46 protein-coding genes and 4 pseudogenes (1 of these 50 running past the window's edge) are annotated in these 57671 nt (G+C 42.3%); 19 read left to right on the forward strand and 31 right to left on the reverse strand.

Features of this window, described 5'->3' with window-relative positions; translation table 11 throughout:
* Positions 1-139 (forward strand): annotated as a pseudogene (locus AACW06_RS11355) (IS4 family transposase); the annotation flags it as partial.
* A 51-nt stretch (positions 140-190) separates the two neighbouring features.
* On the opposite strand, the gene AACW06_RS11360 reads toward AACW06_RS11355, so the two are convergent.
* From AACW06_RS11360 to AACW06_RS11440, 17 genes are all read right to left on the reverse strand, one after another.
* Positions 191-1867: a DUF342 domain-containing protein gene (locus AACW06_RS11360; protein WP_192075134.1), complete on the reverse strand. Its 1677-nt coding sequence runs from the start codon at positions 1865-1867 to the stop codon at positions 191-193.
* Positions 1868-2090: 223 nt separating this feature from the next.
* Complete coding sequence (locus AACW06_RS11365; protein ID WP_238336688.1) at positions 2091-3764, reverse strand: ATP-binding SpoIIE family protein phosphatase; 1674 nt, start codon at positions 3762-3764, stop codon at positions 2091-2093.
* 19 nt (positions 3765-3783) lie between these two features.
* Positions 3784-4083 carry an STAS domain-containing protein gene (locus tag AACW06_RS11370; RefSeq protein ID WP_192075135.1) on the reverse strand — a complete coding sequence of 100 codons (300 nt, stop codon included), beginning with the start codon at positions 4081-4083 and terminating at the stop codon, positions 3784-3786.
* Between the two features lie 11 nt (positions 4084-4094).
* A complete protein-coding gene (locus tag AACW06_RS11375) occupies positions 4095-5270 on the reverse strand; it encodes a methyl-accepting chemotaxis protein (protein WP_192075136.1) in 1176 nt (391 codons plus the stop codon).
* A 31-nt stretch (positions 5271-5301) separates the two neighbouring features.
* Positions 5302-6342 (reverse strand): protein-glutamate methylesterase/protein-glutamine glutaminase, encoded by a 1041-nt coding sequence (locus AACW06_RS11380; RefSeq protein ID WP_192075137.1) that lies wholly within the window; start codon positions 6340-6342, stop codon positions 5302-5304.
* Entirely contained in the window at positions 6339-6980 is a 642-nt protein-coding gene (locus tag AACW06_RS11385; protein WP_192075138.1) for a chemotaxis protein CheD, read from the reverse strand. The genes AACW06_RS11380 and AACW06_RS11385 overlap by 4 nt, the downstream gene beginning before the upstream one ends.
* Positions 6981-6991: 11 nt before the next feature.
* On the reverse strand, positions 6992-7846 hold the full coding sequence (locus AACW06_RS11390; RefSeq protein ID WP_192075139.1) for a CheR family methyltransferase: 855 nt from the start codon (positions 7844-7846) through the stop codon (positions 6992-6994).
* On the reverse strand, positions 7831-10224 hold the full coding sequence (aer2, locus tag AACW06_RS11395; protein ID WP_192075140.1) for an aerotaxis transducer Aer2: 2394 nt from the start codon (positions 10222-10224) through the stop codon (positions 7831-7833). The genes AACW06_RS11390 and aer2 overlap by 16 nt, the downstream gene beginning before the upstream one ends.
* Positions 10225-10234: 10 nt before the next feature.
* Entirely contained in the window at positions 10235-10699 is a 465-nt protein-coding gene (locus tag AACW06_RS11400) for a chemotaxis protein CheW (protein ID WP_192075141.1), read from the reverse strand.
* A gap of 3 nt (positions 10700-10702) precedes the next feature.
* Positions 10703-11230, reverse strand: coding sequence for a chemotaxis protein CheW (locus AACW06_RS11405; protein ID WP_053308945.1), 528 nt, complete (start codon positions 11228-11230; stop codon positions 10703-10705).
* A gap of 22 nt (positions 11231-11252) precedes the next feature.
* A complete protein-coding gene (locus AACW06_RS11410) occupies positions 11253-13340 on the reverse strand; it encodes a chemotaxis protein CheA (protein ID WP_192075142.1) in 2088 nt (695 codons plus the stop codon).
* 59 nt (positions 13341-13399) lie between these two features.
* Complete coding sequence (locus tag AACW06_RS11415; protein WP_053308943.1) at positions 13400-13759, reverse strand: response regulator; 360 nt, start codon at positions 13757-13759, stop codon at positions 13400-13402.
* Positions 13760-13782: 23 nt separating this feature from the next.
* Positions 13783-14046: an STAS domain-containing protein gene (locus tag AACW06_RS11420; RefSeq protein WP_192075143.1), complete on the reverse strand. Its 264-nt coding sequence runs from the start codon at positions 14044-14046 to the stop codon at positions 13783-13785.
* A 628-nt stretch (positions 14047-14674) separates the two neighbouring features.
* Positions 14675-15544, reverse strand: a complete 870-nt coding sequence (locus AACW06_RS11425) for an NAD(P)-dependent oxidoreductase (RefSeq protein WP_192075144.1) — start codon at positions 15542-15544, stop codon at positions 14675-14677.
* 181 nt (positions 15545-15725) lie between these two features.
* Complete coding sequence (locus AACW06_RS11430; RefSeq protein ID WP_053308940.1) at positions 15726-16442, reverse strand: YebC/PmpR family DNA-binding transcriptional regulator; 717 nt, start codon at positions 16440-16442, stop codon at positions 15726-15728.
* An 89-nt stretch (positions 16443-16531) separates the two neighbouring features.
* The gene (locus tag AACW06_RS11435) at positions 16532-16741 is read right to left on the reverse strand and encodes a DUF3283 family protein (RefSeq protein ID WP_053308939.1); all 210 of its coding nucleotides are present in this window, start codon (positions 16739-16741) and stop codon (positions 16532-16534) included.
* Between the two features lie 160 nt (positions 16742-16901).
* Complete coding sequence (locus tag AACW06_RS11440; protein WP_192075145.1) at positions 16902-17099, reverse strand: PA3496 family putative envelope integrity protein; 198 nt, start codon at positions 17097-17099, stop codon at positions 16902-16904.
* 440 nt (positions 17100-17539) lie between these two features.
* Here AACW06_RS11440 and AACW06_RS11445 point away from each other — a divergent pair, with 440 nt between their 5' ends.
* Complete coding sequence (locus AACW06_RS11445; RefSeq protein ID WP_339379018.1) at positions 17540-18007, forward strand: transcriptional regulator; 468 nt, start codon at positions 17540-17542, stop codon at positions 18005-18007.
* A gap of 212 nt (positions 18008-18219) precedes the next feature.
* Here AACW06_RS11445 and AACW06_RS11450 read toward each other — a convergent pair whose 3' ends face one another.
* A complete protein-coding gene (locus AACW06_RS11450; protein ID WP_192075146.1) occupies positions 18220-20196 on the reverse strand; it encodes a replication initiator protein RctB domain-containing protein in 1977 nt (658 codons plus the stop codon).
* A 1304-nt stretch (positions 20197-21500) separates the two neighbouring features.
* On the opposite strand from AACW06_RS11450, the gene AACW06_RS11455 reads away from it, so the two are divergent.
* Both AACW06_RS11455 and AACW06_RS11460 read left to right on the forward strand, forming a co-directional pair.
* Positions 21501-22718, forward strand: a complete 1218-nt coding sequence (locus AACW06_RS11455; RefSeq protein WP_053308935.1) for a ParA family protein — start codon at positions 21501-21503, stop codon at positions 22716-22718.
* A 7-nt stretch (positions 22719-22725) separates the two neighbouring features.
* Positions 22726-23697, forward strand: coding sequence for a ParB/RepB/Spo0J family partition protein (locus tag AACW06_RS11460; protein WP_168524379.1), 972 nt, complete (start codon positions 22726-22728; stop codon positions 23695-23697).
* A gap of 52 nt (positions 23698-23749) precedes the next feature.
* Here the strand turns inward: AACW06_RS11460 and AACW06_RS11465 are convergent, their stop codons facing one another.
* On the reverse strand, positions 23750-24784 hold the full coding sequence (locus AACW06_RS11465) for an ABC transporter substrate-binding protein (protein ID WP_192075147.1): 1035 nt from the start codon (positions 24782-24784) through the stop codon (positions 23750-23752).
* 176 nt (positions 24785-24960) lie between these two features.
* On the opposite strand from AACW06_RS11465, the gene AACW06_RS11470 reads away from it, so the two are divergent.
* Positions 24961-27027 (forward strand): GNAT family N-acetyltransferase, encoded by a 2067-nt coding sequence (locus tag AACW06_RS11470; RefSeq protein ID WP_192075148.1) that lies wholly within the window; start codon positions 24961-24963, stop codon positions 27025-27027.
* Positions 27028-27146: 119 nt separating this feature from the next.
* On the opposite strand, the gene arfB is transcribed toward AACW06_RS11470, so the two are convergent.
* Positions 27147-27560, reverse strand: a complete 414-nt coding sequence (gene arfB / locus AACW06_RS11475) for an alternative ribosome rescue aminoacyl-tRNA hydrolase ArfB (protein WP_192075149.1) — start codon at positions 27558-27560, stop codon at positions 27147-27149.
* A gap of 250 nt (positions 27561-27810) precedes the next feature.
* Here arfB and hpf point away from each other — a divergent pair, with 250 nt between their 5' ends.
* The 4 genes from hpf (at position 27811) to AACW06_RS11495 (ending at position 30127) form a co-directional block, all read left to right on the forward strand.
* A complete protein-coding gene (hpf, locus tag AACW06_RS11480; RefSeq protein WP_053308931.1) occupies positions 27811-28158 on the forward strand; it encodes a ribosome hibernation-promoting factor, HPF/YfiA family in 348 nt (115 codons plus the stop codon).
* 243 nt (positions 28159-28401) lie between these two features.
* Positions 28402-28638, forward strand: a complete 237-nt coding sequence (locus AACW06_RS11485) for a hypothetical protein (protein WP_053308930.1) — start codon at positions 28402-28404, stop codon at positions 28636-28638.
* Positions 28639-28664: 26 nt separating this feature from the next.
* Positions 28665-28955: a hypothetical protein gene (locus AACW06_RS11490; RefSeq protein WP_192075150.1), complete on the forward strand. Its 291-nt coding sequence runs from the start codon at positions 28665-28667 to the stop codon at positions 28953-28955.
* A 173-nt stretch (positions 28956-29128) separates the two neighbouring features.
* Entirely contained in the window at positions 29129-30127 is a 999-nt protein-coding gene (locus tag AACW06_RS11495; RefSeq protein ID WP_192075151.1) for a 2-hydroxyacid dehydrogenase, read from the forward strand.
* 6 nt (positions 30128-30133) lie between these two features.
* Here AACW06_RS11495 and AACW06_RS11500 read toward each other — a convergent pair whose 3' ends face one another.
* Positions 30134-30577, reverse strand: a complete 444-nt coding sequence (locus tag AACW06_RS11500) for an Lrp/AsnC family transcriptional regulator (RefSeq protein ID WP_053308927.1) — start codon at positions 30575-30577, stop codon at positions 30134-30136.
* A gap of 106 nt (positions 30578-30683) precedes the next feature.
* On the opposite strand from AACW06_RS11500, the gene AACW06_RS11505 reads away from it, so the two are divergent.
* Positions 30684-31268: a LysE family translocator gene (locus tag AACW06_RS11505; RefSeq protein ID WP_192075152.1), complete on the forward strand. Its 585-nt coding sequence runs from the start codon at positions 30684-30686 to the stop codon at positions 31266-31268.
* A 29-nt stretch (positions 31269-31297) separates the two neighbouring features.
* On the opposite strand, the gene AACW06_RS11510 is transcribed toward AACW06_RS11505, so the two are convergent.
* Together AACW06_RS11510 and AACW06_RS11515 are read right to left on the reverse strand one after the other, a co-directional pair.
* Positions 31298-32299, reverse strand: a complete 1002-nt coding sequence (locus tag AACW06_RS11510) for a substrate-binding domain-containing protein (RefSeq protein WP_192075153.1) — start codon at positions 32297-32299, stop codon at positions 31298-31300.
* A gap of 164 nt (positions 32300-32463) precedes the next feature.
* Positions 32464-35547 carry a beta-galactosidase gene (locus AACW06_RS11515; protein WP_192075154.1) on the reverse strand — a complete coding sequence of 1028 codons (3084 nt, stop codon included), beginning with the start codon at positions 35545-35547 and terminating at the stop codon, positions 32464-32466.
* An 858-nt stretch (positions 35548-36405) separates the two neighbouring features.
* Between AACW06_RS11515 and AACW06_RS11520 the strand changes: the two are divergent.
* Positions 36406-36726, forward strand: a pseudogene (locus AACW06_RS11520) (MFS transporter); the annotation flags it as partial.
* Positions 36727-36913: 187 nt separating this feature from the next.
* On the opposite strand, the gene AACW06_RS11525 reads toward AACW06_RS11520, so the two are convergent.
* Positions 36914-38575 carry a methyl-accepting chemotaxis protein gene (locus AACW06_RS11525; protein WP_192075155.1) on the reverse strand — a complete coding sequence of 554 codons (1662 nt, stop codon included), beginning with the start codon at positions 38573-38575 and terminating at the stop codon, positions 36914-36916.
* Between the two features lie 228 nt (positions 38576-38803).
* Here AACW06_RS11525 and AACW06_RS11530 point away from each other — a divergent pair, with 228 nt between their 5' ends.
* Positions 38804-39160: a YibL family ribosome-associated protein gene (locus AACW06_RS11530; protein WP_168524370.1), complete on the forward strand. Its 357-nt coding sequence runs from the start codon at positions 38804-38806 to the stop codon at positions 39158-39160.
* A 68-nt stretch (positions 39161-39228) separates the two neighbouring features.
* Here AACW06_RS11530 and malT read toward each other — a convergent pair whose 3' ends face one another.
* Positions 39229-41937, reverse strand: coding sequence for an HTH-type transcriptional regulator MalT (gene malT / locus AACW06_RS11535; protein WP_192075156.1), 2709 nt, complete (start codon positions 41935-41937; stop codon positions 39229-39231).
* A gap of 578 nt (positions 41938-42515) precedes the next feature.
* Here malT and AACW06_RS11540 point away from each other — a divergent pair.
* The 4 genes and pseudogenes from AACW06_RS11540 to AACW06_RS11555 form a co-directional block, all read left to right on the forward strand.
* The gene (locus AACW06_RS11540) at positions 42516-44969 is read left to right on the forward strand and encodes a glycogen/starch/alpha-glucan phosphorylase (RefSeq protein WP_192075157.1); all 2454 of its coding nucleotides are present in this window, start codon (positions 42516-42518) and stop codon (positions 44967-44969) included.
* Between the two features lie 130 nt (positions 44970-45099).
* The gene (gene malQ / locus AACW06_RS11545) at positions 45100-47277 is read left to right on the forward strand and encodes a 4-alpha-glucanotransferase (protein WP_192075158.1); all 2178 of its coding nucleotides are present in this window, start codon (positions 45100-45102) and stop codon (positions 47275-47277) included.
* A 179-nt stretch (positions 47278-47456) separates the two neighbouring features.
* Positions 47457-49640, forward strand: coding sequence for a 1,4-alpha-glucan branching protein GlgB (glgB, locus tag AACW06_RS11550; RefSeq protein ID WP_192075159.1), 2184 nt, complete (start codon positions 47457-47459; stop codon positions 49638-49640).
* Between the two features lie 275 nt (positions 49641-49915).
* Positions 49916-50474: pseudogene (locus AACW06_RS11555) on the forward strand (IS630 family transposase); the annotation flags it as partial.
* A gap of 171 nt (positions 50475-50645) precedes the next feature.
* Here AACW06_RS11555 and AACW06_RS11560 read toward each other — a convergent pair.
* From AACW06_RS11560 to kduD, 6 genes are all read right to left on the reverse strand, one after another.
* The gene (locus tag AACW06_RS11560) at positions 50646-51269 is read right to left on the reverse strand and encodes a bifunctional 4-hydroxy-2-oxoglutarate aldolase/2-dehydro-3-deoxy-phosphogluconate aldolase (protein WP_192075160.1); all 624 of its coding nucleotides are present in this window, start codon (positions 51267-51269) and stop codon (positions 50646-50648) included.
* 25 nt (positions 51270-51294) lie between these two features.
* Positions 51295-52221, reverse strand: coding sequence for a sugar kinase (locus tag AACW06_RS11565; protein ID WP_192075161.1), 927 nt, complete (start codon positions 52219-52221; stop codon positions 51295-51297).
* 214 nt (positions 52222-52435) lie between these two features.
* The gene (locus AACW06_RS11570) at positions 52436-53074 is read right to left on the reverse strand and encodes an RpiB/LacA/LacB family sugar-phosphate isomerase (protein ID WP_192075162.1); all 639 of its coding nucleotides are present in this window, start codon (positions 53072-53074) and stop codon (positions 52436-52438) included.
* A gap of 45 nt (positions 53075-53119) precedes the next feature.
* The gene (locus AACW06_RS11575) at positions 53120-53443 is read right to left on the reverse strand and encodes a cupin domain-containing protein (protein ID WP_053308898.1); all 324 of its coding nucleotides are present in this window, start codon (positions 53441-53443) and stop codon (positions 53120-53122) included.
* Positions 53444-53460: 17 nt separating this feature from the next.
* Positions 53461-53982, reverse strand: coding sequence for a YgjV family protein (locus AACW06_RS11580; protein ID WP_192075166.1), 522 nt, complete (start codon positions 53980-53982; stop codon positions 53461-53463).
* 23 nt (positions 53983-54005) lie between these two features.
* Complete coding sequence (gene kduD / locus AACW06_RS11585; protein ID WP_053309051.1) at positions 54006-54767, reverse strand: 2-dehydro-3-deoxy-D-gluconate 5-dehydrogenase KduD; 762 nt, start codon at positions 54765-54767, stop codon at positions 54006-54008.
* Between the two features lie 265 nt (positions 54768-55032).
* On the opposite strand from kduD, the gene kdgR reads away from it, so the two are divergent.
* The 3 genes and pseudogenes from kdgR to AACW06_RS11600 all read left to right on the forward strand — a co-directional run.
* On the forward strand, positions 55033-55815 hold the full coding sequence (kdgR, locus tag AACW06_RS11590) for a DNA-binding transcriptional regulator KdgR (protein ID WP_192075163.1): 783 nt from the start codon (positions 55033-55035) through the stop codon (positions 55813-55815).
* Between the two features lie 78 nt (positions 55816-55893).
* Positions 55894-57623 (forward strand): annotated as a pseudogene (locus AACW06_RS11595) (DUF294 nucleotidyltransferase-like domain-containing protein).
* 2 nt (positions 57624-57625) lie between these two features.
* Positions 57626-57671, forward strand: partial view of an exonuclease domain-containing protein gene (locus AACW06_RS11600; RefSeq protein ID WP_238336693.1) — the beginning only. 449 nt of this gene lie beyond the right edge of the window; 46 of the gene's 495 nt are visible here — the first part of the coding sequence; it begins with the start codon at positions 57626-57628; its stop codon lies beyond the right edge, outside the window.

The raw sequence follows: 57671 nt of genomic DNA on the forward strand, positions 1-57671 counted from the left end.
ACCGAGGCAACTCCAAAACTTCTACGCAATGAGTGGGAGCTTAATACTTGAACCTAGGCGAGAAAGATCCTTCCCTAGAGTCGTGAAGAAAAAGCCAAGCCGATACCCTAGAAAATACAATGCCGCTCACCTTAAGTGAACGGCATTAGAGCACTACACTCCCCGTTTTTTAAATCATAAGTGAGGTTAGTTATATCCCTCCAACATCCTCTTCTTCAAGCATAGATGCACACTTAATATCGTACTGATTGAACGAAAATATACTTGCGCCATGTACCCGCTTGGTGACGACACGTTCATCACCAAATTGAACAGTGACATGAGTGTATACTTTATTTTTGGCTTCTATTGTATTGATCTCAAGTAATTGTTCAAACTCATCCGTGAGTATCTCTAACGCTATTTTGGCTTTTTCTAAATGTTCATTTGATTCTTGCTTAAATTGTTCAATTTTAAGCAGCTGCTCTTCGGTCCTTTCTGCTTTCGGCTTTTTCTTAAACTCAATTTCTTGGCGAATCACGTCCATAGTGGCTTCTTGGGCTTGGGTATAATGATCTTTGTGTTTGGCTATACGATCTTTATACATGGCATAGCGAGCAAAAGCCTGCACATGAGTAGCGGTATCCCCTTCAACCCCCAGATTAAAGCAGACAACCTTGCCACCAACTTTGGCATGACCGCCGCTCAATGTGCCTTGTTTTTCTTTACTATCAATAACTTTCAGCTCATTGCCACAACGCAACTCATTACTCATACTATGTACCGCTAGATTAATATCTTCCGCGGCTTGTAGTTCACTAAATTGAGCATAATTTGCTGTAATCGAACCACCTGATTTGACAATACAGCTCTTGGGTTCACCTTCCGATACCGTATGACCAATAATACCTTTTCCAACTTCAATGTTATCTTGTGCCTGAACATCAGCAGACTCAATAAACCCACCGATGGTGATTGAGCCTGTAGCACGCACAATCATACCAGGTTCAACATCCCCAGTGATCACAACACAACCTTTAAACTTCACGTGACCGGTAGCAACACTAACGTTGTTTAAGCATAGTGCATTATCTACATCCACCGTTTTGCTCTTGAGTATTGGCATGCCAGCCTGGCTAGACAGCAATAAATTAGGATCATTAGGTGATATATAAGAACCTTTACCGGCAACCAATGCTGAATCTGTACCCGGCTTAGGTGGAATAATTTTGCCTTGAACGGTGTAGCCAGGCGTACCTTTAGTGGCTGGAATACGACGCATCACTGCGTCATCTTGGCCAACAGTGATCGTTTCACCGAGGTTACGCATATCAACTTTGTCTTGGCCTGGCTTTTTGGCTGGAGCTAAAACACGCTTAGTAACATCTTCAACTAAAGCAATAAACTGCGTATCTTTACCCTGAATTGGCTCTTTTCCTTGTGCTACTGGTTGGTTGAAGATTTCGCCACCTTTTAAAGTGTGACTCACCATTAGCACTTTTTTTAACGCTAATTTATTAATACCTTTCGTTACATGAGACTGTGCTAACGCGTGCACTACCTCACTTCCTCGTAACGCTCTTCCGCCGTAAGCTCCCGTAACAACCATGCTTGCAAGCATGTCATTATCACTCAATACCACTTCGACGGTTGCATGCTTTATGCAGGCAATAGCAATACCGGAAAAGGCTTCACCTTTTCCTTCTTTGGCACAATTAATAAAACGTGTAATTTCAGCTTCATCTAAAAAGTATTTCGCAGCACCAAGCTCCAATAATGCTTCTTTCAAACCAGTATTATCAAAACGCTTATCGACAGACTCCGTTCCCGGAAGTTGCGCTATCACTTGCATTTTGTCTTGTGAAAACGAGATAAAGCTTGTCCACATATTACTCAACCCACACGTTCAATTATCCTTTACTTGGCAGTGTATACAATTTAATGATCGGGCTAAATATATCGACAATCAAACTAAGGGATACATCACTTAGTGATGACCAAACTCACCCAATACTGTCTAAAGAATAGGATGGATTGAAATAAATGGGCACTTTTGATATGTAATAAGTCATTTTGTAGCTATTCACTGGCATACCTGAGATCGTATTCTACTACGCGTTGAGTGAATAAATAGCCTTCACGCATCGCCCATGTTTTGAGTATTCAAATGATTCACAAAGCTCAGACACCAGTATCACTCCTCGACCATGCGTTTTATCGTTATTCTGGTCAACCTGGTTCTTATAATCAAACCCATCACCATTATGCTCAAGTAAAAAAGTCACTTGCGAGCGAGCAGGGTCGTAGTCCACGTCCAAATTAACCCAATAACTTTCATCCAACTCGCTCATTCGCTTCTCTCGTAGCTCATAAAAAGCAAAGAACCCTTCCGGGTCATCCTTTAATGCAGAGTCCAATTTCAGTAGGCCATGTTCAATGGCATTAGCGAACAACTCAGAAAGTACAGAACAGGCTAAATCAAGATGAGCGCCACTGCTGACAATGCCTCGCATAATATTGCGAACTTCATTCATGATCGTTGTCTTTTTGAGGATACTGGCGGGAAAATGCAAATGACTTTGCATTGGAATAGAACAAAGAACCGCTTTCTTCTGCGGTACAAGCACATCATTACGATTTGTGATAGGAAAGGTCATAGAAAGGATCGACAAGTCATCACCACGTCCCCGATTGGCAAATTGACGCACTTCCTCATACAGATCTGCGATAAGATCTTGGCGACTTCTTTGCAACACTTGCTCTAAACGTTGCTGGCCAAACTGCTCTCCTTTTTCGTTCATCGCTTCGGTAATACCATCGGTGTAGCAAATAATTCTTTGATTAGGTTCTAGCTTAAAATGCACCAAATTCACTTCGAATTCATCAGATTCAAGCACTCCCAATGGCATATGTGAGGAGACTAAGCGTCGAACAATTTGTCCGTCACTGTCGAGCAAATAACCATCGGGTAACCCCCCTCCCCACCATGATACTTCTAATCCATTCGCTCTAATCTCAAACACACTAGCGGCAAGCATCATGCCTATCGGCAGAAATTTCACGAGTGCATTATTCACTTCTTCGACAATTTCTCCAAGCGACATCCCTTTCTCTGTCATAGTAAAAAAAGTTCGTGTCGCAGGAATGGTTGATATAGCGGCAGGCAGACCATGTCCGGTAGCATCCGCAACCATCACATACACACCGCCGTATGGTCGATTTGCTACTACAATGAGATCACCATTAAAAATAGTAGAAGGTGTCGAGATATAATTTATCCCATAAATATTACTCACCTTGGTGCTCATCTCATCCATTAGGTTAGTAAAAATGGACTCGGCGATAGCGTAGTCATATTGCACCTGCTCATTAAAATGATGGAGTTCATCTCTTTGCAAAGTGACTTCATTATGCATTTTTACAATGCGGTAGTGTGCTTGAACTTTTGCAATCAACACACTCCGCTCAACCGGTTTCAGAATAAAATCATCACCTAGAGATAAGCAACGCTCATAAGAACCGTGGTCGTCTAAAACAGTCAGGAAAATGATCGGGATATGGTGGTAAGGAAATACTTGACGTATCTCCTTGGCTGTTGCAAAACCGTTCTTAATTGGCATCATTACATCAAGCAAAATAATGTCAGGCAACTCGTCCATTGCTAGCATTGCCTCAACGACACCTTCGCCATTTTCAAAGGTATCGATATGCTCGACGATATGAGACAAGATAAATCGACACAGCTCTCTATTCGTCGCATGGTCATCAACGATCATTACTCGCATAACCAGCTCCTTTTAAGTTTTATTCAATAGAAAACTTTTTATCAAACCGCGAAATAAGCAAAATTTTCTTGACTTGAGGTAAGGTGTTTATAATGCGGATCATCCCATCACTCTGTTCAAGATATTTATGCATATTCAGTAACATGCCAAGACCAGCACTATCAATGTAATCGACTTTACGTAAATCAATGGTAAATCGATAATCTCGATAGGGGGAATAACTGTTACGAAAATCTTTTACCAGACCAAATCCAAAAGCACCTTCTATTGCAATGGTGATATGTTTGGTGTTGTTATCCACTTCGCTTTCAATACTCATGTACCTTTCTCCTAAAACAGCTCAACGTCACCTTCATCCATACTGGTTTGGTTGGCAGCCGGTGCATTTCGGTTGCGCAATCGTTCCGTCAATTGCTGAAGCTGTTCAGCCAATAAGTCTTTAGACATATTCTGACTGTGAACTGCTTTCAAAAGCTCGATAGATTCTTGCATATACATGATCGATGTTTGCGCATACTCACCTTGCTGCACAACTATGTCGGCAAACTGGAGTGAGCGAACACCATTTCCCACTTGTGTTGTTAACTCATATCCTAACTCTTGAATCTTTTGTACTTCTTGTTCAATTTCGGTATTTATTTGTTGTACACCACGCAGCATATGGTCTACTTTTTCTTTAGATTCAATAACATGAGCCATATCTATCGAGGCCATGTCACCAACCGTTTGGTTTGCTTGTTGAACCGTTTGTAATGCCACATTAATTTCCGATTCTATTTTGCCATTAAGAGCTCGAGCTTTTACCGACAGTTCACGAACCTCTTGAGCAACAACAGCAAACCCTCGCCCAGCCTCCCCTGCCCTCGCCGCCTCTATCGCTGCATTAAGTGCTAGCAGGTTCGTTTGCTCTGATAAACCTCGTACTTGCGCCAATAATTTAAACACCGTATCGAGTTTTTCGGACATATCATGGATACTGTGTACTGCGGAAATACTTTTTTCAGAAATATCAATTAGCGTTTGTACAAAATTATCAATTATCGCCTCAGTACGTGGTAAAACTGTGGTTAAATCATATTCACTGCCTTGGTTAGCAAGCAAATTGTTAACCAATGTGCTAGAGATTAAACTTTGCTTTTCACTGACACTTTGCAAACCGAAAAAACTGTCATTGAGAGTTTCGATAGATTCATCAATAACAGTGCGTTGCATCGCCAAAGGTTCACTGACTTTTGGTAATGTCTCAGTAAATAACTGCTCTATTTGTTGGATATATTTCATTGAATCAAGCGAAGTATTTCCTTGAACTGTGGGGGATGATGACGAAAGTTTACTGTTACTTTTAAGGCTTAGCGGCAAGATAAACCAAGGAATAAATGCCGCAAGAATCCATACACCAATGTGCCAACTCAAATCAGAATAAAGCATAGCAACTAACAATGCGCTTATCTGCACAACCAAAGCCAATATGTATTTTGCTTTCTGGGTGATAGTTCTATTACTCATTGCCCATTCCTTGAAAGTAAATGTTTGCCAATTACGGATAAAGCTCATCACATATCCATTGAGGAATCGCACTCAGTGCTTTGATATGCAGAACAGCACCGATATCAACCGCCGCTTTTGGCATTCCCCATACAATGGAACTCTGTTCGTCCTGAGCGATAGTAAAAGCACCATGTTGTTTCATCTTTAACATACCTTGCGCTCCATCTTTACCCATTCCAGTCAAGAGAACGCCGATGGCTTTATCACCAACCACTTCAGCAACAGCGTCAAACATGACGTCAACAGAAGGCTTATGCCGATTTACCGCAGGGCGATCATCAAGCTGACAATAAAGATGGGCTCCTTTTTTAATCACAATTAAATGTTTATCTCCAGGGGCAAGGTAAGCACACCCATTGACTAATGGCGCCTGATGAGTAGAAAGCTCACGAACCTCAATTGCGCTGTGCTTGTTTAAACGTTCAGCAAATGGGCGAGTAAACATTGCACTAATGTGCTGAGTAATCACTATCGGCGGTAAGCCGGATGGCAATGCAGACAATACGCTTTTCACAGCCTCCGTTCCCCCAGTAGACGCACCAATCGCAATCAATTGATAACAAGTTTGTGCGTGGCTACTAACCAATTTTTCAGTGACATTAGCATGGTGACTGGGCTGAACGAGGTTTGCACCTGCGGCGATTTTAAGCTTTTCATTCACCAGTTGTTTATAGCTGACCATTTCAGCCGTATTTTCAATGGCGGGTTTGGGAAAATAATCGACGGCTCCCGCCTCTAAAGCTTCTAAAGTGGCTTCAGCCCCATGCTGTGCGAGTGTTGAGATCATCACCACAGGCATCGGTCTCAAGCGCATCAAATTTTTTAAAAACTGCACACCGTTCATTTTTGGCATTTCAATATCTAACGTCAGCACGTCGGGGTTATGCTTTTTTATCAGCTCTCTTGCCTGATAAGGATCTTCTGCCATTGCCACGACTTCCAGTATCGGGTCTGCATTGATCAACTCAGATAATAAGGCTCTGAAAACAGGGGAATCATCTACGACCAACACTTTGATCTTCTTACTCATTCAAATAACTCCACATCATTCTGTTTGTTATGAGTTTCACGTTCCAACTGTGTGGCATACCTCTTTTCTTGATTACAGAGCAAAATAGCGTCACTAAATGGAATCCTTTTCAACCACGCTCTGCCTGTTAATGGATCAAACATCACTTTTCTTGGTTCATAGCCACCTAGGTCTTTCGCTGCAACAATGAGCTGTTCTTGTTTCGCGTAACGGGTTATAAAGTCGATGTTTTTTTGACCAATCATAATTTTCAAACCGAGCATTTGAGCACCACCAAATAATTTAACTCTTAATCGCTGGCGATCAGCCCCCATTTTGATTAATTGGTTAATCAGTAACTCCATCGCATAACAGCCATATCTTGAGGCCGTTGATGCAATTTCATCTGGTTTCCAATGGTCAATTTGTGAATAATTATCAAATGGCAATAGGAAATGGTTCATTCCTCCAACTTTCGCTTCAGGGTCCCATATACACGCTGCCACGCACGATCCCAAACCAGTACAGATAATTTCTTGACGGTTAGTGCAATAGATACCTCCGGGCAGCACTTTCACCCAATCCACTTTCTTTTGTGGGTGGTGGAACCGATTAAAATGTCGGTTATCCTCTGTTGAGTGAATCGCTGACGATGCCATGTTTAATTACCTTATAGCTTCACATAAATGGTGTGGCCAAGATGATGGAATAGATCAGCACATCGCCCGACACTTTCTGAGTGACCAAGAAGTAAAACCCCATTAGGTTTTAGCCAATCATAAAATCGTTTAATCAAGGCCTCCTGCGTAGGTTTATCAAAATAAATCATGACATTACGACATGAAATCAGGTCTAGGTTATTAGTTACTGTCCATCGAGATAACAAATTAAGTGGCTGAAAATGAACATAGCTTTGTAATTTACTGGCTATCTTCATCTTCCCATGCTGCGCACCGACGCCTTTTAAAAAGCACTTTTTTAAATACGGTTCCGGGATTGTAGCGGCTGCTTCATCTGAATAAATTCCAGCTTGCGCATGCGCCAACACTTGAGTATCTAAATCGGTCGCATAAATATCGACATCCTGGGCAAAATCAAATAAACCTGAGCAATAAAGTGATGCAATAAAACTGTACGGTTCTTCGCCAGTTGAACACCCTGCTGACCAAATTTTAGGATGACTAACCTGTTGAGCTTTCCACTCTGCCAATAACACTTTTTCTAAGAACTCAAAATGATGATACTCACGGAAAAACTGTGTTTTATTAGTCGTCAGTGTATTAATAAAGTGAATACGATCTTGCTCATTTTGCTCAATAAGCTGCTTATAATCACTAAACCGTTGCACACCACGTTTGCGCATCTGACGACTGATCCGCCCATAAACCATGGCTCGTTTAGCGTCTGAGAGATAAATGCCCACCGTTTTATGCATGAACCACTGAATGAATTTGAAGTCGCTATCTGTTAACTCAAACTCTTGGTTAATATTTATCGCAGTCGCACCGGTTAGAACTCTTCCCATTCATCTCCGTCCTCAGCAAGATTGAGCGTTGAATTAACCACTTTGGTTGGTGATCGGATATCACTCACATTCGCTTTAGTGGTTTGGGCAACTCTGTGCGGCTTTTTCGATTCGAAAGTGGTGATATTGCTATCAGTCGCAAAGTAATTCATTAAGTTGAGCAACTCTTTACCTTCATCTTTCAATGACTGGCTTGCTGCCGACGTTTGTTCAACTAGGGAAGCATTTTGCTGTGTCATCTCATCCATTGCGGAGATAGCTCGATTAATTTCATCAATACCTGTTGACTGTTCAATACTAGAAGACGCTATTTGAGCAATAAGATCAGAAACTCGCGCTACAGCATCGACAATTTCTTTCAACGTCGCACCAGATTCATCCACCAAACGCGAACCTTCTTCGACCTTCTCAACACTGTCTTTGATAAGCCCTTTAATTTCTTTGGCTGCTGCTGCACTGCGCTGCGCTAAGTTACGCACTTCTCCTGCCACAACTGCAAAACCACGGCCTTGCTCTCCAGCTCGCGCTGCTTCAACGGCGGCATTTAGGGCTAGTAAGTTTGTCTGGAAGGCAATTTCATCTATCACACCAATAATGTCTGCAATCTTTTTACTGGCACTGTTAATTTCAGCCATCGCAGAGATCGCTTCGCCAACCACTTCCCCACCTTTGCCTGCTTTTTTGGCGGCATCATCAGCTAATTCATTCGCACCTTTGGCATTATCGGCGTTTTGACGAACAGTTGCGGTCATCTCTTCCATGCTAGCGGCGGTTTGTTCTAGATTCGAAGCTTGTGCTTCTACTCGCTGGCTTAAATCATTATTACCATCGGCAATTTCAGTTGATGCTGTCGCGACACGCGCAGACGAAACCGTAATTTTATCGACCATATCGCGTAAATTGGTAATGGACGTATTGACTGCATCAGTAAGATGACCAAACTCTCCTTGGCTACCTTCTTCCATTTTGGTATTAAGATCACCTTCCGCCACTTTACTCATCACATCAATACATTGGCCTAGAGGTGCCACGAGTGTATCAAGTAAATTATTGATTCCTTGGCCTAATTCACGCATGAACCCACTGTATACTGTGGTATCGATTCGCTCATTCAGCTCGCCTGCAATCGCCTTTTGTATCAAGCTTTCAACTTGGCGCTGGCCGTCTTGCTGCTCGGTAATATCGACCCACTGCAATGCCGGACCAATATACTCACCCTTGCTATTGCGCATCGCGATACAAGTTAAGTTAAATTCTAATGTTCCTACTTTAATATTCGATGAAAATGGCAGGCGATCTGGGTCTGAAATAATGCTGCGCTGGTGGCCCGGATTTTTATGGAACACATCAATGTTCTTTCCTACTAGGTTACTGGCATCAAAGCTCGATAATACTTTACGTAAATCGCTTTCTCGGCTGTGCATCAACTTAGATAACGATGGATTGAGATACTGAATAATGCCATTTTTATCCGCCATCATCAGGTTGGTGGTCATACCCTCGACGGCAGACGCCAAGCGACCAATTTGTTGCTCTTTAGCTCTCTCCTCTGTGACGTCTCGCCACTCCAATGTATTGCCAATGTACTGGCCATTTAAGTCATGAATTGCCGCAACGTTTAGTTCAATTTTGAGATCACCAATCGAAATGTCCGTGCTGTAAGGCAAATTAGTAGGGTCGCTGAGCAATTTTCGTTGGTGCGCAGGGTGTTGGTGGAACTCATCAATACAGCGCCCTAACAACCATTCCGCAGAAGCAGTAAAGCCTGACCACACGGTGCGCATGGTGCTTTCATGCTTAGCAAATAATGCCAATGTTTGTTGGTTAATGTAGGTAATAAGAAGGTCACGATCAATCATAACCATCGCGGTTTGAGCCTGGTCAACCGCGGCGCGCAAACGCGCCACTTCGTCTTCTTGTCGGCGTATAGCGGTAACATCTCGCCACTCTAATGTATTGCCAGTATAAGCCCCATTTTCATCGATGATCGCCCCAACGTTCAGTTCGATTTTCACCCCTTTAATATCAATGACGGTCGTAAACGGTAGGTTTGCCGGTGTAGAGAGCATTTGACGTTGGTGCTGTGGGTTAACATGAAAACCATCAATGCAATAACCCATTAAAAATGATTCGTCAGCTCGAAAGCCAGGCCAAACACTTTGAAACAGAACCTCATGCTGTTTAAGCAAAATCAATGATTGTTTATTGAGATAGGTTATTTGAAAATCTCTATCAATCATCATCAATGCGGTTTTTGCCGCGTTGAGTGCAGAGAGAAGTTGCTGGTTTGACATCCCTTCATTTTCATCGACTCGCGGATCATTTACCGGTGGAACAAATTGCGTTGTGGTTGCTGGTTTTCTATTCCAAAATGCCATGAGTATTCCCTCACATAATAGCTTCTTCTACAAACGTCTGGTTTAGCCCTGTTACATCAAAAAGGGCCTCGATGTTAATTAAGATCAAATGACCATTGGCTACAGAGGCGATCCCTTTCATAAAACGCTGATCAACCGATGACGATAAGGCTGGGACTGGTTTAATTTGCTCTAAACTCAGGTCATAAACCTCGGAAACACCATCGACAATGACCCCTAATGGATTGTTGTGACCATCATTGAGGACAATGACAACCGTTGTGGCGCCTATTTGTGCAGGTGACAAATGAAAACGTAGCCGCAAGTCAACAATCGGAACGTATTCACCGCGGATATCAAGCAACCCAAGTAAATAGTCGGGGGCATTGGGTACCGCACGAACGTCATTCCAACCTCGAACTTCACGTACGTCTAAAATTGGTACAGCGTACTCATCACCGTCAAGCACAAAACTGAGAAATTCTTGTGTCGGCATAAGCTACTCCCCACCTAAAATGCGCTGCATATCAAGAAGCTCATAGGTATCAAGCAGTGACATCACCTCATCACCAACATTGAGTAAACCCAGCAAGTAAGACGCCGCGGTAGTTTCACCAATCGCAGGAAAGAGCACATTCTCACCTTGAGCAATCACATCACTCACAGCGTCGACAACCAAACCCATCACTCTTTGTTGTTCTTCTTGCTGACAGTGCAATACTAATACGACAGTAGTTGGTAAGTACTCACAAGGTGACACCCCAAAGCGAATACGTAGATCAATAATAGGCACGATCATTCCCCGCATATTGATGACACCTTTGACAAATTCAGGAGCATGAGGAATTGGCGTGGGTTGTTCCCATACTCTAATCTCTTCCACATCCTGAATGGCGACGCCATAAAGTTCTTTAGCAAGATGGAAACTTAGAAAATCAGCGGCGCTGCTGCGTTCTTCATACAATGCATTCAACACGCTTTGCGCTTGAGCCGTCTTTTGATGAGTTGATGAATATTCTGCTTCCATTCCTTCTTCCTTTTCATCTTTATTAGGCTGCAATAATTTGGGATGAGGGATTTGAACGGCGATTTGAGTACGCTGAAATTAAACCTTGAATATCTAATATCAGAGAAACTGAGCCGTCGCCTAAAATCGTAGCGCCCGAGATACCGGATACTTTGCTGTAGTTGGAATCTAAGCTTTTAATCACAACTTGCTGCTGATCCAATAACTCATCGACCAATAGCCCGACTCGGTTGCCTGCCGCCTCGACAAAGCAAATAATCCTATCGCTTAACTCTCCACTTTCCCCCATCTCAAGCTCATCTTGCAGACGTAAGATAGGGATGTTTTCTTCCCGTAAGCGGTACAGTTCAACCCCACCAGCGGCATATTTGATGTTGGCATGATTAATTTGAATAGATTCGATGATCGTCAGAAGAGGAATGATATAAACTTCACCGCCTACTTTAACCAATTGCCCATCCAAAATGGCTAAGGTGAGCGGTAAGCTAATGGTGAAATGACTGCCTTTACCAAGCGTTGATTCCACTTCAATATGGCCACCGAGCTCTTCAATGTTTCGTTTCACCACATCCATGCCGACACCTCGACCAGAGATATCTGAAACTTGCTCTGCTGTTGAAAAACCGGGGGAGAAAATAAGGTTAAGTATCTGTTTATCAGAGATTTCTTCACGCCGAGAGTCTTTAGGAAGCACACCTTTTTCTATGGCTTTTTGCCATATTCTTTCACAATCAATACCTGCACCATCATCTTTTACTTCAACAATAATTGAACCACCTTGATGGTAAGCATGGAGTTCTATCGTACCGGTTTCCGCCTTGCCTTGATCAAGGCGAATTTGCGGCTGTTCAATACCGTGATCAATGCCATTTCGCACTAGGTGTACTAGTGGATCAACAATGCGTTCCAATACCGTTTTATCTAACTCGGTGTTTTCTCCGACAATATTCAGTTCAACTTTCTTTTCAAGCCGACCGCACAAATCTCGAACTAAGCGAGGAAAACGGCTAAAAGCAAAACTCATTGGTAACATTCTGATATTTAGTACATTTTCTTGTAGATCTTTACTATTTTGCAGCAGTTGAGCGAGGCCAGCTTTGAGTTTTTCCAGCTTATCCATACTGAAATCATTACCAATTTCAGTCAGCATTGATTGCGTAATGACTAACTCCCCTACTAGGTTAATTAAGCTATCAACTTTATCGATATCAACCCGAATCGAGCTAACACTCGATTCGGGTTTCGCAGCTTTAGTTGCTTTCGGAGAAGGGTCAGAAGTTGGTATCGTCACAACAGATAAGACGTCTTCCTGCCTATTGCTCGATTCTACTATCGGTTGATCTGCATGAGGAGATGTCATTTGAACGCCGATCTCTAGCCGTGAAATCGCCAAGTCACATTGATCTTCAACCCATTCGAAAATCTCACGAATATCGTTTTCATCAATGCCACCATTTAAGGTAATCGTCCAACCTAAATAGCAAAGTTCAGCCTCGATTTCAGCAAGCTCGGGAAGAGTATCTTGCTGAACCTCTATAGTGCATTGCTCATCGAGTTCTTTGAGTTCGCGTAAGAGTCTCAATGGATCATTACCACTAAAAAACAGTTCTTGATGAGGCGAAAAGACGATCTCCCAACGGGTGTTTGCATTATGATTTTCGAGAGGGCTCTTTAATTCAGTGTTTGGTTGCTGAGCATTATCCAGTACTTGCTCTTCATCACTTATCGACAATAACGCTTGCAAAGAATGGCTAACTTTTTGTTTAAGATCATGATCAACATCGATACCACTTTCGTGTCCTTCGAGCATGTTTCGGATGCAATCGCCACCTTTAAGGAGAATATCAACACTTAGAGCAGTTAACGTTGCTTGTTCATTTCGCACCAAATCCAAATACGCTTCAACCAAGTGAGTGAACTCACTGATATCAAGTAAGTTAAACGTAGCGGCTCCACCTTTTATCGAATGAGCGGCACGAAAAATAGTATTAATGGTCTCATTGTCAACCTCGAGAGGATCAAGGTTAAGCAGTATACTTTCAAGTACTTCAAGATTTTCACGACATTCTTCGTAAAACATCTTGCGCAACATTTCCATGTCTAGAGCCATAGATATTCCTGCCCATTGATATTGTTATTTATGATTGTATTTTTTATATGGTTCTATTTTTAAATAACGCGTTTCAGTGTTTTTAATAAAGTGTCAGGGTTAAATGGCTTGACCAACCACCCCGTTGCTCCTGCTGATTTTCCCTCTTGCTTTTTTTCCATACTGGTTTCAGTCGTTAGCATTAAAATGGGGATGAATTTGTACTGTGGTTTCCCTCTTATTGCTCTTACCAAATCAAACCCACCCATGATGGGCATGTTGACGTCAGAGATAACAACGTCAAACTTTGTCTGCTGCGCCTTGCGCAACGCATCACTTCCATCATTGGCTGTTTCAACCTCATAACCCGCATCTTTCAATGTGTGGCTAAGCATTTGGCGGATTGAAACAGAATCGTCAACAGCGAGAATCTTTGTCATAGATTTTTCCTTACAAACCCCGATTACTCTGCGAACAGGCCTTCTAAAGCCAGCACTGTAATCCCTTCAGTGAGTATATTTGTTGCGTTTACTAAGCTGATATCGATGTTGGCATGCCTCGCTGTCATAAAGAATGAAGCGAGTAATTGAATTCCTGCGGCATCAACATGTGCCACGAGAGAGGCATCAATGCGCAGAGGGGAATTTTGTTTAAGCCATTCCAGATATTGAGCTTTAGAATCCAACACCGTTGAAATTTCTAAAGACTCAGCCAACATCAAATCCATACCAACCCTTATGTATTATTATTTTTCTAATTATTTTGTTTTAAGCCTGATTTTGAGTGTAGAAGGTAATACTTAATTAGCAAGCAGCTGCATAACAACAAAAAGAGAAGATAAAAAAGCAAACAATATAGAAAAAAGTTGTAACTCATTAATAATTAAAATTTTTAATCAGAGATAGCAAGACTAAAAATAATATGAAACATGACTTGGGGAACTTCATTTCAATGAATTATTTACAGTGTAAACTTTATTTATGATCCAACATTTTTGAGGTAAAAAGCTATAATTTTAAAGAATATAAACATCGGTAGTTGGGTGTTTATGTTACCCAACGTTAGCAAATAACTTAAATACTATTCACAAGATTAGTTTGGAATGATTCAACGAAAATATGCTAGTTCAGGCAGAAAACGAAGACTAATATTGTTGATATTTACACTATACCCAAACAACTTGAAGTCTCAGGTAGGCGACAAGTGATTTCATCCCCAATCACATAGATAAACTATGTGATTGGGGTAAACGAACGTAGCAACACCGCTGCAACTTCAAGTAGGAATGGTATATCAATGTGTTATAAAAAAGCCCCTAAAGACCAATCAAGGGCTTTTTATTTGTGCTGAAAGTTTTAAGCGTGCTGCTTTATCGCTTTAATGAGCACTGAAGTATCCATTCTTCCATCACCTTGAGCGGATAGAGATTGATAAGCTTGGATAGTATTCTCTGTCATTGGTAGTTTCACGCCTTGGCGCTGTGCCTCATCAAGGCAAAAGCCTAAGTCTTTAATCATCCAATCAATGGCGAATCCATAATCAAATTTGCCCATTGACATATTCACCGCACGATTTTCCATCTGCCATGAACCTGCCGCGCCATTTTTTAAGCAATCCACTAAAGTAGCAATATCTAACCCTGCCTTTTCCGCCAAAATAAGTCCTTCAGACAAACCATTTAATACACCTGCAATGCATATCTGATTAACCATTTTTGCGCGCTGACCTTGCCCTACTCTCCCCATCAGTACCGATGATTTACCATAAGCGGAAAAAATAGGTTGCAGCGTATCGAAGAGAGCTTGGTCTCCACCGCACATAATCGTCAATACACCATTTTCAGCGCCAGCTTGTCCACCAGATACCGGAGCATCCATAAAACGAATGCCAGCGGCTACAGATGCCTTTTCTAGCTCTTCAGCAAGCAATGCCGATGTGGTGGTGTGATCAACCAAAATCGAGCCAGGCTTCATTGCTGCAATCGCACCTGATGGGCAGGTCGTCATACTGCGAACGTCGTCGTCATTACCCACGCAAGTCAGCACAATATCGGCATCTTTAACACAATCGCTTACATTATCAGCAAGCTTGCCTTGGTATTGTTCTACCCACCGCAGCGCTTTGGAACGTGTGCGGTTATAAACCGTGACATCAAACCCCGTAGCTTGCAGATGCCCCGCCATAGGAAACCCCATAACCCCTAGACCAATAAAACTCACTTTCATTGTTTTCTCCTTATATCAGCAACGCGTCAGCCCTAGTTTCGGGATTGCATGCATTATGTCTATGACAATAACCTTCTCGTTATACCTGTTTTTAGTAGGAATAAGGAGAAGAAACACACATGCTTTGCACGGAAAAATAAAAAACCGAGCTAGTAGCTCGGTTTATATGGTTTTGATGAAATTACAACTCAGCGTTATGGTAAACCTGCTGAACGTCATCACAATCATCTAGCATATCTAAGAACTTCTGGAACTTCTCAGCATCATCACCGGTAACTGGAGTATGGGTTTGAGGTACAAAAGTAATCTCTTCCACATCCAAAGTGATATCTGGAAATTGCGTGTTCAAAGATGTTTTTACTTTGAAGAATTCAGTGTGTGGCGCAAATACCGTGATAACACCATCTTCAAGTTCTACATCCGTTACGTCAACATCATCCATCATCAGTGCTTCAAGGATAGAATCTTCGTCATCACCTTTAAACTGAAATACAGCTTGATGATCGAACATGTGCGCAACAGTACCTGGAGTACCGATTTTGGCACCAGTCTTAACAAAGCATTGGCGAACATCTTGGAAAGTACGGTTACCGTTGTCAGTCAAGCAATCCACAATAACGCTTGAACCACCAGGGCCAAAACCTTCGTAACGAGCTGGTTGGTAATCTTCACCGCCACCGCCAGCAGCTTTGTCTAGCGCTTTATCGATAACGTGAGCTGGTACTTGGTCTTTTTTCGCCTTGGTGATCAGGTGACGCAAAGACAAATTCATGTCTGGGTCTGAACCACCATTTTTCGCACACATGTAAATTTCTTTACCGTATTTGGAATAAACTTTAATTTTTGCGCCTTGAGTTTTCGCCATTGAGGCTTTGCGCACTTCAAAACTTCTTCCCATCGGGATGATCTCTCTAATTCAATTTTATGCGAGGGATTTTAGCAAAAAGTGGGATCATTTCAATTCACCACTTAGCAAAGACATGAACGCTACGCAACGCCCATCACTCTTTTGTATTTGTTCACCGACTGCAAAAACCACTCTTTCTCTGTCTCACTGGCAATTTTTGATTGCTGTTTCGTGATTTCCTCTGGCCCAGCTTTACCCTGCTTAAGTTTCCAAATTAAAAATGAGGCTTGCTTATCAAGTTCCACTTTATTTTTTTCATCAGCAGGCAGTAAAGAAAGGTTGAAGGACATGAGTTAGCCTAGATCAGTAAATACGTGGCACGAAATATAGCATAGGAAATGAGAAAATTAAGAGTAGAAATGTGCGTTTTGTCGGTATGAAATCAAGAAAAACGAAAATACAAAGGGTGGTACCAAGACCACCCTTGTGAATTTAATCGTGGGGAACACGTTAGTGAAGTATGCCTAGCTCCTTTGCTTCATCAATGGTTAAACCACTTTCGCGAATCTCTCTCAATGCTTCAATGCGGCGACGAGCTTCGGCTGATTTAAGGTTTTTAACCGGTTTTTGAGTTTCTACTTCTTCCGTGAAGTCCCACTTACTTGCAATATCTGTCATTTCGTCATGGTTAATAGAATTAATGGACATTGTTACCTCCGAACAAACCATGTAATGGACACGTAATCTTTAGCAAAGGGACCGATTGTTGTTAAGAACATTTAGTTCATAATGTGATTGGCGCTAGGGTTTCTGGAATCTAATTAATAAATCCCTCACTTATCCTTTGCTCAACAATCAGTGTAGAAGTACATTTAAGAAATTACCTTAAAAAATGTGTTCTGATCCAGCTCTCATTTTGGCTCTCCAGTCCCTATTCAACCTAACTCTCAAGTCATTTCCCCATATATAGATAAATACTCAAAACTAAACCAAACTATACCCAAGCAACTTGAAGTTACCGGTAGGCGGCAAGTGATTGGGGTGAGCAAACGTAGCCAACACCGCTGTAACTTCAAGTAGGAAAGAGATATACAAAGAAGTTTTGTTTACAGATGGATAGTCAATCTAAGCGATTGGAAGGAGTGATGATGTCAAGGTTATTGATTTGGTTACATGCAATGGAAGCACTTCATCAGCAACGAAACGATACTCAATGGCAAGCGCTTGAACAGCTACTTATCGATGTCCCAAGGAGTGTATTTGGGCCAAATATCAATGACAATCAAAGTAAAGCAATTGCTTACTTTTTGGATGGTTGTCTACGTTTATTTCAACACCAGCAAACCAATCAACAAGATGCTGCCTTTCAATATTTACAGTTTGCTTACGCCAAACTACAGCAGACAAGTGCCGATCCGTTAACCGACTTAATGATCAAAGATTGGTGCATGAAACGGCTGCAATATCTTATCGTTCTTTCTCTCGAATTTTGTCAGCAGCAAGATCAAACTCAATGGCACGCTATCGCTTCAGGCTTAATTGATGCACATGTGAGCTTTATGGCATCCCTTTCTTGGAATGATGATCAAGGTCTGCATACCATTTTGATCCATTAAGATAATTAACCTTGATCATGTTTCCATACGTGGAATTTGGGGCAAAAAAAAGCGAGCTCAAAAGAACTCGCGAATCTGTTCAGAATGTAACAATATGAGCCAATCTATCAATCAGATAGGGAAAAGGTTGTCTATTCGTTTTCTAGTATAGTTAATGCAACCAATTGTAATGTCAATTACTGGTCAGAATTGTGTTGTTAATTTGTTTATTACTAAATGCCAATAGCGACTTCATCAAGCGCACGAAAGACTGATTCATCTAGGTGGCCATCATAAACCTGTTTGCATACTTTGCGGCGTACGGCGAGGCCTGAAATTAAACGTTCTATTGATAAATGTTTATTCTCGTTTTGTGTGTTGTAAAGCTCAATTAATTTGCTCAACGTCTCATATGGGATCATCTCACCACTCACACGTAGCCAATCAAGCTTATCTATAAGTTCTATACACTCCTCTTTAATTGATGAAGGTGAGTGACCAGTCATTGCAGATAACGCTGTTATACTGCGTTCTAGAGCCTCTGGAGAGGTATATTTAGATAGGGTTATCGTGATTTCGTCAGCATTGATCTCTACAAGGTGTTTTCTCTGCTTAACACGACGTCCCAATTTGCCTTTTGGTGATGGTGCTTTGCGCTGAATTGGCTCAAATTCTCCATCAATAATCTCAGCCAGTTCTTCTAGTTTCTGCTTGGATACAATTTCATTGCGCAGAGGATTAGGCAATGTAGGAGCCATATTACGCTTACCAGCGTTGGTTGTACGTGCGCGTGAATAGCGTAAAACTTCTTCAACATCGCACTTAATATCAACTTGGTAATCCGTGATCTTATTCTTTTCTGTTATTGCTGTTACCGATAAATGATAACCCCATAGGTTAACGATAAAGATCTCATCGTTGCCTTTCCCTTCTGATAGCCGTTTCAATTCACGGATCAGATCCATTGAGAAACGACGCCATTCAATGTTACGGCCCAATTTTTGGTTGAGCTCGCTAAGTAGCATGCTGTCTGTGTGGCGACGAGACATCCTACTCCGAAAATAGGAGTACAATTGAAACACTAAGGTATGTTGTTTCAAGATCTCTGGTGGAAATAGGAAGAAATAATCACGAGTGAGCAGCTCTTCGTAGAATGACGGCTCCCAGACTAAAATATAGAGATTGGGCTTGATCCGGATCTCGCCATCAGCGCCCTCGGTTGGCGCTTCTTCTGAGGCGGTGATCGTTCTAGCAATAAAACGGAATCGATCACTCTTAAAACCTTCCGGCATATTTTCACTTAGCCAACGACCAGTCAATTCGTGCAGTTGAAAATCGGTAAATTCAATACGATCAATACTATCGCGAATTGAATCACGAGCAGGCCCACTGTCCTTTTTTCCACGTAACGACAAAATATCCGTAATGTAGAGCGGTGTTTTATTTGGAGTATGGGTGGTATTAAGTTGGTAGTCTTCTTGGTGATGATCATGGTATTGCACGGTAAGCGTAAACAGCGCAAACAATGTCATTAAATCATCGACCGTCATGATATTCTTCGATGAGCGGGTTTCAATAATCGCACGCGTCCCTGAAATTGAAACCATTGATTTCTGGTAACTTTTACGAGTTCTTGGTGGCGCTAATGCTTGGTCAATAATCCCTGCCCAATTGGTTGGAGAAACGACAAATTGATCCGCTTCATCTTTCATAGCTGGTGGAATATTTAACCCATGTTCATTGAGCAAACGTTTATTCACTTGAGTTTGAGCTAATGCTTTCGACCGTTTACGTTTTTCGGTTTGTTTTACTGATTCAGTGACTAAACTTGTTGATCCTAGGACTGAGATCAATTGGTTAGGGTTGACGAATTTATGTAACATCGTCTTGCCAGCTAGTCCTTCCTCGAATTTAACAGGGATCTGTTTAAATAAACCGATGCTTACTGCGGCACGTAAACGTTGCTGAATCGCAGCTCTGGTTAGTTGACCATCTGTTGCTTCGATTAATTCGGTTGTGGATACTAAACCGTCTTGACTCCGAAAGCCTCGTAAGGAGATAAGATTAAGAAGTTCAACAATACTTTTCGTCACGCCTTTGAAGTGTTGGTATTGCTCAACCCAATCTACGGCTGCCTCAGATATTTCAAAAAGATGACCATCTTTATGACTTCTTGGTGCTTTGATCAGTATTTTTTCGTCTGAGTTCATTATTAGATCCGTATCACACTGGCCGTAATATCGCTATAGTTCCAACAGAATAAAGAAAAAGAGATCATAAATAAAGAAAAATTTATTGTTTGTAAATAACTGATCTTTTTGATTATTCTGATCTATATTGATTATATGATCTAATGATCAGGAGAGATATCTCCCTGTAATGCACTGTTTTTTAATGATAAAAAAAAAACACCCTCAGAAGCATGATCATCGTGGTTATGAAAACATGATCAATGCTTAGGTGAAAGCATGATCAATATTTCGTTGAACTATGATCATTGCTGTTCTGAATCAATGATCAAAGTATTCTTAAAAGCATGATCATCATACATCCACAACTTATCCACAGCCATAAAGTGAAAGTTATCCATTTCTCCATCATAAGTCGAAATTGGACTAACCTTTGGCTACGGAACAATGATCATGAAAAGTATTCTTTCGTTAATTTTGGATACGATTTGTACGATTTCATCTCAAAATAACAATATCATGCTTTGCTATTGGTGTTATTGGGTTGCAAGCATATTGCAGCAAGCATGATCAAGGCCTGAATTGAATGTTCTTCACTTCGTTTGTGTTTTTCTACATGTCGTATCAACAGAAGAGAAATACGCTCGCACTTGATTCCATCTACAATCCCCGTAATTTAAATGAGATTTTACATGCTTCCGTAGATATTCTGTACTTGATCATTGATCCGTAAAAGATCAGGTTCTATTGTGGGAGCTTAATCAACTTGAATGCGATAGATTACTCTTGATCATTGTTCCTAAGTATCCATTTTTATCAAGAAGCATGATCATCAAATAAGCCTTGATCATGCTTCCACCATTTTATAGTGATCAAAAGCTATTTCTCACCGAGCACGATCGATTTAGTGCGAACTTGATTGATGATTTTTATTACTATTTTCTCACTATATAGAATGAAAATGACACTAGCCGTAAATTACAGAGATTCTATAATCGTTCCGAAGGTTATTTTTTAAAGGAGCTATAACTTTTCCATATTTTTATTATCGATGGAATTTTCATTATCCCATTCTGTTTTATATTTTCTAATCAATGTGAGTTTACATTGTAAATAAGTGACAACGTAATACTTTAAATCTTTCCAAGTTTGTTGAGAAATAATGTCGTACATTTTGCGTTTATAAATTGGCTACTAACATTAAATACCTAATTTATTTTCTATTTAATGTGACATCACTCTAAAAGTGAATGTTCACCTTTTTATTGTGTATTATATTTTTTGCTGTACAATTCTTAATTAAGTACCTATTACGGAATTTGGCAATGAAAAGAGAACAAACGATAGATAATCTCTACCAACTCGCAGAATTGACGCAACAAGTTCAAGCTGACCGTATTGAAATTGTTTTAGAAGAGCGAAGTGATGACCACTTTCCTCCAATGTCTAAAGCTCTGATGGAAACGCGTTCTGGTTTAACTCGTCGTAAGTTGGATGAAGCAATTACTAAATTAGAACAAGCAGGGCATCAATTTACTAAGAATAATGCCAATCATTATTCTATTTCTCTTGCTGAAGCGCACATGCTAATGGACGCTGCAGGTGTGCCTAAATTCCATCAACGTAAAAAACATGGTGACCACAAACCCTGGATTATTAATGTTCAAAATCAAAAGGGTGGCACCGGGAAATCGATGACAGCGGTCCATTTAGCCGCTTGTCTAGCGCTGAATTTGGATAAACGTTACCGTATTTGTTTAATCGACTTAGACCCTCAAGGTTCTTTGCGCCTATTTTTAAATCCGCAAATCAGTTTATCTGAACACAGTAATATCTACTCAGCGGTTGATATTATGCTCGATAATGTGCCAGAAGGGACGGAAGTTGATTCTGCGTTTTTACATAAAAATGTCATGTTGCCAACGCAGTACCCAAACTTGAAAACCATTTCAGCTTTCCCTGAAGATGCAATGTTTAATGCTGAAGCTTGGCAATATCTTTCTCAAAATCAATCGCTTGATATTGTGCGTCTTTTAAAAGAAAAGTTGATAGACAAAATAGCCGATGATTTTGACATGATCATGATTGATACTGGCCCACACGTAGATCCGTTAGTGTGGAATGCGATGTATGCCTCTAACGCGTTATTGATTCCATGTGCAGCAAAGCGCTTGGATTGGGCATCGACAGTCAATTTCTTCCAGCATCTGCCAACTGTGTATGAAATGTTTCCAGAGGATTGGAAAGGGCTCGAATTTGTACGTCTGATGCCGACTATGTTTGAAGACGACAATAAAAAGCAAGTGTCGGTTTTAACCGAAATGAACTACTTATTAGGCGATCAAGTTATGATGGCGACGATTCCTCGTAGTCGTGCATTTGAAACTTGTGCTGACACATACAGCACTGTATTTGATCTCACCACCAGCGATTTTGAAGGTGGTAAAAAGACGCTGGCAACGGCACAAGATGCTGTGCAGAAAAGTGCATTAGAGCTTGAGCGCGTACTTCATAGTCATTGGTCATCACTTAATCAGGGGTAAATAAAACATGGCAATTAAAACGTCTGATCTAAATGCAAAACTGTTTGGTAAAGCGAATAAACGACGTGCTACCACCCCACAAGAGGCACAAACAGCGGCTAAGGAACAGGCCCAAGTTATCGAACTTGCAGTGGCTGGCGAAGAATTGGTAACGTTTGAGTTAGTACGTATTCCGGCTGATCAAGTGGCGGATAAAACGGTCGTTTTTTCGCAAAATGCACGTGAACAAGCTTTCCTAAATGAACATGCTTTGTCCGATGTTCTCACAACATTACGTGAACGTGGCCAGCAATACCCTGCTGTTGGGCGTAAAACGGCTGATGGTAAGATAGAAGTCTTAGACGGTAGCCGTCGTCGAATGTCTTGTATCCTGGCTGATAAAGAGTTTCTGGTTTACGTTGCCGAAGATATTAATGCTGAACACGCTAAATTTCTTTCTGATGTTGCAAACGCACATAAGCCACTTTCTTTGTACGAAAAAGGCAAAGAAATGCAGGCAAAGCTCGATAATCAAGACGCTGAAGATCAAAAAGCCTTAGCGAAAATGTTTCAATGCAGTGAAGCGTTAGTTAGTGGTGCTTTAAAGGCTGCAGCTTTACCTTTGGAGCTACTGCAAGCCTACCCAAATGTGGTTGAATTAGGTCGTCCGACTATAGTGAAGCTGCATAAGCAGTTCCATGAGCTAGACGCTGACCAACAAGCGAAATTATTAGCAAAGTGTCAATCTAAAGAAGGCTTTGTGTGGCAGCGCAGCAGCGCGCAAGGTGTGGCTAGGTTGACCAAAGAAGTGACTGAAACCATTGAGTCATGGATCCAAGAGTTAGTGCCACCTAAGCGTGCTGCGGCCACCAAAACTGACCTTGTCAAAGGCCGTGCAAGTTATAGTCGCAACGGCAGTAATTTGGCTCTGAATTTAAAGAAAGTTGATGACGCTACGATGCAAGAAATTTTAGATTTTATTCAAAGTAAACTCGATTAATTTTCTGCAGCTCTATAACAAAGCCCGCAATTGCGGGCTTTGTCGTTTACTATTATTGGTTTCTTAGACGTTGCCAATATTTCTCGTAAATGGCAAGAGCTTCAGAGCCAACATCGTTAATGAATTCCCCTTTTGCCATATCCGATTCGGAAGGAAAAATGGTTGGATTATCACGTAGTTCTACGGGAAGTAATGCTCGGCCACTTAGTGTCGCCGATGCGTAACCTAAGCTATTGACTATTTCTGCTTGGTTTTCGGCTTGGTACATAAAGTTGATGAACTTATGGGCTAATGTCTTATTTTTACTACCTGAAGGAATCGTAAAATTATCCATCCACAATACGGCGCCTTCTTCTGGCATAACAAACTTCAACTCAGGCATTTCAGCCTGGCCTTGGTAAGCGTTACCATTCCACTGCATACCTAAAGCAGCTTCACCTGAAACATAGGGAACATGCGGTGCATCAGAGTTATACAACAAAACGTTATCTTTTAGCGCCTCTAGTGACTGGTAGGCTTTTTCGATCTCTTGTTCATTTTTGGTATTGATGCTGAAGCCATTTAAAATGAGCGCCATACCGAATACATCACGAATATCGTCAATTAACATGACCTGTTGATTATATTGCTTGTTCCAAAGATCTGCCCAACGAGTCACTCCTTCAGGAATAAGCGTTTCGTTGTAGCTGATGCCAGTAATTCCCCAGATATAGGGTAGGGAATAGCGGTTTTTGGGGTCATGTGCTTGTCCTAACAATGAAGGCATTGCATCTTTCATATTCGGAATTTGTGTATGATCTAGCTCAGCAAGTAGGCCTTCACGTCCCATTTTTTCGATAAAATACGCGGACGCAAATACCACATCGTAACCGCCACCTTTAAGTAATTTGAGCTTGGTATACATTGACTCATTATTTTCAAAAGTTGAGTAGTTGATGGTGACATTTTCTTGCTCTTCAAATTGCTGTAGTGCTTTTTCAGGCAGATAACCGCCCCATGCGTAAACATTTAGCGTTTGTGTATTTGCGCTTACTTGAGAAGCGGTGAGCATTGCTGATAAAACCAATCCTTTGATGAAAGTCTTCATTGCATTTTCATTCCTCTTGAGTCCAGAACCATACTGGAGTTGAGCGAATAATTAGTTAAAAAGTGCTCGGATTAAAGCAAAACAAATTTGTCGTAAAGAAAAATATTTTTATGCATTCTTATGGTGCCTTTTGCCTGTGCTAACATTGGCTGATTAATCGTGGCTATGGCATAAAAATGAAAGCAATCAATGACTACTTAAAGCAACTTATTGAATTGGCAAACCTGACTGATTGGCGCTTTGGTGTTGTAGTGCGTGGTGATGATTTATTTCAGAATCAAGTCTGCGACACGCTGTTAACCATTGGTAATCCTACAACTTGTTTTCAAGTAGGAGGGGCGGCTCGAGATGTCACTCGTTCAGTTCCTTTTAATAAAGGTCAGCAACTGCTAGGACAAGAGTGCCAACGGTTAATTTATGATCTCAGTGATGGGTTTGATGCCAATAGTTTTAGTGCTGCACTTGGTGCATTAAAAGGGGCGGGCATTTTGCTTGTGATGGGGAATGAGAAAAATCGTTATTCTCCTGCGCAGCAATGGCTGAATATGGCGTTTGAGCAGTTACTCGTGCTTGATCAATCTCGCCCTTTGCCGGTACTACCTGATACTTCACTGGTTACTGATGAATTACCTCTTCCTCTTTTTTCACAGCAGAAAGAAGCCATTGCAAGTATTGTTCGCGTCGTTGAAGGCCATCGTAAGCGCCCTTTAGTCATTACGGCTGACCGCGGGCGTGGAAAAAGTAGTGCACTAGGGATCGCTGCTGCGGAGCTGATGAAAAAGCGGAATATTAATATACTCATCACTGCGCCGACAATTAACGCGGTTAAGCCTGTATTTGAACATGCGGCATTGAACCTTGCGGGTTCAAGTTGTAGTACCACAGATCTTCGATATCAACATTCATCGCTACAATTTGTTGCGCCGGATGAACTGCTAAGACTCAAACCTCAGGGTGATTTACTACTGGTTGATGAAGCGGCTGCTTTGCCTCTTGCCTTGTTGCAGCAGATGGTCGAGCTGTATCATCGCGCGGTATTTTCTACAACGATTCACGGCTATGAAGGGTGTGGTCGAGGTTTCACTCTCAAGTTTCAATCTTGGCTCAAAGAACACAGACCTGGCGTCAAGTCATTCCATATTGATCGACCGATTCGTTGGAAAGAAGGAGACCCACTCGAACGGTGGCAATATCAAACTTTTCTACTCAATTACGACTTACCAACGTTGGCGATACCATCTTCTTTTAATCTTAGTCACGTAACATTGGAGTTGATACCCAAACAGCAGATGCTCAATGAACCAAGATTGCTGCATGAGATTTTTTCGTTGTTGGTCAATGCACACTACCAAACTTCACCCAATGATTTATTCCATTTACTAGTCGATGACAACATGCAGCTTTATGTTTCGATGTTAGGTAAGCGTTGTCTTGGCTGTATTTTAACGGTAGAAGAAGGTCAATTAGATGAGCCTTTAATTCGTTCTATTCAGCAAGGACAACGTCGTCCTAAGGGGCATTTTGTACCTATATCGCTTGCTAACCAAGTGGGTATTACCGAAGCTGCCGCTCAATCTTGTACGCGAATTATGCGAATAGCCGTTCATCCTGATTGGCAACGAAAAGGCGTTGGTGCACAGTTGCTTACTCTGCTGAGCAAAAAGGTGACTAGCGATTATCTTGCAACAAGTTTTGGAGCGACAAGTGAGCTCATTCATTTTTGGGCATCACAACACTTTGTTCCTGTGAAAATTGGCACACAGCGCGATCAAGCCAGCGGTTGTTATTCATTACTCATGGTTCAGGATTCAAGTCTTTCTTGGATCGCAATAGCGACACAACGTTTTAAGCGCCATTTCTTATATTCGCTAATGGATACATTACAAAATATCGAACCTGAATTGGTGCGAACTTTACTTATGCAGATGGCTAACAACAGTGAGGTATTCAACTCAGATCCAGTCGAGATGGTTCCGTATCGTCTACTGTCTGATTACAGTGCCGGTGGTTCAGATTTTGAAAGTGTCAGCGTTTGGATTCAGCAAGTACTCCATTGCCTCAATTCTGAATTCGCATTTTCCATTTCGGATGTATTGGTTAAAAAATGTTTGCAGAATAAAAGTTGGTCGGCTTGTGTCAATGAACTTGGATTGTCTGGGCGTAAGCAAATTGAACAAGCCATTCGCCATGATCTGAGTTTTATTTTGGATAATTTACACTGTAAAACTGCTGAATCCGATTAATAATGAAGCTGGGATTTACAGTGTAAATAGACGGTGTTCGCTGTTTTTCGAATGTCACTCAAGGTCATCAATAGCAAGTTGTTAAGAGAGGTATAGTTAATTGATCTTCTGTGACTCTTTTAAAAGTCGATTTTACCGCGCAAAGACTTATTTGCGCCATTTCTTTTCTTCGCCTCAATCCGTCGATGTTGAGAACCTTTAGTCGGTTTTGTTGCGGTGCGTTTCTTTACGACCACCATTGCTGAAAGAATCAGTTCTTTGAGGCGGTTGAGTGCATCTTCTCTGTTTTGCTCTTGGGTTCGATAAGACTGAGCTTTGATAACGATGACACCTTCTTTGGTAATTCTTGAGTCAGATAAGGCGAGTAGTTTTTGCTTGTAAAGATCGGGCAGGGTTGAGCGATGAATATCAAATCGTAAATGTATTGCACTAGAAACCTTATTAACATTCTGCCCGCCGCTACCCATGGCGCGAATTGCTGAAAGTTCAATTTCCCAACTAGCGAGTTCGACGGTGTTAGATATCTTTAGCATAAATCCAGAGTAAGAAGTGATTTCAGTCGTCATTCTAATGGAGTTGCTAGTGGTTTACCATCTCACCTATGAATGAATCGATCTCGCAAGACCACTGCGAGTTTATTTTTGCGCTAGACGTATTCAAGGGGGCGAGACAATATTATTTGATAACACAGAGCTTAATCACACATGTGAGAATCTATAGTTGGTCAAAATGGATAGAGTTTGATAGGTTAAGAAGACGTAGTGATTGGAAAGGTATAATTATATGAAAGTAAACGTTCAAACACATCATGTATCAATTAATGAAGACTCACGTAAAGAAATTGAAAGTAAATTTGAGAAAATTTCATCTCACTTTCCTCAATTGATCAGCTGCGACATTATTATCACCAAAGAACACGGGCAGCATGAGGTAGAAATCTTCACCAATTATGAGGGCGTGCGCGTTTCAGCTAAATCGACAAACGACGTTATGTATCCGGCGATTGCTGCGGCGTTGAAGAAACTTGAAGCTGGTTTAAGCAATCGCAAAGGGCAATTGAGAGCCGATATTCATGCTAAACCAACGGGTATGAGACCTGAGATAGATACTGACCTTATCTCAGAAGAGTAATCTTATTTTCATATCATCAAACAGATTCTTGAAGCCAGCCGCATCGTGCTGGCTTTTTTTATACTCAATACCTAGGATGTCGCAGAATGCGTAAACCAATAGGTTGTTCGACCGATTATTGCTTTAACTTTAATGCAATCAATATTTCCATATCATAAGTTTGAACCTCGGTTATAGATCACATTCATCGTGCCAATAAAATCGATATCTTACACATCGTTTATTTGTTTTAAGGTTGGTTGTATGGATATTCGATTTTGTGAAAAATGTGGTGAAGCAACACCACACAAAGAGATCATTAAACAGAAGCCTTCGAAGTATGGAAAAAGTAGAAAGGAGCAGTTTAAAGCATTTTTAGAAGGGTTCTTTTCGGGAACTGCAAGCCCAGCATTGGCATCATTAGAACTTATTGACCGATATGTTGTTTGTGATAAGTGTGGGCATAAAGTACTCGAAAATCACGGTGAAGAATTTCAATGATACGATAACTACAAGGATATTATTTGATGACCAAATTTCAGTTTTTTTGCAAACCAGGCTCTGAACGTAAAGAATTTACTTATCTCGATATGAGTAGCGATACATTCTCGGATGAAAAAGCGCAACTATTACAATTAGATTTTGAAGTTGAAGATGATGTTATTTACGCGAGTACAGCAGAAGAGGCTGTTGAAAAGTTTCGTTCAAATTATCTTTATGCTTTAGAAGAGTACAACAATGCACACCCATCGAGTGCCTTTATCACTTTGGTGATTGAAAGCTACAAGGAGGTGCGTCGTCGATTTGCTGTACGTTAACTAGTTTGCATTTCACAGCTACTTATTTTCAATCTTTCTCATTGGTTCGATACTTATTTTGTCTAAAAGAGCGTTTTGCGGAGCAAATCACTATCAATCATTGCTTCAATCAGTGATATGCTAATTGTTAGAGAAAGTAAAAGAATACAAAGCTCACTCAATGAGGAACAATAATGATCAACATTGCCTTTTTTAGCACGAAGTCTTATGACCAAGCTGCATTCGAACAAGCTAAAAATAACCACCAGGTCAATTATCACTTTTACGACTTTTTACTCACTGAAAAAACAGCCAAAATGGCCAAAGGTTGTGAAGTGGTGTGTGCGTTCGTTAATGATGATTTATCACGTACGGTTCTAGAACAACTTGCAGTGCGTGGTGTTAAGATGATCGCTATGCGTTGCGCAGGGTTTAATAATGTCGATTTGGATGCAGCAAAAGAGTTCGATATTACTGTGGCTCGTGTACCGGCTTACTCACCAGAATCGATTGCTGAACACACGGTGGGATTAATGATGACATTAAACCGCCGTTTCCATAAAGCGTATCAGCGCACCCGCGAAGCGAATTTCTCACTGGAAGGTTTGGTTGGTTTTAACTTTCATGGTCGTACCGCCGGTATCATCGGTACTGGGAAAATAGGTCTGGCAACGATTCGGATTTTGAGAGGGCTTGGTATGAACGTGTTGTGTTCTGACCCTTATCCAAGCGAAGTAGCAAAAGAGCTTGGAGCCACTTACTGTGAATTAGAGACGCTTATTCGTCAATCTGATGTCATCTCCTTACATTGTCCAATGACTAAAGAGAATTACCATCTTTTGGATGCGGCTTCCTTTGGGAAAATGAAAGATGGGGTGATGATCATCAACACCAGTCGTGGTGAGTTGTTAGATTCAGTTGCCGCTATTGAAGCGCTTAAGCAAGGGCGTATTGGTGCGCTTGGTTTAGACGTTTATGAGAGCGAGAAGGAACTATTCTTCCAAGATAAATCAAATGATGTGATTGTTGATGATGTGTTTAGACGTTTGTCTGCGTGTCATAATGTTATTTTTACCGGTCACCAAGCTTTCTTGACTACCGATGCACTGCAGAGCATTGCCGAAACCACACTGTCCAATATAGATAGCTTTGCACAACAAAAAAGCAATCCAAACTTCTTAGATTTTACTTGATAAACGTCATTGCCTTTCATCTTTCGGAGAATCCATCACCACCATCGTGCTGATGGATTTTACCGTTAAACACTCACCAAGTACGTCTGCGTGAAAGCGTTTATAAGCACCGAGATCTTTTGTTTCAACGCGGAGAAGGTATTCGTTCATTCCCGTGATGTTGTGGCATTCCACCACTTCTTTCGCAAAACGTACATGTTCTTCGAAACTAAGTTGTGCTTTTTTCGTGTGACTGTTTAAACCAATCGCTACGTAAGCTACAAAACCGACATCAAGCTGTGTTTTATCCAATATCGCACGATAGCTTTTAATTACCTTTTTCCGTTCTAGATCTTGAACTCGTCGCAGAGTTGCTGAGGGAGATAACCCTACTCGCTCGGCTAGTTCAACATTAGATACTCGGCCATCAATTTTTAGTTCTTGCAATATTCTTTCGTCAAATCGGTCCATGGGTATTTTTTATTGTCCATTTTTATTGTTTAAAACAAATATAAGCACAATATTGCTAGTTGATACCATTATTATTTTCTTATCGTTTATCAATAGAGAGAAAAAAATGGATTACACACAGTGGGGGCCATTGATTGGGTTTGCCTTTGTCTCAACATTTTCACCGGGGCCGAACAACATTATGCTCATGACATCAGGAGCCAATGTCGGTTTTGTACGTACCATTCCTCATATGTTGGGTATAACCTTTGGTTTTAGCCTCATGTTGTTGTTAGTTGGTGTTGGGCTAACAGAGTTGTTCCAACGCTATTCACTGTTACAACAAGGCTTGCAAATCACTTGCATGGCATATTTAGTTTATTTGGCCATAAAAATTGCTTTAAGTAACTCTGCACAAAATGCTGAGCACTATCAGCCGATGTCATTTGTAGCCGCAGTACTGTTTCAATGGGTTAATCCTAAAGGGTGGTCGATGGCATTAACCGCTGTGAGTGTTTATAACCAGAGTGCTAGTTGGGCGCAGTTGTTACTTATTTCACTGGTGTTTGCACTGGTAAACATTCCATCGGTCAGTGTATGGGCAGCCGCCGGCAAACAACTGAGTTATTGGATGAATCATCCAAGCTATGTACGTTGGTTTAATGGTGCTATGGGGGCTTTACTGCTGTTTTCCGTAGTATCTATGTTATAGAGCGTTACTATTAATCAATATCTGTCAGGTTAAATGCTACTCACAGAGGAACGTCTCACCAAAATTGGCATAAACAATTTGTGCTCATGATATTCTGCATTTTCGTGGCTTGCCAGTTGCAGTGAGAGTTTTACCGCTTGATTAGCCATCACTTGAATCGGGTAGCGAATCGTAGTGAGGCGAGGGTAGATATAGCGAGCGATATGCCCATCGTCGAACCCAATTACCGACATGTTCTCGGGAATACGGACACCATTTTCTTGTAATAAGGTGAGGCAACCAGCAGCCATGTAGTCATTGTAGGTGGCGATCGCGGTAATCGGTGTATTCTTGGCCATTAGGTTAACCATCGCTTGCTCTCCACCAAGCTCATCGGGTTCACCGTATTCGATGTACTCTTCAATGGGTTCAATGCCATTGTCACGCAAGGCATCTAAATAGCCAGTTTTGCGGTCGTGCGCATCTTCAATATCGTGGCTTGAGCAAATGTATGCGATATGTTTATGGCCATTTCGAATCAAATACTCTGTCGCCATGTAAGAGCCTTTGTGGTTGTCGAGCGCGATACAACGGGAAGCTATTTCCGGTACGATTCGGTTGATTAATACCATGCCGGGAATTTCTTGAGCTAACTTAGTCAGTTCTTCGTCGCTCATGCCTTTGCTGTGCACGACTAACGATTCACAACGGCTGTTAATGAGTAAGTTAATGGCGTTGCGCTCTTTGAGGGCATCATGGTAACCACTGCCAATTAATAACTGTTTACCTTGCTCACTTGCTATTGTGTCAATTGCTTTGACCATGGTGCCAAAGAAAGGAGCAGAGACATCATTCACCAAAACGCCTATTGCATTAGAGGATTTACTAACTAAAGCGCGTGCATTGGCGTTAGGGCGATAGCCTAGCTTCTCCATTGCCGCTTTGACCGCGATAATGGCTGATTCACTGGTATGTGGAGCGTTGTTGAGTACGCGTGAAGTAGTTGCAATGGATACGCCTGCTTCTTTTGCAACGTCTTTAATGGTCGCCATAGTGCCTCTTTTCTTCTAATTGTGGTTAATTAGACAGTGGATGAGTGAATAACACAAATGCTAAAGATCGTTTAACTCGATTGTTGCAGGTTTTATTTAACCATTTGATAAAAAAGCCCTCAACATGATTGAGGGCTAAGTTAACAGAAGCGATAGGGTAAGCGCTAGGCGTGAGGTTTTAACGTGACTGTATATCGGTACGTTTTCTCTAGTAGCTGAAACTCTTTATGAACACTTGGGCTCCAAGAGTCATCGCCACCAACCCCCATATGTTGGTGATCAATGCGGACATACACTTTATCTTCTGCTTCCAATTCATTGGTGTGTTTGGCCTGCGTTAATTGCTCCAAGCTATATTGGCTAACACTAAATGCCAAATCGCCCATGAACGTCAGGTCGCCGACAGCTAGCCATTTTGTGCCGCTGCGTAGGCCATTATCGGTTGGAAAAATATAGGATGTATGCATCGACTCTAGGGGTTGAGTATGTAAGCCAAAGCGGGCGGCCGACAAGCGGTCAGGGTAGTTCTCGAATGGGCCTAAACCTAGCCAAGTGACTTCCTCCGCCAATGGTAATTCCAACTCTAAACCGATACGTGGCATCGGAGGAAGATGGTCTGCCAATTTTACGCTGACATCCAAACTCATGCAGCCTTGGTTATCGAGTGTGTAAGTCCAAACGGTTAGCGCTTGAATGGCCTCATTATAGCGATAAGCAAAGGTTGAGGTGACTTGAATGGCTTGGTTTAGTGTTTCACTGACGCAACTGATACACTCACGCTGCCATTGGTCAATGCCCGCTAGTTGCCAACGACATACCCAAGCATTTGGGTCTATGTTGTCCACTTCGCTAACGCCAATATCATTATCTAATGGTGCGCGGAAAAAGTTATCTTTGGGCGATCGCAGTATTTGCGGCTGTCCATCTACTCGCCAATCAGTGAGTAAGCCGGTCTGTGTATCCCATTGCCATTGATGTTTTGCATCACGACTGTTTACCAAAATCTGAGAGCCTTGTTCGCTGAGTTCTGGCGCTGGTTGAAGATTCACCTCAGGCAGTGATAAAGTACAAGTATTGATTAATGCAAACTGCTCGGTAGCGATAGTATGACCCGCTGGCGCCCAAGCGGTTGGATTCACTAAACAAACATCCGTATTGAGATGATAGAGTGCACCGACTTTTGGCTGGAAATTCCATTCAATTATTATGTGCTGCTGGCTGTCAGCCTCAATAGTGAGCGCTAACTGACCGGTTTGAATAGCCACACCATTTTCTAACAGAGACCAGTTTAGCTGTTCGTTATCGGTAGCACGGAACAAGTTCTCGTTAGTGATGGTTAAGTGGCAGTGCTGCTCATGTTGTTTATTGAGCACAACGGTGATCATCCGTTGACAGAATTTGGCTTCTTCTAGTGTTGGGTGTGGAGTGCGATCTGGGAAGATCAAACCGTTGATGCAGAACTGACGGTCATTGATTTCATCACCAAAGTCACCACCGTAAGCCCAGAAGTGTTGGCTGTTTTCGTCCCATTGGCTCAAGCCTTGATCCACCCAATCCCAAATAAAGCCGCCTTGTAGACGAGGGTAATCGCGGAACGCATCCCAGTAGTCATTAAAGCTACCTAGACTGTTGCCCATTGCGTGAGCGTATTCACACAAAATCAAAGGGCGAGTTTCGTTTGGTAACGACACCCATTTCTTGATCGCCCATTTAGGCACGGCTTCGTCTTCTATGACCGTATTCACACGCGCGTACATTGGCGCAATGATGTCTGTTGCTGTCGTGTTTGAACCGCCACCTTCGTACTGCACTGGGCGAGAAGGATCGTAGTTTTTAGACCAAGCGTACATCGCATTATGGTTGCTGCCGTGACCAGACTCGTTACCTAAAGACCAGATGATGATCGAAGGGTGGTTCTTATCACGTATCACCATTTGCGTGTAACGGCTCATGTAAGCGTGTGCCCACTGCGGATCGCTCGATAGGCGGTTCATTGGCTGCATGCCATGAGTTTCGATGTTTGCCTCATCGCATACGTATAAGCCGTATTGGTCACACAGTTCGTACCAACGAGGGTGGTTCGGGTAGTGCGCCGTACGTACAGCGTTGAAGTTGTATTGCTTCATTAAGCAGATGTCACGGATCATGTCTTCTTCCGTCATCACATGACCAAGCTCTGGGTGATGTTCATGGCGATTGACGCCGCGGATCAGCAAAGGCTTGCCGTTTAGCTTCAATTGGCTATCGGTAATTTCGACTTTACGGAAGCCCACTGGATACGCTTCGCTTTCTAAGTGCGTGCCGTTTTCATCCAACAGTGAGACGACTAAGCGATAGAGGTTCGGTGTTTCCGCCGTCCACTTCTTTGGCTTGCGTACGTGCAACGTTTGGAATACCACGTCATCCCTGGTGCCACGTTCGTCAATGCGCCGGTTGTGTGGACGATCGATGCGAGGCTCTGTCACGGCTTGTTTACCGTCAAACAGCTGCACTTGGACTTGATAGGTGTCAGGCGCAGAAATAGAAGTCACAACCGACAGGGAACCATCGCGGTAACACGCGTCTAAATCTGGCGTGATGAACACATCTTCAATGCAGTGTTGTGGTTTAGACAGCAAAGTCACGTCGCGGAAGATACCACTTAGCCACCACATATCTTGGTCTTCCAAATAACTACCATCGCACCAGCGAATTACCATTACCGCTAAGCTGTTGTCACCGATATGGAGATAGGGTGATAAGTCAAATTCAGCGGGGAGTCGGCTGTCTTGGCTATAACCCACCCATTGACCGTTACACCATAAATAAAAGGCAGAGTTCACACCGTCGAAGATAATGCGCTGAGTCTCGTTGAGAGACGCTTCGCTCAGAGTCAGGCGAGTACGGTAGCATCCGGTTGGATTATCTGCGGGCACATAAGGTGGGTTGACTTCAAACGGGTATTTGATGTTAGTGTAAATTGGTTTGTCGTACCCTTGAAGTTGCCAGTTCGATGGCACGGTGATCTCATCCCATGCGTCATCATCAAAGTTGGCTTTAATGAAATCACCGTCGACCTGTTCTGGGGCATTAAACAGTTTGAACTTCCATTGACCATTGAGCGAGTGACGCTGAGCATTGCAGGATTGACGCGCATGATCAATATCACGGTAGCTCGCCAGTGGACTGTGCGCTTTAAGGCAGTGAATATTAACCGACTGAGGGTTCTCCCAGTCTCTTCGTTGGATAATGTCTGAAAATGCTTTCATGGTATTCCTACTTAACTTTTTATTTCTTATCTTGTTTCGCTACGGAATTTGAGTCCGTAGCAAGGGTGTCTTTGGTTTTGTTGTGAAGCGTTATTTCGCTAATTGTTTCACGAGATAATCTTTTGTTTCATGAAGTGTCTCCATTCTTTTTTATTGGTTTGAGTCCTAACTACGCTGCGTAGTGTAAATAAATAATGGAAACGTTTTCATGATGAGGTTGGTGTTTTTGTCGTAATTAGGGGTTTATTACTATTTTGTGTGATTTTTATCTCTTAAATTGAAGTGTTAAGTGCGGTTTTAGATTGATTTCTAATGGCATGGTTTGGAAACGTTTACTTAGGTTGGGTGGTGTTTGAGGTGGAGAATTATTGTTGATGTTATTTAAGTTGCTGATTTGAATTATCTTTTTTCTGGTTGAGGGGGTTGTTACTAAGAAGAGGGAAGAGAGCCCAATTGAAAACAACTGGGCATATGAGACAAGGAAGAATATACAACAAGTTGTGCGCGGACGTACTGCACACGAGCATTTGTTGTATCGTCAAACTGGGATTTTGAGTTAGGACCCAAGATAGACACTTCATAAAGAATTTCGAAGCCACAAGAATACGATTGTCGGTTAACCACTTCAAAAGGTGAGGAGTTCAACTGAGCGGTCTGTAACCTTATTTATGATTTTGTTGTTATAAGGTAATGAATTAAATCGTGAAAAATTCTTTATAGATCAGTTTGGTATTCGAATTCACGTGCAGTGCTTTAAAGAACTCAGTAACCAAATAATCTGAGGGTTTTTGAGCTGATCGCTGCGCAATATAAGAAGAAATAAGGCTTGGGGGGGAGATTGCACAAGTTTGAAAAATTATGTCTGATAAAATTATTTTACAAACGAAGTTATCGTATGGCCTTGGTGCTTTGGGCAAAGATTTTGACTGTGCACCAATCTATATTTTTTTAATGTTTTACTTTACCGATGTGGCTGGTCTATCTGCTGCGTTCGTTGGTACTATTTTTTTAGCTGCGCGTATTGTTGATGCTATTACCGATCCTATGATGGGCGTGATTGTGGACAATACACGCTCTAAGTTCGGCAAATTCCGTCCATGGATTGTGATTGGCACACTTTTAAATGCTGTTGTGTTAGTTGGCCTTTTCAGTACTCAGCGGTTTTGTTTATCAACGTTACTACCGACTTCATGAGGTTTTAGCCAGGAAGAAGAAAAGGAAATTGAAGCGCAATCTGAACACGTTGCTGCATCAGCGTAAGAATGTTTCCTCTATTGTGTAAGCGATACAGCTATCGTTTATAGAACTGCAAATAAAAACCCCCGATGCTTGTACTAACATCGGGGGTTTACAGTGTAAAGTGTGATTAAACTTTAAAGCGAACCAACAAATTATAGAGCTCATGAGCTCGCCCATTTAGTGTTTGGCTACCGTGACGGTTTTCGTTAGCTAAATCAGCTGATTGACTACTTTGATCGGAAATGACCACAATACGCTCAGAAATTTCTTGCCCTACAATACACTGTTCTTCCGTTGCTGTTGCAATCAACGAGTTCATGTCCATGATTGTGCCAATTGAATCTTGGATTTTTTTCAGGGCATCTGAAGCAGCATTGGCTTCTTGCACCGTCGTTACGCTGCGGCTTTGGCTGGAATCCATTGCTTTTACGGCGGCATCCGATGCCTTTTTCAATTGCTCGATCATTTGATGGATGTCACCAGTACTTTCTTGAGTTCGGCTGGCTAATTTACGTACTTCATCGGCAACTACTGCAAAACCGCGCCCTTGTTCACCTGCACGAGCCGCCTCTATTGCAGCATTGAGTGCTAATAAATTGGTTTGTTCCGCAATATCTTGGATTACAGTAAGTGAAGAGGAAATGTTTTTCACATCGCCTTCGAGTTTCGAAATAACGCTACTGGCCTCGGCAACCTCTTCGGCTAATGCCTGAACTGAATGTGCGGCCGACTCAACAATTCGATGAGCATCTAATGCATTGTCATCGGCATCTTTTGCTGATTGCGCCGCTTGACTTGCATTACTTGAAATCTCTGTTGCAGTTGTGGTCATTTCTGTCATTGCAGTGGCAACTTGCTCAGTCTCTTGGCGCTGACCTGCGGCGATAGTATCAACCTGTGTAGCGCGTTTGGTCATATTGTCGGTTTCATCGACGACCTGCTGACCGACTTGATTGACGCGTTTAATAATGTCTTGCAAGCTAGTTACAAACGCATTGAAATTATCACTGAGTTTAGCAAATTCCGGTGCGTTGAATTTTTCCATTCTTGCTGTTAAATCAGCGTCGCCACTGGCAAATGAGCGAATAGAAGCATCAAATAGCTCCAAAGGTCGCATTATGCTGCGATTCAAAATAACCGCGAATATACCAACAACCGCGACAATAAATAGGCTGAATGTCGCAATGGTGAGCAAACTTTTATCGAGCTGTTCAGAGGATCGGGCGGCCATTTCATCCATCACTGCATCAACATCATCGGTGTAGAAACCTGTACCGATGATTAAACCCCACTGAGATAAATAAACGGAATAGCTCAATTTAGGTAAAGGTGTTGATTCACCAGGTTTGGGAAAATAATAGGTGGTGAAAGCATCTTTTTTGGAATTTTGAATGACATCTCGTACAAAGTAATTACCTTGAGCATCTTGAAGATTCCAAAAGTTTTCACCAATTCCCTTGTCACTTTTACCCAGCAGTAGCCGATCACCTTTTGGGTTGTAACCAAAAAGATAACCATTGCCACCAAAAGATATTTCTCGTAAAACAAGCAGCGCTTCTTCAAGAGAGGCGTTGCGTTGCGTTAATGGAGACAGAGCTGTTTCAGCAATTTGTAGATAAGATTTTAGTTCTGCGCGTTTCATATCCATCATGCTGCTGCGCGTTTCGGTTATCTGCTCGTTATTTAGCTTTTGAGTTTCGGAAAAGCTAAGGTACATCATACTCAATGAGATAATGAGCAGTGGAACAATAGACAGCACGTAGAGTCGTTGGCGAATCGTAAGGCTCATGGGGCACTTCCTGTGATAAATAAGGTTGTATTTAGTACTACCACTAACGTTTATATTGTTGTTTTTGTAAATTATAGAATAGTTTAAGTTTTGTGCCTTTGCCGACAAAGAACCTCAGAAAGAGAGGTGTTATCCATTGTTTTTTTTGAACAATGAATCTCGTGTATGGAGTTACATTTCCTTATGATATACTCTTGCCCCGTTTTACCTTCCAAGAGCCAAATAGCCATGAGCATGAAAAATGAAATCCAACAACTAAACAACCGTTTAGACACTTGCCGTCATAAACTTGAAGCGGCTAAAGCTCGTGGTGACCAGGCAATGATCAGTAAATTTACCGATGAAGTTGAGCAGTTGACGAAGAAGGTGGCTCAAGTGAAACACAAAGACAACTACACAATGAACAAAGAACGTAAGAGCTTGCTTGATATGCCGTTCTCTCGCGAAATTACCAAAGCAGAACAAGCAGATTTAGGTAAATTGAAAAAATCAGTTAAGGGTTTGATTGTGGTTCATCCATTGACAAAAATGGGTAAAGAATTACGTATTGAAGTGATGACGGGTTTTGCGCCTAAGCCTTTTTAAGGTCGAATTTTTTCATTCGGGTAGTGTATCAATAGAAAAAGAGCCAGTCTTTACTGGCTCTTTTTGATCTAGTAACCCATTAATTGCAGAAGGTTTTCCGCAGTGCTGATAGCTTCTTTACGGTTGGCAATATTGAGTTTTTGGTACAAGTTGCGAATATGCGTTTTGATGGTCGTTCCCGCAACATCGAGCTCCTGTGCGATTTGTTCATTACTAAAACCAGAGTAAATAAGCCCGAGAACTTGCCATTCGCGTTGGGTAAGTGGACTGGTACGAACTAACTCAGGGATGTTAGGGTGGCTGACTAATTTTTCAACGAACTCTTCGTCAAAATGCACAGAACGACTGCGTTGTGTAGTCGAGATTTCTTTTATTAACTGCTGTGCTCGATGACGTTCTAAGTCCCCTAGTTCTGAGCGAGAAGCGAGTTTCTCTAGTAAGTGGCCAATCTTTGCGCCATCAATCAAAAAGTTGCCGATCATACCGGTTTGGTTGGTTAACTTAAGCGCTTCTTTTAACCGTTCTTTGGCTAATTCATCATCATGTAATGTGGTGGCAAGGACGGTTTCAACGATTAAGTTCCGATTCGTATCGGTGATAAGCTGGTAAGTCGTCGCTTCACTTTGTAAGAAGGCGATCGTTTGAGCAGCTTCATCGAGCAGACCTAGGTGGATCTGACAGCGAGCAATGTTGCGCCATTGCAATTGTGAGAAGTGGTTGCAGGCTTTCTCTGGTCGAATAGTGGTATCTAGCCATTGCTGCATGGCTTCATTATCCCCACGAGCTTGCCAGAATAGAATTAGAGACAAGGATGCGTTGGCTGTCCAGTCAACGTGGTAGGTCGACTGTTTGAGGAGATGCTGGATCTGCTCGATAAACTTCCCTGCTTTATCGAGTTCACCGCGTCCAATGGCAATGCGCGCGAGCATTGAATTGCTATGTAAGTGCTTACTTGGTGAATGATTGCCAAGGACTCGTAGACCTTTATAAGCGCACTCTTCAGCTTCATCTAATCGATTCCAACACCATAATATTTGTGCTCGTACGCGCAGCAAGAATTCATGCAGTGGAACTTGCTGAAGTTGTTGCTCTTCTATTAGCTTAAAGGCTACATCTTGCACTTCAAAGGCTGCTTGAACATAACCTTGAGCTATCAAAATTTCGCTTTGTTGCAATAAAGCCCAAAGAACTTGGTGGAATACTTGATATTGGCGACCGAGCTTTTCTGTCTGTTGCATCATTGACAAAGCACGGCTGAGTTGACCCAAGACATGATTCACTTCACCAACTACTGATGTAGCCACAATGCGGCTTCTATAAACGGTATGGTCCAATTGGCTTAATGACAGTTCTGCAAGTTCTAATGCTTTTTCTGGTTCATTTTGGTTAATGGCGACTTGTGCACGCAGGGCATTAAATTCACCTTGTTCTTTGGTGGTGAGTTTAACATTGAGTGCGTTCATCTCTTTGTCTGCTTTGGCCAGCAGATCCCCCACATCGTTGTAGCGATGTTGGCTTTGGGCGAGCCAAGCTTGCAACATACACAGTTTCGGTTCGCTGTAGAGTTGAGTGGGTGAGAGCTGATTAATCGCCTCTTCCAAAGTTGCGAGCTCACCTTGGTTGAACATTTTCCAACCGTATTGTGTCAAAATAGCGGCTAAGAGGTCTGCATCATTGGCTAAACGTGCATGCCTCAGTGCTTGATGTGGAGTTGATTCGGCTAGCCAAGCGTGTGCTGCTGCGCGATGCAGTTCCTGTTCTTGCTGTGGAATACGCGCTAGGCGCTCATGAGCGAGAAATTCTGCGAATAAATTATGGAAGCGATACCAGTTATGTTCCCCTTCCAATGGGTAAATAAAGAGACCATAGCGGTTTAAGGACTCAATCATACTCAATGCATCGTCACGCTTGGTAAGCGCGGTTACTAAGACATCATTAAAATGATCCAGTACTGAACACTGCATCAAAAATTGACGTGTTTCTTTATCAAGCAGATCAAACACTTCCTCAACTAAGTAATCCCAAAGATGTGCGTGATTAAATTGCGAGACAGATTCAGCCGTTTGAGCCAATGTTCGTTTTTGATGCTGAGCTTGCAAGGCAATCAATTGCAAAGCGGATGGCCAGCCTTCGACATAAGTTCGAAGATTATTTGCGGTGTCGTTATCGACGCCATCGACGACGCGTTGATTGAAAAAGCGTGTGGTTTCTTCGGTATCAAAAGCAAGCAGTCTATTACCTATTTCGATCATCAAGTCGCGAACCCGCAGGTTTGCTGTCCCTAAAGGTGGGGTTGCGCGGCTCGTGACCACCAGGGTGAGGTTGTCAGGCATGTGTTTTAGGAAAAAACGCATTGCTTCATGAATTTCATCATCAGAGATTAAGTGGTAATCATCGAGCACCACATAACACTCTTTATTAAAAGCTGACATTTCGGCAAAGACTTCACTAAATAGTGAATGAAGTGACGAAAACTGACGTCGCTCTGCTAACTTCTGTGCATTGGGGCAACTGTGATGTGTTGCTTTATTAATCGCCTGCAACAGGTAGTTCATAAAGCGAAAAGCATCGTTATCGCTTTCATCAATGCTATACCAGCCAACGTTAGGTTTATCAGAGAGCCATTGTGCAGCCATAGTGGTTTTGCCGTACCCCGCAGGTGAACGAAATAGAACCAGTTTGTAGCAAGGCGCTTGGGCCAGCAGTTCGAGTACTCTTGGGCGAACGATGGCGTTGTGTAAGCGCCCAGGGCGAGTCAGTTTCGAAGGAATCCACATCTTCCATATCCCATTGGTAATGGTTACTTTATCAAAAGCACAATTACGCACTTTATTACGTAATTTATCATTTTGTGTTTAGTAAAAAGTCGTACTGTTAAACATTTTATATGGATAGTACTTGATGTTGAGTGGCGTGTTTATTGATCCATAACGAGATTTCTGTTGGATTCACACTAACCACCCATCTACGCCCTAGTTTTGTGCTCTGTGTCACCAAATCTTCTCAATTATGTGCTAAACAGAAAGTTGGTATGTACATCACTCAATGTAATTAGTGAGGTCGAGTCATTTTTTTTGGGATATCCCTCTCATTATGAGTAATTGTTTATACCGCAAGAAATTTTAGTTTTTAGCAATGAAGTTAAAGATATTGGTTAAGTGATGTGATCAGAATCACTCGTTATTCGAAGGATATCTCAACTAATGAGAGATGGATCACCGACACGATTGTGCTCCCCCCTCTACGCCCTGACTCCTCCTCCTAAATGTGCCTGTGAGTAGGAGGATGCCGAGCTTTTGATGGTGATGCACGATATGGCACAGATGGATTAAAACGGATAAGTGAGATTTCCCTGATGAAACCTACGCAACAAAAAAAATTCGATAAAGCTTCTTTCCAAAAGAACGTGGTAAAACACCTTACTGCAACTTATGCAACCAGCATTGAGCATGCCAGTAGCCGTACTTGGTACTTGGCGATGGGTCGTGCACTCGCAGAATTAACAACGTTTGACTTACTTGAAACTGAGCAAGATGAGCGAATCGTCAACGCGAAAAGTTTGAATTACCTTTCTCTTGAGTTCTTGATTGGACGTTTAACGGGTAACAACCTGATCAGCATGGGTCTGTATGAACAAATTACAGAAGCAATGACTGAGCTAGGTCAAAACTTAACGGATCTTCTTGAAGAAGAGCGTGACCCATCATTGGGTAACGGTGGTTTAGGTCGTCTAGCAGCGTGTTTCATGGATTCGTGTGCCGCTCAAGAATACCCAACTGTGGGCTACGGTCTGCACTATGAATATGGTTTGTTTAAGCAGTCTTTCAAAGAAGGTCATCAGCAAGAAGCGCCTGACGCATGGCGTGGTGTTGAAGGTTACCCTTGGGAGATCGCTCGTCCAGATATCGCGCAAGAGATCGGTTTTTATGGTCACGTTGAAGTGGTTAATGAAAACGGTATCGAGAAGCGTTGCTGGGTTCCTGGTATGTATGTACAAGGTATGCCATGGGATCTACCAATTGTGGGTTACGAAAGTGATACGGTTTACCCTCTACGTTTGTGGGAATGTCGTGCAATTGCGCCTTTCTCACTAGAAAGTTTTAACAATGGTAACTACTTTGAAGCGCAGCATGCGTTAATCGATGCAGGCAACATCACCAAAGTCTTGTACCCAAATGACAACCATGAAAAAGGTAAAACACTGCGTTTGATGCAGCAGTACTTCCACAGTGCAGCGTCAGTACGTGATATTTTGCGCCGTCATGAAGCCGCTGGTCACGCAATTGCCGATCTGCCTAAGTACGAAACCATTCAGTTAAATGATACGCACCCGACGATCGCTATTCCAGAATTGATGCGTATCTTGATCGATGAAAAAGGCATGGGTTGGGATGAAGCATGGGCGATCTGCTCTAAAACATTCGCTTACACCAACCACACCTTGCTACCTGAAGCATTGGAAACGTGGAGCGAATCTTTGATTCAACGCTTGTTGCCTCGTCATATGGAAATCATTTACGAGATCAACCACCGCTTCCTACAAGAAGTTCGTGCTAAATGGCCTGGTGATGTCGCTAAACAGCAAAAACTGTCGATCATCCAAGATGGTTTCCACCGTATGGTTCGCATGGCAAACCTTTGTGTGGTTGGCTCTTACGCGGTAAATGGTGTGGCAGCACTTCACTCAGAATTGGTGAAACGTGATTTGTTCCCTGAGTTCAACGAGCTGTACCCAACTCGTCTGCACAATGTGACAAATGGTATTACACCACGCCGTTGGTTGAAGTTCTGTAACCCTGGTTTATCGGCACTGATTACTGAAAAAATTGGTTCAGATTGGCCAGCACATCTTGATCAACTTGAAGCGATTGCTCAGTACGCTGATGATGCCAAATTCCAAAAAGAATTTATGGCAGTGAAGAAGCAGAACAAACAGCGCTTAGCTGATTGGGTTAAAGAGAACATGGATATCGAACTTGATACCAATGCAATCTTTGACGTGCAAATCAAACGTCTACATGAATACAAGCGTCAACACCTTAACATGCTACACATCTTGTCTCTGTATCATCGTTTGATCAATGACCCAACGTTTGATATGGCACCACGTGTGGTCTTCTTTGCAGCGAAAGCGGCGCCGGGTTACCACTTAGCGAAAGAGATCATTTACGGCCTCAACAAGATCGCTGAGAAAGTGAATAACGACCCTCGTATTGGTAACAAATTGAAAGTGGTCTTCATTCCTGATTACCGCGTGAGCATGGCTGAAATCATCATCCCAGCCGCTGACGTATCAGAGCAAATTTCAACTGCCGGTAAAGAAGCTTCTGGTACTGGTAACATGAAAATGGCGCTAAACGGCGCGTTGACTATCGGTACGATGGATGGGGCGAACGTAGAAATTCGCGAAGAAGTGGGCGATGACAATATCTACATCTTTGGTTTAGAAGTCGATGAAGTGGAAGCGGTGAAAGCGCGTGGTTACAACCCATACGATTACTACAACGCTGATCCTCTACTGAAAGCGTCACTTGATCTGCTGTTAGGTGAAGAATTCACACCAGGTGCTTCAGGTAAGCTGCGTGCTACTTTTGATAGCTTGCTTGATGGTGGTGACCCGTACCTAGTGTTAGCAGACTTTGCTTCTTACGTAAAAGCGCATGAAGCGATGGATAAGCAGTACCGTGATCAAGCTGGTTGGGCTAAGAAAGCGATTCTGAATACCGCATTAGTGGGCAAATTCAGCTCAGACCGCAGTATCAGAGATTACGTCAACAACATCTGGAAACTAGAAGCAGTTAAGCGTTAATTTTTAACTTAGCCAAGGCATTCGTGCCTTGGCTCTTTGCTTCTTTTGCAAATAAAAGTACTCATTTACAAAATACTACTATTAAACCCCTACAATTTTGAAGGGTAAAGCAGTCCCTTCGGAGAGAGCGATGAAAGAACTAAACGCATTAAAACAAGTCGCTGAAATGGCGAAATTAGCCGACAGCTATGTGAGCGCGTGGGGCGACGAAGCGAAAGTGGAAGATGAAACCCTTATTCGCTTATTGGCGTCTTTAGGCTATGACACAACCAATGATGAAACCTTGCTGAAATCAGCAGAGAAAAAACACAAAAAAGAGGTATTAAACCCAGTTCTCGTTGTTCGCGAGGGTGAGGCAGTGGAAATTCCACTGTACTTAGGTATTAGCGCACGTGAAAGTGAATTTAACTGGCGCTTAGAAACCGAGCAAGGAGAGGTACTTGAAGGCTATCTTCAGTCACAAATCGTTCGTGATGATCGTGCCGAGGGTGGCCCTCTAGTGTTCACATTGCCAAATGATTTGGCATGGGGTTATCACAAATTATTGGTGACGCGTAAACGTCGTAAAGCACCTTATGAGCTGACTTTGATCGTGACACCTCAAGCGTGTTACAAACAAGATCCAATTAGCCAAGGCAAAAAAATGTGGGGTCCAAGCGTTCAGCTTTATACTTTGCGTACGCAACACAACTGGGGTATTGGTGATTTTGGTGACTTGAAACAGTTGGTGTCAGATATTGCCTCTCGTGGTGGTGATTTTGTCGGTTTAAACCCAATTCATTCACTGTTCCCTGCAAACCCTGAAGGTGCAAGTCCATACAGCCCCTCTTCTCGTCGCTGGTTAAATATCCTCTATATTGACGTAAGCTCCGTGCCTGAATTTGCCTTAAGCGCAGACGCGCAGCAAAAGGTGGGCAGTGCAGACTTCCAGCAACGTTTACAAAAAGTTCGTGAAGCGCACTGGGTGAATTACACTGAAGTGGCAGAACTAAAAATGAGCGTTTTGCCATTACTATTTACCGAATTCAAAAAGCGTCATTTGGATAAAGGTAGTGATCGCGCTCAAGCGTTTCTGAATTTTGTTGAAGAAGGTGGTGACAGTCTACTTCACCAAGCGACTTTTGATGCGCTTCATGTTGAATTACATGGCCAAGATTCTAGTGTTTGGGGCTGGCCTGTCTTCCCTGAGAAATACCGCCGTTTTGAAAATAACGCGGTTCAGAAATTCATTACAGATAACCAAGACCAAGTACATTTGTACATGTATTTACAATGGATTGCTGACAGCCAAATTAATGAAGCTCAAGCCTTGGCGGAAGAAAAAGGCATGGCAGTGGGTCTATATCGTGACCTTGCTGTTGGTGTGGCAGACTCGGGCGCTGAAACATGGGCCGATGAAGGCAACCTAGTGCTTGATGCTAGCATTGGCGCGCCGCCAGATATTCTAGGCCCGCTAGGACAAAACTGGGGCTTACCACCACTAAACCCACAAGTGCTTGAAGCAACGGCTTACGATGCGTTCATCAAACTGCTGCGTGCTAACATGAAGCACTGTGGCGCATTGCGGATTGATCATGTACTTGGTTTGCTGCGCTTATGGTGGATTCCAAAAGGTGAGAATGCAACCAAAGGGGCGTATATCTACTACCCAGTGAAAGACATGCTCGCTATTTTGGCTTTAGAATCTCATCGCCATCAATGCAGTGTTATCGGTGAAGATTTAGGTACTGTTCCTGATGAAATCGTTGATATTTTGGCTGATGCTGGCGTTCATTCTTATAAAGTCTTTTTCTTTGAAACGGCTGAAGATGGCGGCTTTATTTCACCGAAACATTACGCGGCTCAATCGATGTCGGCCTTATGTACTCACGATATGCCTACCTTGCGTGGTTTCTGGCACTGTGATGACCTGAAAATGGGTCGTGAAATTGGTCTTTATCCTGATGAAGAACAATTGAACGCTCTGTTTGATGACCGTTTAAAATGCAAACAAGGGATCTTAGATTCAGTCGCATGGCATGGTTACCTACCAGAAGGGATTGGCCTTGATGCGAGCCTAGTGCCAATGGATTCATATTTGAGTGAGGCATTACAACTTCACGTTGCCGCTGGTTCATCCACTTTGCTCAGCGTTCAGCTAGAAGATTGGCTCGAGATGGATAAACCGGTCAACATTCCTGGTACTGTTAACGAGTACCCGAACTGGAGACGTAAATTGTCGATGAACCTTGATGAGCTCTTTGGGCGTGAAAATGTTAATCGTATTGCTAATCGCTTGACTGAAGTTCGTGCAAGTGTGAGTAAATAAAGACTCACTAAGCCTCATTGTATTGGCTTAGTGTTATGTTTCTTTGTGATTGCACACAGAATTTTAGCGTAAGTCACTCAATGTAGTCATGGAGTTCGGTACACTGTACTCCGCTAGTATGCCCGCCGGTTAGCGGGCATTTTTTTACTTTGAAAGAAAGTTAGGTTAGGAGTAGGGATATGAAAATAAAAAAGCTTTCAAAACAAAAGCAGGTATATAGCCAACTTTCTCATGCAGCATTTGCTGATCCGTTTTCATTTTTAGGCCCTTATCTGGCTCAGGATCAAGGGGCGTTACGTGTATGGATGCCGGGTGCAGATAAAGTCGAGTTGGTGATAGAAAATCAACCTCGAATTGAGCTCGAACGTGAAGAAGATTCTGGTTTTGTATTGAAATCTGACAGGGATTTACGTTTTACTCACTACCAATTGGCCATCGATTGGGCTGGTACTGAGCAGTTGATCGACGACCCGTATCAATACCATAGCTTGTACGCAGAATATGATGATCTTCATACACCGAAGTCGATGTACCATCATATGGGGTCGCAATTTATTACGCTTGAGCGTGATGGTAAACAGGTCTCAGGTACGCGTTTCTTGGTTTATGCTCCACATGCACAAGCGTGCAGCTTGATTGGTGCATTTAACGACTGGGATGGCCGTCGCCACCCAATGCAGCGTCTTGATTACGGTATCTGGGGCATTTTTATGCCTGATTTAGCCGAGGGTACTCAATACAAATTCGAACTTAAAGGCCCACACGGTGAAGGGTTGCCACACAAGGCGGACCCTTGGGGCTTTTATGCCGAGCAATACCCTTCTTTTGCCTCTGTGACGTACGACCATAGCCGCTATCAATGGCAGGATAGCGCATGGCAGACTCGACCTGTATCAGAAAAGCGTAAACAAGCGTTGTCATTTTATGAGTTGCATGTCGGTTCTTGGCGTCGTAATGAACAAGGTGAGTTCCTAAATTATCGAGAACTTGCCGAGCAATTAGTACCTTACTTAGTTGACTTGGGTTATACCCACGTCGAATTAATGCCAGTTTCTGAGCATCCATTTTATGGTTCATGGGGGTATCAACCGGTAGGTTTATTTGCACCGACTAGTCGTTTTGGTACGCCAGATGACTTCAAATACTTTGTCGAACAATGCCATTTAGCTGGTATTGGTGTGGTACTTGATTGGGTTCCAGCACACTTCCCAGCGGATAGCCATGGTTTGGCTAATTTTGATGGTACACCATTGTTCCATGATCCAGATCCACGTCGTGGTTGGCATCAAGATTGGAATTCGTATATTTACGACCTTGGGCGCGAACATGTACGCCGTTTTCTTGTTTCTAACGCTTTGTATTGGTTTGAGCAATTCCATATTGACGGTATCCGCGTTGATGCTGTGGCTTCAATGCTCTACCTTGACTACTCGCGTAGCCATGATCAGTGGATCCCTAATGTCGACGGTGGCCGAGAAAACTACGATGCGATTGCTACCTTAAAATGGATGAACGAAGAAGTGTATAAACACTTCCCCAATGCAATGACCATTGCTGAAGAGTCAACGGCGTTTCCTGGAGTCTCTGCGCCGACCTTTATGGGTGGTTTAGGGTTTGGTTTTAAATGGAATATGGGCTGGATGCACGACAGCTTATCCTATATCCAAAAAGATCCTGTTCATCGCAAGTATCATCACAACACCATTACTTTCCCACTTGTCTACGCGCACAGCGAAAACTATGTGTTATCTTTGTCGCATGATGAAGTGGTGTACGGAAAAGGTTCTATCCATAATAAGATGCCAGGTGATGAGTGGCAGCAAACGGCGAACTTACGGGCATATATGGGTTACATGTATGGTCAGCCGGGTAAAAAGCTCAACTTCATGGGCGCGGAAATTGGCCAAACAGCAGAGTGGAACCACGACGATCAACTGCAATGGTTCTTACTGCAATTTGAACGCCATCAAGGGGTGCAAAATTTAACGCGTGATCTGAACACGGTCTACCAACAACAGAAAGCGCTATTTGAATTAGACAGTGAACCGCGAGGTTTTGAATGGCGTCTTCAAGATGCAGCCGATGCCAGTATTTTGGCTCATGAGCGTATTAGTGAAGCGGGTGAACGAGTGTTGATTATCACCAACTTTACTCCAGTGCCTCATGAAGAATTCCAGCTAGGTATGCCTATTGATGGTGAGTATCAATTGTTACTCAATACCGACGATGAAAAGTATGGTGGCAGTGGCTTTGATGTCTTGTCATCAGCGAAAACGGAGGAGCTTGAAAGCGAAGGGTTGCCTCAATCGTTGCTATTAAGAGTCCCACCGCTGGCGACCATTTTCTACAAATTGAACGTATAAATTTGTTCTATACCCAAACCACTTGAAGTTGCAGGCAGGCGGCAAGTGAGTTCATCCCCATGAGCATAGATAAACTATGTGATTGGAGGGAGCGAATGTAGCCAACACCGCTGTAGCTTCAAGTAAAAAGTGGCATCACATACAGTTTCTAATTATAAAAGATAGTTTAACTAAAAGGCTACGATCCTAAATTCGTGGCCTTTATTTTTTTCTGTGTTGTTGACCTCATGCTGAGCGGAAAATTGGTTTCGGATTCGATAATCGCCGTCAGGCCATATATAGAGCATTACAACGATACTCTTAAGTTTAACGATGCGCCTGTACTTTTCATGGATGCCGTTCATCCAACTCAATCAACAAAACTCAGCGATGGCTGGATCCGTAAGGGACAGGAAAGCTTATTGAAACAACAGGTAGTCGTACTCAAGTGAATCTAATCGGTGCTCTGTCACTGAAAGACATTAATGCAACGATCACAGATACTTATGAAACGATGGATAGTGAGAGTATTGTGCGCTTCTTTTGGAAGCTCAAGAAAGAACATTATCCACTAGGAGCAGTCTATCATCGGTCAGAGCTGGTAAGAAATGCGGCAAAAGTGCTCAATATAGAGCTTCATTACTTACCGTCATACAGCCCAAACTTAAATCCGATAGAGCGGCTTTGGAAAGTAATGAATGAGTATGTGAGGAAAATATTTATTTCTCCTCCAAAGCGACATTCATCTCTGCTATCAAAAGGTTTTTCGATGTGACACTACCAGAAGTTGCGGGCTCACTTGTATCCAGAATTACGGATAATTTTCAGCTATTGAAACCTGCAACTGTAAGTTGAACGGGCATTAATGAGAATAAAAAATGCTCACACGACTGGGGGGGAGGTGTGAGCCAAAATTGGCTTGCTATAAAAGTGAATAAGTACACGTTTACAGACTTGTACTCATTCACTGCACTAAAAAATAGATAAGCCAATTACGTGGGTAAACAGACAGATAATTGAGCTTAATTAAGCGATGACGTTAGCTACTTCTTTAACCAGTGCCGCTAGTTCATCCCATTTTTCATTGTCGACCAGATTGTTCGGGATCATCCATGTACCACCACAGGCAAGAACTGCAGGAATAGCAAGATAGTCTTTTACATTGCTTGGGCTAACACCACCGGTTGGCATGAATTTAATCGGGTATACGGCGGTTAGCGCTTTGAGCATTGCCACACCACCAGAAGGCTCGGCAGGGAAGAACTTCAATGTATCCAAGCCCATTGCCATTGCTTGTTCAACCAAGCTTGGGTTATTCACACCAGGAATAATGGCGATATTGCGTTGTTGGCAGTATTTTACCGTTGTTGGGTTAAACCCTGGGCTGACGATAAAATCAACGCCAGCATCGATCGCTTGGTCTACTTGTTCAGTCGTCAGAACCGTTCCTGCACCAATCAGCATTTGTGGGTAAGCTTCACGCATATTTTTCATGGCGAGAGCTGCTTGCTCTGTACGGAATGTGATTTCAGCACAAGGCAGGCCATTTTCAATCAGCACTTGAGCCAGTTTTACAGCTTTGTTTGCGTCTTTAATTGCAATTACTGGAACCACTTTAATGGCGGCCAGTTGTTGGTTGATCGTATTCATCAAAGAATCCTTTTGGTTACATAATTTAAATAATTGGCATTGCATCACGAGGGATAATGGCACCTCGATGCTGAATAACCGTGCCTGCTAATGTATGTCCAGCGACAGCTGATTGTTCAGGAGTTCCACCAGTCAAGCGTTTGGCTAAATAACCTGCGCTGAATGAGTCACCAGCCGCGGTTGTGTCAACAATGGTGGATACTGGTATGGTGGGGATAGAAGCTAATGTTCCATTTTGTATAACGTAGCAATCATCTGCCCCACGCTTAACCACAATTTCAGTAACGCCAAAGCTTTGGGTGCGTTCAATCGCTTGTTGCTCTTTAATGTCGCCATACAGCATTTGTTCATCATCGAAGGTCAAAAAAGCAATATCAGTAATACATAAAATTTGTTCGTATACTGCTTGAGTGGTTTCAACATTTTCCCACAGCGCAGGGCGGTAGTTATTATCGAAGGCGATTCTTACACCCTCTTTGCGGCAAAGTGTCAGGATTTCTATCAGTGTTTGGCGACAATCTTCAGGTAAAATTGCAAGGCTAATACCGCTGAGATAAATCATTTGATGTTGAGATAAGTTATGCACTATGCCAAGAATGGCTTGGTTTCTAAGCCAATATTTTGCTGCTGAATCATTACGCCAATAGAAAAAGCTGCGCTCACCGTGTTCATCGGTATCAATCGTATATAAACCCGGTAATTTATCTTCAGATAAATGAACGAAATCGGTGTTAATTCCTTCTTCTTGCCATATTTGCAGCATTTGCTTACTGAATGGATCTTTGCCTAGACCTGTAACATAAGATGTGGTGATTTCGTGATGATGAGTTAAACGTGAAAGATAAAGTGCGGTATTTAATGTGTCGCCACCAAAACTTTGTTTGTATAGCTCGCCATGCTTTTGCAGTTCGACCATGCATTCACCGATCACTGCGATTCTATTCACATACATTGAAATGTCTCCTAAACATTAATTGTAGGTATTATTGCAGTCATGAAATCATTTAACAATAACAATAAAAATAAAACATTGGTTCATTTGTGTGTGATTACGATCTTGATTGATATCGATGTTGCATTATTGGTCGTCTGAAACAAAAAAAGTCAACCGCAGTGGTTGGCTTAAACGTTCGATTTATTTCCCGATAAATGAGCGTTATGGAAGCTTACGCGACAAGTGTTTTAACATATTCTGCAATTTCTGCATCTTGGCAATTCTTGAAGAAGCACTCTTGGAAACGAGCACTACCAACGGCTGTTTTAACAAGTTCTTGGTCAATCGCACGTAGTGCATCAACAAAGTTATCTTTCGTTACTGCCGCTTTTACCCGGTTCAAAATTGCAGCATTACGTTGTTGAGGTTCAGCGCGCTCAAGTGGGTAACCTTCGCCGCGAGTACCAGTAAACGCTTTTTCGAAGATGTAACGAACGTTCAGTTCACCAGCCCAACCAAAGCCTTTAGCAAATGCTAGAGCCAATGCATTACCGTTATTGATTTGGTTAAATAGGAAAGCGTCAGAAGGCTCTAAACAGTAACCACAAACCACGCCTGGGTGTAAGTTAAGAGACATCATTGCGCCTTGACCTGTTCCACAACCTGTAACAACGAAGTCTACCGCTTTAGAGTTCAACAAGATGCTCGCCATAATACCTAAATGAATGTAGGTCAGATGATGATCGTTTTCATCGGTCATACCTAGATTAAATACCTCGTGGCCTAGACCGCCTGCAACGGTATTTAGTTCACCTGCAACCATCGCATTTTTTGCTGCTTGGCTGTTTTCCATCATTAGTGCAATTTTCATGGTGTTTCTCCTGCGGCGATGCCGCCTATCAATTTTTAATTATTCTTATTTCAAAAAGTCTTTACGCATTGGCGTAAAGTTATCAATCAGAATTCCTGCTTCTAAGCAGCGGCAGCCGTGCATGATTTCTGGTTTCTTGTACATAGTGTCGCCGGCTTTGACGATTTTCGTTTCTTCACCAATGGTGAATTCAAATTCGCCAGATAAAACGTAAGTCAGCTGTTCGTGAGGATGATTGTGCATTGTGCCAATCGCCCCTTTTTCAAAATGTACTTCAACGGCCATCATGTTGTCGCTGTGTGCTAATATTTTGCGAGAAATTCCTGCCCCCAAATCTTCTAAAGGGATATCTTTATTCAAAACAAACATGGTTTACCTTCCTATTTTTATAGGTTTTGCGCTATCAATGAACGTCTTTGATCTCGGACTAATCGATAAATAGTAATGCTGTTCATAGTTATGACCGTCAGCTCAAGTAAAGTGCCGCCAATCGATCCAACTAAGATGTTGTTAATTAGCCAGCACGTTGCACCTACCAAGAAGGCAACTCTCATGGCTATCCCTTTCAGCATAAAAATAGCAAATGTCCCAATTGTTGTTCCAACAATTGGCCACAAATCCCACCAATGCTGAGCTAGGTAAACACCCAACCCGAGACTGACGCTAATAAATAGCGCAGCAACATATTTTGAAGAAGTATAAATTGAGGTTGCTGTACGTAGTGCGGAAAGAAATGCGCTAAGCACAGACAACATTGAACCTAATAAAAAATAATGTAAGAGATGATTCAAGTTAAAAATGAACATAATGATTTTTAGCTTACGATCATCTTTTTGATAAAACGTGGAAATACCTAAGGCTAAACTCACAAATCCTAACGCTTGAGCTAATGATAATTCCACATTTATTTCCTTACATGAATGTCATGATCTTAGCGAGCTAACCAACCACCATCGACAGCAATCGTATAGCCATTTATGTACGCAGATGCTTCTGATGCTAGGAAAACACAAGGACCAGCAACATCTTCAGGTGTACCCCAACGGTCTGCAGGAATACGTTCTAGGATTGCGGCATTGCGTTCTTCGTCGGCACGTAGTGCCGTTGTATTGTTGGTGGCCATGTAGCCCGGTGCAATCGCATTAACGTTAATGTTATGACGTGCCCATTCGTTAGCCATCGCACGAGTGATACCCATCACGGCACTTTTAGAGGCGGTGTAAGAAGGCACGCGAATACCACCTTGGTAAGAAAGCATGGAAGCGATATTGATGATTTTTCCGCCATGACCTTGGGCGATAAACTGCTTAGCAGCCGCTTGAGACATGAAGAAAACGGTCTTAGAGTTGATGTTCATTACATCATCCCAATTCTGTTCAGAGAATTCGATGGCATCTTCACGACGAATAATACCAGCATTGTTCACTAAGATGTCAATTTTACCAAACGCAGTGATAGCTTGATCAATGATGTGTGGAATATCTTCTTGTTTAAGAAGGTTGGCTCGTACATCTAAAAATGTATGGCCTGCCGCTTTCATTTTTTCAATGGTTTCAGTTGGTTCAATATAGTTAACGCCAACAACACGGCAGCCTGCTTCTGCAAGACCAAGCGCCATACCTTGCCCCAAACCTGTATCACAGCCGGTTACGATCGCTACTTTGTCTTTCAGATTAAATGAATTAAGCATGATTTGTATTTCCTCAATATTGTCGAATTTAGTGACCGAATCGAAGCCTGCGCTCACTGAAGTTATGGTTAAGATAAATCAAAAAGAAATATCGCACAAATATTTTTGAAAAGCTGTTTTGAAAATATCGATGGCGATCGTCTTTTTGAACGTTAAGTCTGCGTGGTTTCAAATTTATGAAAAGCGTTTTTAAAAAAACTGGTTTACCAAATGAGAGGGGTTATAATGTTGGGAAATTAATAGTTATAACAGTTGTAAAGGAAGGACTATGGAAAAATCCACACAGCCTGAATCGGTATCCTCAGTGCTAAAAGTGTTTAGTATTTTGCAAGCACTCGCGGAGCAAAAAGAAGTGGGTATTTCAGAGCTATCACAACGTTTGATGATGTCTAAAGCAACCACTTATCGTTTTCTTCAAACCATGAAATCTCAGGGTTATGTTTCACAAGAAGGAGAAGCTGATAAGTATTCTTTGACATTGAAGCTCTTTGAATTGGGTGCAAAATCTTTAGAATATGTTGATCTTATCTCTCTTGCAGATAAAGAAATGCACCATATTTCTGAGCAAACCAATGAAGCTTTGCACTTAGGGGCATTAGACGAAAGCGGTATTATTTACATCCACAAAATTGATTCTGGTTACAATTTACGCATGCAGTCACGTATTGGCCGACGCAACCCACTCTATAGTACTGCGATTGGTAAGGTGTTATTAGCTGAGCGTGAAGAATCGTACGTTCGCCGTTTACTTCGCGATGTTGAATTCGTTAAGCATACCGAGCGCACACACGAAAACGTTGATCAACTTTTGAGTGAATTAGAATTAGTACGCGGTCAGCATTTTGCTGAAGATAATGAAGAACAAGAGCCGGGTCTTCGTTGTATCGCTGCACCGATCTACGATCGCTTTGGTAATGTGATTGCTGGGCTGTCTATTTCGTTACCGACTATTCGCTTTGAAGAAGAACGTAAATCTTACTATGTCGATTTACTGCAAAGTGCCTGCCGTAATATTTCTGGGCATTTAGGTTTCCGGAATTATCCTGTTTAATCAATTAAGCAGCTTGATAGCTGCTTTTTATGAAGCATAATCAATTATCGAAACAGCGCTTTAAAATGCGAGGTTGTTGTGGGTACATCGTTAACTCCAAATATCTATGATTTTCTTATCAGATTAGATCCATTTGATAAGCTTCCTCGAGACATTGTTGAGTCACTGTCTAAGCAAGTCAAAGTTCGTTACTTAGCGCAAAGTGAACAGATCGAATTTAGTGCGCTATGTGAAGATCGCTATCTTTATATTATCCACACAGGGGCGATTGAGCAGTGGTGACCAGATGGACAACTGCGTGCTCGTTTAGGAGAGGAAGATCAGTTTGGTTTACTTTCTTAGCGCCTTTGAAAGACAGCGAAGATGGCTACCGCGCGCAAGCCATGGAAGATTCTTTGCTCTACCTCATTCCACATAAAGTGGTGTTGCAGGTTTGTGACGAGCATCCAGACATGGCTCATTACTTTGCAGCTAAAGCGGAGTCTGAGCTCGGCGGTCAATGATGTTTGCCGTGCTGAAGAAAAAGGGCTGTTTTCCGCCGGATGAGTGAAATTGCTAGTGAGAACATCACCATTGTTGATTTTACCGCTACGATTCAAGACGTGGCGCGAAAAATGTGTGGTACTGGAGGCCGTCGTAGTCCTTGCGCGGTCGTAAAATCCGCTGGAGAAATTGTTGGAATTGTAACCGACAGAGATATGACATCGAGTGTTGTTACTAGCGGGATTGATATCTCTTTACCTATTCATCATGTGATGACACCAAACCCACAATTGATTCAGGCTGAAGACAAAGTCATTCAAGCGATTTCCATCATGTTGCAATACAACATTCGCTGTTTGCCTGTATTAAAAGATAAAGAAGTCGTTGGCTTATTGACCACCTCACATTTAGTGCATAACCACCGTACTCAAGCTTTGTTTTTAATCGAAAAAATCAAGTACGCGAGTTCTGTCAATGCATTAGCTGCATTGAAATCAGAGCGTCAGTCCATCTTTGAATTTCTAGTAGAAAGCGGTGTCAGTGCGGAAATTTAAGGCAGAGTTATGTCGATGATCATGGATGCATTTACTCGTCGCCTACTACAAATAACGGAAGCGATGCTGGGCCCCGCTCCTTGTGACTATGCCTGGATGGTCGCTGGTTCTCATGCTCGCAATGAAGTACATATGCTTTCCGATCAAGATAGTGCATTGGTGTTGGTCGACGATGCGAAAGCAGAAGATATGATGCATTTCAAGTAATTAGCTATGAAAGTTTGCAATGGTTTAGCCGCGTGTGGTTATCCATTGTGTGATGGTAAATACATGGCAGCTTACCCCAAGTGCTGCCAACCGCTAAGCACATGGAAAGAATACTATCGTAAGTGGGTTGCCAGCCCTGAATATAATAAATTATTAAGCATCAGTGCGTTCTATTTACGGCAATAGTGATTTAGTCGATCAGATGCAGCAGCATTTGCATCACTGTATTCAAAAAAATATGCACTGAATTTAATTATTGATTTAGTCCGTATTTTTAGTTTGGCAGGCGGTGGTTCGATGACTGGAACAGAAGATCGCTTTATCTTTGCCGCAGCTCAAGGAACGATGTCCGAAGATAGCTGTAAAAATATTATTGGCGTTCATAAATTCATAACCTAGGTGCACTTTACTCACCAGTTATAGGCGTTAGGTGAAGGTAAAGATGTCAATAACCATATCGAACCAAACACATTTAGTAGCTTTGAACGTAAGCATTTGAAGGACGCGTTTAAAATTATCAGTGAGTTACAAGATGTGGCGAAATTAATATTTTTGAAGGGGTAACGATGTTAAAGGCATTCAAGCGGCATTTTAACCCTTGGAATAAAGTGT

Source organism: Vibrio sp. S12_S33, assembly GCF_963889785.1.
In the GTDB taxonomy this organism is placed as follows: Bacteria; Pseudomonadota; Gammaproteobacteria; order Enterobacterales; family Vibrionaceae; genus Vibrio; species Vibrio aestuarianus.

Bases quoted from the DNA above. Each gene is read 5' to 3' on its own strand.
- AACW06_RS11515 (WP_192075154.1), bottom strand. From the start codon at position 35,547: ATGAAAGCATTTTCAGACATTATCCAACGAAGAGACTGGGAGAACCCT.
- AACW06_RS11560 (WP_192075160.1), bottom strand. From the start codon at position 51,269: ATGAATACGATCAACCAACAACTGGCCGCCATTAAAGTGGTTCCAGTA.
- AACW06_RS11485 (WP_053308930.1), top strand. From the start codon at position 28,402: ATGGATATTCGATTTTGTGAAAAATGTGGTGAAGCAACACCACACAAA.
- AACW06_RS11500 (WP_053308927.1), bottom strand. From the start codon at position 30,577: ATGGACCGATTTGACGAAAGAATATTGCAAGAACTAAAAATTGATGGC.
- AACW06_RS11565 (WP_192075161.1), bottom strand. From the start codon at position 52,221: ATGTATGTGAATAGAATCGCAGTGATCGGTGAATGCATGGTCGAACTG.
- AACW06_RS11440 (WP_192075145.1), bottom strand. From the start codon at position 17,099: ATGTCCATTAATTCTATTAACCATGACGAAATGACAGATATTGCAAGT.
- AACW06_RS11435 (WP_053308939.1), bottom strand. From the start codon at position 16,741: ATGTCCTTCAACCTTTCTTTACTGCCTGCTGATGAAAAAAATAAAGTG.
- AACW06_RS11470 (WP_192075148.1), top strand. From the start codon at position 24,961: ATGAAAGCAATCAATGACTACTTAAAGCAACTTATTGAATTGGCAAAC.
- aer2 (WP_192075140.1), bottom strand. From the start codon at position 10,224: ATGGCATTTTGGAATAGAAAACCAGCAACCACAACGCAATTTGTTCCA.
- malT (WP_192075156.1), bottom strand. From the start codon at position 41,937: ATGTGGATTCCTTCGAAACTGACTCGCCCTGGGCGCTTACACAACGCC.
- AACW06_RS11390 (WP_192075139.1), bottom strand. From the start codon at position 7,846: ATGGGAAGAGTTCTAACCGGTGCGACTGCGATAAATATTAACCAAGAG.
- AACW06_RS11450 (WP_192075146.1), bottom strand. From the start codon at position 20,196: ATGAACTCAGACGAAAAAATACTGATCAAAGCACCAAGAAGTCATAAA.
- AACW06_RS11495 (WP_192075151.1), top strand. From the start codon at position 29,129: ATGATCAACATTGCCTTTTTTAGCACGAAGTCTTATGACCAAGCTGCA.
- AACW06_RS11430 (WP_053308940.1), bottom strand. From the start codon at position 16,442: ATGGGAAGAAGTTTTGAAGTGCGCAAAGCCTCAATGGCGAAAACTCAA.
- AACW06_RS11455 (WP_053308935.1), top strand. From the start codon at position 21,501: ATGAAAAGAGAACAAACGATAGATAATCTCTACCAACTCGCAGAATTG.
- AACW06_RS11415 (WP_053308943.1), bottom strand. From the start codon at position 13,759: ATGACAAAGATTCTCGCTGTTGACGATTCTGTTTCAATCCGCCAAATG.
- AACW06_RS11410 (WP_192075142.1), bottom strand. From the start codon at position 13,340: ATGGCTCTAGACATGGAAATGTTGCGCAAGATGTTTTACGAAGAATGT.
- AACW06_RS11490 (WP_192075150.1), top strand. From the start codon at position 28,665: ATGACCAAATTTCAGTTTTTTTGCAAACCAGGCTCTGAACGTAAAGAA.
- AACW06_RS11380 (WP_192075137.1), bottom strand. From the start codon at position 6,342: ATGAGTAAGAAGATCAAAGTGTTGGTCGTAGATGATTCCCCTGTTTTC.
- AACW06_RS11575 (WP_053308898.1), bottom strand. From the start codon at position 53,443: ATGTTTGTTTTGAATAAAGATATCCCTTTAGAAGATTTGGGGGCAGGA.
- AACW06_RS11405 (WP_053308945.1), bottom strand. From the start codon at position 11,230: ATGGAAGCAGAATATTCATCAACTCATCAAAAGACGGCTCAAGCGCAA.
- AACW06_RS11370 (WP_192075135.1), bottom strand. From the start codon at position 4,083: ATGAGTATTGAAAGCGAAGTGGATAACAACACCAAACATATCACCATT.
- AACW06_RS11400 (WP_192075141.1), bottom strand. From the start codon at position 10,699: ATGCCGACACAAGAATTTCTCAGTTTTGTGCTTGACGGTGATGAGTAC.
- AACW06_RS11530 (WP_168524370.1), top strand. From the start codon at position 38,804: ATGAGCATGAAAAATGAAATCCAACAACTAAACAACCGTTTAGACACT.
- AACW06_RS11385 (WP_192075138.1), bottom strand. From the start codon at position 6,980: ATGGCATCGTCAGCGATTCACTCAACAGAGGATAACCGACATTTTAAT.
- AACW06_RS11360 (WP_192075134.1), bottom strand. From the start codon at position 1,867: ATGTGGACAAGCTTTATCTCGTTTTCACAAGACAAAATGCAAGTGATA.
- malQ (WP_192075158.1), top strand. From the start codon at position 45,100: ATGAAAGAACTAAACGCATTAAAACAAGTCGCTGAAATGGCGAAATTA.
- AACW06_RS11465 (WP_192075147.1), bottom strand. From the start codon at position 24,784: ATGAAGACTTTCATCAAAGGATTGGTTTTATCAGCAATGCTCACCGCT.
- AACW06_RS11460 (WP_168524379.1), top strand. From the start codon at position 22,726: ATGGCAATTAAAACGTCTGATCTAAATGCAAAACTGTTTGGTAAAGCG.
- AACW06_RS11525 (WP_192075155.1), bottom strand. From the start codon at position 38,575: ATGAGCCTTACGATTCGCCAACGACTCTACGTGCTGTCTATTGTTCCA.
- AACW06_RS11510 (WP_192075153.1), bottom strand. From the start codon at position 32,299: ATGGCGACCATTAAAGACGTTGCAAAAGAAGCAGGCGTATCCATTGCA.
- AACW06_RS11375 (WP_192075136.1), bottom strand. From the start codon at position 5,270: ATGAGTAATAGAACTATCACCCAGAAAGCAAAATACATATTGGCTTTG.
- AACW06_RS11425 (WP_192075144.1), bottom strand. From the start codon at position 15,544: ATGAAAGTGAGTTTTATTGGTCTAGGGGTTATGGGGTTTCCTATGGCG.
- AACW06_RS11570 (WP_192075162.1), bottom strand. From the start codon at position 53,074: ATGAAAATTGCACTAATGATGGAAAACAGCCAAGCAGCAAAAAATGCG.
- arfB (WP_192075149.1), bottom strand. From the start codon at position 27,560: ATGCTAAAGATATCTAACACCGTCGAACTCGCTAGTTGGGAAATTGAA.
- glgB (WP_192075159.1), top strand. From the start codon at position 47,457: ATGAAAATAAAAAAGCTTTCAAAACAAAAGCAGGTATATAGCCAACTT.
- AACW06_RS11505 (WP_192075152.1), top strand. From the start codon at position 30,684: ATGGATTACACACAGTGGGGGCCATTGATTGGGTTTGCCTTTGTCTCA.
- AACW06_RS11365 (WP_238336688.1), bottom strand. From the start codon at position 3,764: ATGCGAGTAATGATCGTTGATGACCATGCGACGAATAGAGAGCTGTGT.
- AACW06_RS11420 (WP_192075143.1), bottom strand. From the start codon at position 14,046: ATGGATTTGATGTTGGCTGAGTCTTTAGAAATTTCAACGGTGTTGGAT.
- AACW06_RS11445 (WP_339379018.1), top strand. From the start codon at position 17,540: ATGTCAAGGTTATTGATTTGGTTACATGCAATGGAAGCACTTCATCAG.
- kdgR (WP_192075163.1), top strand. From the start codon at position 55,033: ATGGAAAAATCCACACAGCCTGAATCGGTATCCTCAGTGCTAAAAGTG.
- hpf (WP_053308931.1), top strand. From the start codon at position 27,811: ATGAAAGTAAACGTTCAAACACATCATGTATCAATTAATGAAGACTCA.
- AACW06_RS11540 (WP_192075157.1), top strand. From the start codon at position 42,516: ATGAAACCTACGCAACAAAAAAAATTCGATAAAGCTTCTTTCCAAAAG.